Annotated in this window: 54 protein-coding genes, 3 tRNA genes and 2 pseudogenes (1 of these 59 running past the window's edge); 39 read left to right on the forward strand and 20 right to left on the reverse strand. The window is 43.6% G+C overall.

The window, feature by feature from the left end; translation table 11 throughout:
- The coding region (locus tag IKB69_RS02220) for an Eco57I restriction-modification methylase domain-containing protein (protein WP_290945668.1) at positions 1-1,179 on the forward strand (1,179 nt) is incomplete at its 5' end.
- Positions 1,124-1,363, forward strand: coding sequence for a hypothetical protein (locus IKB69_RS02225; RefSeq protein WP_290945670.1), 240 nt, complete (start codon positions 1,124-1,126; stop codon positions 1,361-1,363). The genes IKB69_RS02220 and IKB69_RS02225, both read left to right, overlap by 56 nt.
- A gap of 3 nt (positions 1,364-1,366) precedes the next feature.
- Here IKB69_RS02225 and IKB69_RS02230 read toward each other — a convergent pair whose 3' ends face one another.
- Positions 1,367-1,681 carry a multidrug efflux SMR transporter gene (locus IKB69_RS02230; RefSeq protein WP_290945672.1) on the reverse strand — a complete coding sequence of 105 codons (315 nt, stop codon included), beginning with the start codon at positions 1,679-1,681 and terminating at the stop codon, positions 1,367-1,369.
- Complete coding sequence (locus IKB69_RS02235) at positions 1,681-2,013, reverse strand: SMR family transporter (protein ID WP_290945674.1); 333 nt, start codon at positions 2,011-2,013, stop codon at positions 1,681-1,683. The genes IKB69_RS02230 and IKB69_RS02235 overlap by 1 nt, the downstream gene beginning before the upstream one ends.
- A 114-nt stretch (positions 2,014-2,127) precedes the next feature.
- On the opposite strand from IKB69_RS02235, the gene IKB69_RS02240 reads away from it, so the two are divergent.
- Positions 2,128-3,984 carry a DUF1561 family protein gene (locus IKB69_RS02240; RefSeq protein WP_290945676.1) on the forward strand — a complete coding sequence of 619 codons (1,857 nt, stop codon included), beginning with the start codon at positions 2,128-2,130 and terminating at the stop codon, positions 3,982-3,984.
- A gap of 64 nt (positions 3,985-4,048) precedes the next feature.
- Here IKB69_RS02240 and IKB69_RS02245 read toward each other — a convergent pair whose 3' ends face one another.
- Genes IKB69_RS02245 through ndk form a run of 6 tightly spaced genes read right to left on the reverse strand, consistent with a single transcriptional unit; the run spans position 4,049 to position 7,780 of the window.
- Positions 4,049-4,816, reverse strand: coding sequence for a YggS family pyridoxal phosphate-dependent enzyme (locus tag IKB69_RS02245; protein ID WP_290945678.1), 768 nt, complete (start codon positions 4,814-4,816; stop codon positions 4,049-4,051).
- Positions 4,809-5,789: a beta-ketoacyl-ACP synthase III gene (locus IKB69_RS02250; protein WP_290945680.1), complete on the reverse strand. Its 981-nt coding sequence runs from the start codon at positions 5,787-5,789 to the stop codon at positions 4,809-4,811. The genes IKB69_RS02245 and IKB69_RS02250 overlap by 8 nt, the downstream gene beginning before the upstream one ends.
- A gap of 2 nt (positions 5,790-5,791) precedes the next feature.
- Positions 5,792-6,802 carry a phosphate acyltransferase PlsX gene (gene plsX / locus IKB69_RS02255; RefSeq protein WP_290945682.1) on the reverse strand — a complete coding sequence of 337 codons (1,011 nt, stop codon included), beginning with the start codon at positions 6,800-6,802 and terminating at the stop codon, positions 5,792-5,794.
- Between the two features lie 38 nt (positions 6,803-6,840).
- Entirely contained in the window at positions 6,841-6,990 is a 150-nt protein-coding gene (gene rpmF / locus IKB69_RS02260; protein ID WP_290945684.1) for a 50S ribosomal protein L32, read from the reverse strand.
- Position 6,991: 1 nt separating this feature from the next.
- Positions 6,992-7,342, reverse strand: a complete 351-nt coding sequence (locus tag IKB69_RS02265; RefSeq protein WP_290945686.1) for a hypothetical protein — start codon at positions 7,340-7,342, stop codon at positions 6,992-6,994.
- Between the two features lie 21 nt (positions 7,343-7,363).
- Positions 7,364-7,780, reverse strand: coding sequence for a nucleoside-diphosphate kinase (gene ndk, locus IKB69_RS02270; RefSeq protein WP_290945688.1), 417 nt, complete (start codon positions 7,778-7,780; stop codon positions 7,364-7,366).
- 513 nt (positions 7,781-8,293) lie between these two features.
- Here ndk and kdsB point away from each other — a divergent pair.
- The 9 genes from kdsB to IKB69_RS02315 all read left to right on the forward strand — a co-directional run bounded on the left by kdsB (position 8,294) and on the right by IKB69_RS02315 (position 15,895).
- Positions 8,294-9,028 carry a 3-deoxy-manno-octulosonate cytidylyltransferase gene (kdsB, locus tag IKB69_RS02275; RefSeq protein WP_290945691.1) on the forward strand — a complete coding sequence of 245 codons (735 nt, stop codon included), beginning with the start codon at positions 8,294-8,296 and terminating at the stop codon, positions 9,026-9,028.
- A gap of 69 nt (positions 9,029-9,097) precedes the next feature.
- Complete coding sequence (locus IKB69_RS02280; RefSeq protein WP_290945693.1) at positions 9,098-9,523, forward strand: DUF4156 domain-containing protein; 426 nt, start codon at positions 9,098-9,100, stop codon at positions 9,521-9,523.
- Between the two features lie 73 nt (positions 9,524-9,596).
- On the forward strand, positions 9,597-10,340 hold the full coding sequence (locus tag IKB69_RS02285) for a hypothetical protein (RefSeq protein ID WP_290945695.1): 744 nt from the start codon (positions 9,597-9,599) through the stop codon (positions 10,338-10,340).
- A gap of 25 nt (positions 10,341-10,365) precedes the next feature.
- A complete protein-coding gene (locus IKB69_RS02290) occupies positions 10,366-11,073 on the forward strand; it encodes a UPF0323 family lipoprotein (protein WP_290945854.1) in 708 nt (235 codons plus the stop codon).
- Positions 11,074-11,166: 93 nt separating this feature from the next.
- Positions 11,167-11,925, forward strand: coding sequence for a glycosyltransferase family 25 protein (locus IKB69_RS02295; protein WP_290945697.1), 759 nt, complete (start codon positions 11,167-11,169; stop codon positions 11,923-11,925).
- Between the two features lie 21 nt (positions 11,926-11,946).
- On the forward strand, positions 11,947-12,528 hold the full coding sequence (locus IKB69_RS02300; protein WP_290945699.1) for an acyltransferase: 582 nt from the start codon (positions 11,947-11,949) through the stop codon (positions 12,526-12,528).
- Between the two features lie 16 nt (positions 12,529-12,544).
- Positions 12,545-14,431: a nucleotide sugar dehydrogenase gene (locus IKB69_RS02305; protein ID WP_290945701.1), complete on the forward strand. Its 1,887-nt coding sequence runs from the start codon at positions 12,545-12,547 to the stop codon at positions 14,429-14,431.
- Positions 14,432-14,487: 56 nt separating this feature from the next.
- Positions 14,488-14,562 (forward strand) — tRNA-Asn (locus IKB69_RS02310).
- Positions 14,563-14,611: 49 nt separating this feature from the next.
- On the forward strand, positions 14,612-15,895 hold the full coding sequence (locus IKB69_RS02315) for an FAD-dependent oxidoreductase (protein ID WP_290945703.1): 1,284 nt from the start codon (positions 14,612-14,614) through the stop codon (positions 15,893-15,895).
- Between the two features lie 235 nt (positions 15,896-16,130).
- Here IKB69_RS02315 and IKB69_RS02320 read toward each other — a convergent pair whose 3' ends face one another.
- Positions 16,131-18,137, reverse strand: a complete 2,007-nt coding sequence (locus IKB69_RS02320) for a TonB-dependent receptor plug domain-containing protein (protein ID WP_290945705.1) — start codon at positions 18,135-18,137, stop codon at positions 16,131-16,133.
- A gap of 152 nt (positions 18,138-18,289) precedes the next feature.
- Here IKB69_RS02320 and luxS point away from each other — a divergent pair, with 152 nt between their 5' ends.
- From luxS to IKB69_RS02390, 14 genes and pseudogenes are all read left to right on the forward strand, one after another.
- Positions 18,290-18,778: an S-ribosylhomocysteine lyase gene (gene luxS, locus IKB69_RS02325; RefSeq protein WP_290945707.1), complete on the forward strand. Its 489-nt coding sequence runs from the start codon at positions 18,290-18,292 to the stop codon at positions 18,776-18,778.
- A 17-nt stretch (positions 18,779-18,795) separates the two neighbouring features.
- A complete protein-coding gene (locus IKB69_RS02330; RefSeq protein ID WP_290945709.1) occupies positions 18,796-20,331 on the forward strand; it encodes a TolC family protein in 1,536 nt (511 codons plus the stop codon).
- A gap of 2 nt (positions 20,332-20,333) precedes the next feature.
- Positions 20,334-21,224, forward strand: a complete 891-nt coding sequence (locus IKB69_RS02335; protein ID WP_290945711.1) for an LPP20 family lipoprotein — start codon at positions 20,334-20,336, stop codon at positions 21,222-21,224.
- The gene (locus IKB69_RS02340; protein ID WP_290945713.1) at positions 21,205-21,894 is read left to right on the forward strand and encodes a hypothetical protein; all 690 of its coding nucleotides are present in this window, start codon (positions 21,205-21,207) and stop codon (positions 21,892-21,894) included. Before IKB69_RS02335 ends, IKB69_RS02340 begins: the two co-directional genes overlap by 20 nt.
- Entirely contained in the window at positions 21,879-22,208 is a 330-nt protein-coding gene (locus IKB69_RS02345; RefSeq protein ID WP_290945715.1) for a hypothetical protein, read from the forward strand. Before IKB69_RS02340 ends, IKB69_RS02345 begins: the two co-directional genes overlap by 16 nt.
- A 15-nt stretch (positions 22,209-22,223) precedes the next feature.
- The gene (locus IKB69_RS02350; protein ID WP_290945717.1) at positions 22,224-22,922 is read left to right on the forward strand and encodes a uroporphyrinogen-III synthase; all 699 of its coding nucleotides are present in this window, start codon (positions 22,224-22,226) and stop codon (positions 22,920-22,922) included.
- A 101-nt stretch (positions 22,923-23,023) separates the two neighbouring features.
- Entirely contained in the window at positions 23,024-23,329 is a 306-nt protein-coding gene (locus IKB69_RS02355) for a hypothetical protein (RefSeq protein ID WP_290945719.1), read from the forward strand.
- A gap of 119 nt (positions 23,330-23,448) precedes the next feature.
- Entirely contained in the window at positions 23,449-24,444 is a 996-nt protein-coding gene (locus IKB69_RS02360; protein ID WP_290945720.1) for a lipid A deacylase LpxR family protein, read from the forward strand.
- A 107-nt stretch (positions 24,445-24,551) separates the two neighbouring features.
- Positions 24,552-24,713, forward strand: a pseudogene (locus IKB69_RS02365) (HlyD family secretion protein); the annotation flags it as partial.
- A gap of 463 nt (positions 24,714-25,176) precedes the next feature.
- Positions 25,177-26,160, forward strand: coding sequence for a tRNA-dihydrouridine synthase (locus IKB69_RS02370; RefSeq protein ID WP_290945856.1), 984 nt, complete (start codon positions 25,177-25,179; stop codon positions 26,158-26,160).
- A complete protein-coding gene (locus IKB69_RS02375; RefSeq protein ID WP_290945722.1) occupies positions 26,160-27,479 on the forward strand; it encodes a hypothetical protein in 1,320 nt (439 codons plus the stop codon). Before IKB69_RS02370 ends, IKB69_RS02375 begins: the two co-directional genes overlap by 1 nt.
- A 94-nt stretch (positions 27,480-27,573) precedes the next feature.
- Positions 27,574-28,914, forward strand: a complete 1,341-nt coding sequence (gene gatA / locus IKB69_RS02380; protein WP_290945724.1) for an Asp-tRNA(Asn)/Glu-tRNA(Gln) amidotransferase subunit GatA — start codon at positions 27,574-27,576, stop codon at positions 28,912-28,914.
- Positions 28,915-28,931: 17 nt separating this feature from the next.
- Complete coding sequence (guaB, locus tag IKB69_RS02385) at positions 28,932-30,377, forward strand: IMP dehydrogenase (RefSeq protein WP_290945726.1); 1,446 nt, start codon at positions 28,932-28,934, stop codon at positions 30,375-30,377.
- An 11-nt stretch (positions 30,378-30,388) separates the two neighbouring features.
- Positions 30,389-31,561, forward strand: a complete 1,173-nt coding sequence (locus IKB69_RS02390; RefSeq protein ID WP_290945728.1) for an MnmC family methyltransferase — start codon at positions 30,389-30,391, stop codon at positions 31,559-31,561.
- Positions 31,562-31,563: 2 nt separating this feature from the next.
- Here the strand turns inward: IKB69_RS02390 and IKB69_RS02395 are convergent, their stop codons facing one another.
- Positions 31,564-32,625 carry a bifunctional 3,4-dihydroxy-2-butanone 4-phosphate synthase/GTP cyclohydrolase II gene (locus IKB69_RS02395; RefSeq protein WP_290945731.1) on the reverse strand — a complete coding sequence of 354 codons (1,062 nt, stop codon included), beginning with the start codon at positions 32,623-32,625 and terminating at the stop codon, positions 31,564-31,566.
- Positions 32,626-32,846: 221 nt separating this feature from the next.
- Between IKB69_RS02395 and IKB69_RS02400 the strand changes: the two genes are divergently transcribed.
- The 5 genes and pseudogenes from IKB69_RS02400 to IKB69_RS02420 all read left to right on the forward strand — a co-directional run bounded on the left by IKB69_RS02400 (position 32,847) and on the right by IKB69_RS02420 (position 35,228).
- Positions 32,847-32,921: transfer RNA gene (locus IKB69_RS02400), tRNA-Gln, on the forward strand.
- A gap of 27 nt (positions 32,922-32,948) precedes the next feature.
- A tRNA-Met gene (locus IKB69_RS02405) sits at positions 32,949-33,025 on the forward strand.
- Between the two features lie 79 nt (positions 33,026-33,104).
- A pseudogene (locus tag IKB69_RS02410) lies at positions 33,105-33,922 on the forward strand (MqnA/MqnD/SBP family protein).
- Between the two features lie 62 nt (positions 33,923-33,984).
- On the forward strand, positions 33,985-34,821 hold the full coding sequence (galU, locus tag IKB69_RS02415; protein ID WP_290945733.1) for a UTP--glucose-1-phosphate uridylyltransferase GalU: 837 nt from the start codon (positions 33,985-33,987) through the stop codon (positions 34,819-34,821).
- A complete protein-coding gene (locus IKB69_RS02420; RefSeq protein WP_290945735.1) occupies positions 34,821-35,228 on the forward strand; it encodes a hypothetical protein in 408 nt (135 codons plus the stop codon). The genes galU and IKB69_RS02420 overlap by 1 nt, the downstream gene beginning before the upstream one ends.
- 172 nt (positions 35,229-35,400) lie before the next feature.
- On the opposite strand, the gene IKB69_RS02425 is transcribed toward IKB69_RS02420, so the two are convergent.
- The 4 genes from IKB69_RS02425 to IKB69_RS02440 all read right to left on the reverse strand — a co-directional run bounded on the left by IKB69_RS02425 (position 35,401) and on the right by IKB69_RS02440 (position 39,586).
- On the reverse strand, positions 35,401-35,781 hold the full coding sequence (locus IKB69_RS02425; RefSeq protein WP_290945737.1) for a biopolymer transporter ExbD: 381 nt from the start codon (positions 35,779-35,781) through the stop codon (positions 35,401-35,403).
- An 87-nt stretch (positions 35,782-35,868) separates the two neighbouring features.
- Entirely contained in the window at positions 35,869-37,266 is a 1,398-nt protein-coding gene (locus IKB69_RS02430; RefSeq protein ID WP_290945739.1) for an outer membrane family protein, read from the reverse strand.
- Between the two features lie 152 nt (positions 37,267-37,418).
- Positions 37,419-38,456 carry a hypothetical protein gene (locus IKB69_RS02435; protein WP_290945741.1) on the reverse strand — a complete coding sequence of 346 codons (1,038 nt, stop codon included), beginning with the start codon at positions 38,454-38,456 and terminating at the stop codon, positions 37,419-37,421.
- 182 nt (positions 38,457-38,638) lie between these two features.
- Positions 38,639-39,586, reverse strand: coding sequence for a cytochrome-c peroxidase (locus IKB69_RS02440; RefSeq protein WP_290945858.1), 948 nt, complete (start codon positions 39,584-39,586; stop codon positions 38,639-38,641).
- A gap of 345 nt (positions 39,587-39,931) precedes the next feature.
- Here IKB69_RS02440 and dnaE point away from each other — a divergent pair, with 345 nt between their 5' ends.
- The 7 genes from dnaE to IKB69_RS02475 all read left to right on the forward strand — a co-directional run bounded on the left by dnaE (position 39,932) and on the right by IKB69_RS02475 (position 54,200).
- The gene (gene dnaE / locus IKB69_RS02445) at positions 39,932-43,558 is read left to right on the forward strand and encodes a DNA polymerase III subunit alpha (protein ID WP_290945743.1); all 3,627 of its coding nucleotides are present in this window, start codon (positions 39,932-39,934) and stop codon (positions 43,556-43,558) included.
- Positions 43,559-43,578: 20 nt separating this feature from the next.
- Positions 43,579-45,114, forward strand: a complete 1,536-nt coding sequence (locus IKB69_RS02450) for a saccharopine dehydrogenase family protein (protein WP_290945745.1) — start codon at positions 43,579-43,581, stop codon at positions 45,112-45,114.
- Positions 45,115-45,177: 63 nt separating this feature from the next.
- Positions 45,178-48,036 (forward strand): DEAD/DEAH box helicase family protein, encoded by a 2,859-nt coding sequence (locus IKB69_RS02455; protein WP_290945747.1) that lies wholly within the window; start codon positions 45,178-45,180, stop codon positions 48,034-48,036.
- Between the two features lie 34 nt (positions 48,037-48,070).
- Positions 48,071-49,975 (forward strand): site-specific DNA-methyltransferase, encoded by a 1,905-nt coding sequence (locus IKB69_RS02460; protein WP_290945749.1) that lies wholly within the window; start codon positions 48,071-48,073, stop codon positions 49,973-49,975.
- A 110-nt stretch (positions 49,976-50,085) separates the two neighbouring features.
- Positions 50,086-50,586: a restriction endonuclease gene (locus tag IKB69_RS02465; protein ID WP_290945751.1), complete on the forward strand. Its 501-nt coding sequence runs from the start codon at positions 50,086-50,088 to the stop codon at positions 50,584-50,586.
- Positions 50,587-51,696: 1,110 nt separating this feature from the next.
- On the forward strand, positions 51,697-53,709 hold the full coding sequence (locus IKB69_RS02470; protein WP_290945753.1) for a DUF1561 family protein: 2,013 nt from the start codon (positions 51,697-51,699) through the stop codon (positions 53,707-53,709).
- Positions 53,710-53,780: 71 nt separating this feature from the next.
- Complete coding sequence (locus tag IKB69_RS02475; RefSeq protein WP_290945755.1) at positions 53,781-54,200, forward strand: hypothetical protein; 420 nt, start codon at positions 53,781-53,783, stop codon at positions 54,198-54,200.
- Positions 54,201-54,468: 268 nt separating this feature from the next.
- Here the strand turns inward: IKB69_RS02475 and IKB69_RS02480 are convergent, their stop codons facing one another.
- Entirely contained in the window at positions 54,469-54,627 is a 159-nt protein-coding gene (locus IKB69_RS02480; protein ID WP_290945756.1) for a hypothetical protein, read from the reverse strand.
- Positions 54,628-54,667: 40 nt separating this feature from the next.
- Between IKB69_RS02480 and IKB69_RS02485 the strand changes: the two genes are divergently transcribed.
- Positions 54,668-54,910, forward strand: coding sequence for a cation transporter dimerization domain-containing protein (locus IKB69_RS02485; protein ID WP_290945758.1), 243 nt, complete (start codon positions 54,668-54,670; stop codon positions 54,908-54,910).
- Positions 54,911-55,025: 115 nt separating this feature from the next.
- Here the strand turns inward: IKB69_RS02485 and IKB69_RS02490 are convergent, their stop codons facing one another.
- The 5 genes from IKB69_RS02490 to IKB69_RS02510 all read right to left on the reverse strand — a co-directional run.
- On the reverse strand, positions 55,026-55,388 hold the full coding sequence (locus IKB69_RS02490) for a methionine-R-sulfoxide reductase (RefSeq protein ID WP_290945860.1): 363 nt from the start codon (positions 55,386-55,388) through the stop codon (positions 55,026-55,028).
- A 39-nt stretch (positions 55,389-55,427) separates the two neighbouring features.
- A complete protein-coding gene (locus tag IKB69_RS02495; RefSeq protein ID WP_290945760.1) occupies positions 55,428-55,898 on the reverse strand; it encodes a prepilin-type N-terminal cleavage/methylation domain-containing protein in 471 nt (156 codons plus the stop codon).
- On the reverse strand, positions 55,898-56,593 hold the full coding sequence (locus tag IKB69_RS02500; protein WP_290945762.1) for a 5'-methylthioadenosine/adenosylhomocysteine nucleosidase: 696 nt from the start codon (positions 56,591-56,593) through the stop codon (positions 55,898-55,900). Before IKB69_RS02500 ends, IKB69_RS02495 begins: the two co-directional genes overlap by 1 nt.
- A complete protein-coding gene (fabD, locus tag IKB69_RS02505; protein ID WP_290945764.1) occupies positions 56,590-57,522 on the reverse strand; it encodes an ACP S-malonyltransferase in 933 nt (310 codons plus the stop codon). Before fabD ends, IKB69_RS02500 begins: the two co-directional genes overlap by 4 nt.
- A gap of 92 nt (positions 57,523-57,614) precedes the next feature.
- On the reverse strand, positions 57,615-57,671 hold the 3' end of the coding sequence (locus IKB69_RS02510; RefSeq protein WP_290945766.1) for a DEAD/DEAH box helicase family protein. The gene runs 1,986 nt beyond the window's last position; only the last 57 of its 2,043 coding nucleotides appear in the window; the start codon falls outside the window, past its right edge — the gene reads right to left on this strand; the stop codon is at positions 57,615-57,617.

Below are 57,671 nucleotides of genomic sequence, written 5' to 3' on the forward strand. Positions count from 1 at the left end.
AACCTTATCCTACACGCCCAAGGAGAAAGCCCCCTAACAAGCTGGAATCCCTACGACCCACACAGCGTGGCAGGATTCTTTGATAGTGAGTATATGTTTGGACTTCAAGGATTTGATATAGTGATTGGTAATCCGCCGTATGGTGCTACCTACCCAGCCGAGCATAAGCTAATATTTAAGAAGCACTACAAATCCGCCCGCACAATCAATGAGAGAGAAGCCAAGCGACTCTACCCAAAAGAGTGGCAAGACAAGCTCCAAGTAGGCTCGCTTAATACTTACAGCCTTTTCATAGAGCAGAGCTACAATCTCTGCGCCACACAAGGCATAGTGAGCCTAATCGTGCCTATGAGTGTAACTGCTAGCGAGTCTATGCAAGGCTTACATAAACTCCTGCTCAATAACTGCGAGAGCATATGGGTGAGTAGTTATGGCTACCGCCCTAATCAAATCTTCCTAAACGCCGCCACAAATGTATCTATTATCTCTTTTATCAAATCCCACACCAAAGCACGCCACCTTTACACCACGCAAATCAACAAACGCTACAAACACCAAAGCATAGAATCTATCTTGCAAAATCTAGCTTTCACAGACTCACTGCCCTATATCAAAAGTGGCAGACTCCCTAAAATAAGCTACCAAATAGAAGTAGATATTTTGCGCAAAATGTATAGCCCAGATTCTACTATCGCAAGTGTAATAAGCGAAGCTAAGAGTGCTAAGGCGATTTATTATCGCAGTAGTGGTGGGCTTTACTATAAGCTAATTACATCTTTTGCTACACATTCTAGTAAAGAAGTAGCTTTATTTATAAAGCCCAAATATTCCAAAGCAGTGGGGGCTTTTATGAGTAGCACACTCTTTTATTGGTGGTGGCTTATCAATTCAAATTGGCTTGATAATCGTGGCTATGAAATCTTAGATTTTCCACTACCTTTGGCAAATCTAAGCGATGAGACCTTACACAAGCTAGAATCTATCTATGCAGAATATGAAGCCGACTTAAAGGCAAATGCCAAGCCTTATCGCTCACTTGGAGAGCTAGCCTACTACGCACGCAAATCAAAGCATATCATTGATAAAATCGATAGATTGATATGCCCTTTATATGGACTAAGCGATGATGAGACAGAGTTTATCATCAACTACGACCTACAATTCCGCACCGATGATTAGAGCAGATGCTACTATGGATTGCCACAACTTGCCTTGCAAGTCTCGCAATGACAAAAACTTAGATTCTAGCGACAATGCCATTCTTCCGTCATTGCGAGGCGAAGCCGAAGCAATCCAACCCCAATCGTCATTGCGAAGCCCTTTAGGGCTGAAGCAATCTATAAAGACAAAGCACAAAAAGTAGATTCTAGCCGATCGCCTTTAGCCCAATGCTTGTGATGATGATTACGCACACGCATAGCAGCTTTAAAAATGAGCGATCTTCTTTGTAAAACACCACCCCGACAATCACGCCCCCAGCCGCACCTATGCCTGTCCATATCGCGTACGCCACGCCCATAGAGATCTCTTGCATAGCGACAGATAGACAAGTAAAACTAAGCGCAAAACATCCAATAATCGCTAACAAGTAGAGCTTCTCCCCATCAACAAAGCGCTTCATCACAATCACGCCAAAGATCTCCATAAGCCCAGCAGCAAGCAGCATTATCCAGTGTATCATCAAGCCCCCTTGTCGCTTGTGACAAACTTTAGTCCAATAACCGCACACATCAGCACTACGATGAGCGTGATTTTTAGCCAAGAAGCTGGTATGCCAAAGACCACGATCTCCGCTAGCACAATCCCAGCCGCACCTATGCCCACAAACACACTATATGCCACGCTAATTTCAATCACCCTAATTGCAAGTAGCATACACACAAAAGAAATGCAAATGCCAAGACCTGTTAAAGCCTGCAAACCTAGCGTGTCTGCATATTTGAGCCCACTTACCCAAAATATCTCACAAATACCACCAATGATGATAAGAAGCCACGCGAGATTTTTGCTCATGCTCTGCCTTTGAGTAGTTTAAAGCTGTGCATTGTAGCATATAGAGTATAATGCTTACTCGCGCGGTTACCTAGGCAACACTTAAGGCTTATCATAAATACTTTAGGAGAAATTATGCTCTCACATCTTCTGCGACCACTCATCTTGCTACTAGCAATTCTTTGTGCCATTGGTGCTAGTGAGAATCTAGCGCGCAAAGCCCCTGCCCAAAAGCTAGCTGATAAACCCAAAGACAAGGCACTTGCCATAACTATGCAAGGGCAGACGCTCTGCTATATGCCATCACATAATAGTATCACTCTAGAGCCTTGCACAACATCCACCCCTCTAGCGCGCTATGATGTCTTCGCGCGTGTAGCGTGGTTCATCAACAATGCGTGGCTATGTATGAGCGTGGCAGATAATGAAGTGGATATTGTGCTAGAGCCCTGTGTGCTTAATGATACTAAACAGAGATTTATGCTAAGGGATAATGTATTCTACACACAGGATAAATCCCTACAAGTATCCACAAAAGGCAAGACTTTAACCCTAGCCACAAAAGGCACGATCCCACACGCGCTAGATTCTAGTATGCAGGAGTGGGCAAGCACCCTTGCTACACCTGCTGGGCTTAATAGCTCCACCTTTATAGGCTGGAGCTTTGTTACTCCTAGTGGGTTTGATATGTATTATCTAGCAAATACTGCTTCTATCAAAGATAGCCCAAGAGATTTCATCTACAACCCAGAAACCAAGCAGCTAGCTCTATTTGACACACACACCCTAAAGCCCACTTGTCTAACTTCTACACAAACAAGCAAGCAAGAGTGGAACTGGGTAACATACAAAGAATGTGTCGAAGGGCAAAAACCTCAGCAGTGGGAGATATTTCTCTTTGGGGAGAATAATCAAGCAATGCTAAAAGACTATCTTGGCAACTTTTTGCGCGTAACCAAATACGGACCTAATTGGGGAGTGCCCTACACTGCTACAAGTGCCTACATCGCTAAAGATACCTACAATACACCTACTTCTTTTTTCCATTTTGATAATGCTATGCAAGATTGGCAGAGATTTGTAGAAGCAAACATTAGCAAAGAGCTACCAAGCTGTCCAGCCCCCGGCAGCAGTGCGCGCCCTAGTCTTAAAGCCCAGCCACTACCTAGCCACTTTGCTCTAAATGACGCGTGGAAAAGGCGATTATGGCAGATCGCTACTAGCACGGATGGCGTGCCACTACGCGCAGGAGACTGCGGAGTGTGCCTGCTACATAGCTATCAAATAGTTGCAGAGCTTATCACCTACACTCAAGCACCACTAGAATCTGGGGGCTATTTCTTTGACACACAAGCAGGGGCAAATCCTTTCCCATCCTTTCGCACGCGCTACCCATTGCTAGCAAGCCAGCTAGAATCCTACACAACGGCAAATGCCCCCAGCACACTATCTTGGGCAGATGCTGTAACATATGCAACACAAGTGTATCGATCTATCGCTCTAAGTATGTTCCCGGGGTATTTTTGGGTAATGCAAGAATATGCAAGAAGTCAAGCTGAAATGCTAGATATTCTACACGGGTTTTTTAATGCGCCCGCTGGGAGTGTGTGGATCATTAATGTATATATGCGCGATGCGCAAGGTAGAGCAAACGGACATGCGATCCCTGTGGTGAGACTAGAGCAAGGGGTGCTATTTATCCCCACAAATATTATAGGAGGGATTAGCTATGAAGCTTTTAGTAGGCTACTCTCAAACAATCTTATGGCTACAACTTTGCAAGAAGCAATCAACGCTCTAACTGCACAAGGCATTGCCAATATCTATATGTTTGTAGCACTGCGCCTAAGAGAGCCTTATGGGAATCCTTTAAACACAGAGGTTTCAAGCAATAATTGTAGTGGTGATGGAGATGGGCGTAGAGGAAGTGGGCTACTCCCCCTCTCTCAAGCAATCAACCAATGTGCAAGTGGCAGATGCCTAATCCAATGAGACCAGCCCCAGAGCCAATCGCACACACACACTAGTCAGGCTATGCTTTTAGATTCAAAAAAATCTAGTCTTTAAATAGTGCGCTACCAATGCGCACTATAGTTGCCCCCTGCCCAATGGCGTGCATAAAATCCCCGCTCATACCCATAGATAAAATCTTCACATCACTATATGAGGCACAAAGCGTGTCATATAGGGCTTTTGTCCTAGCAAAGCTCTCTACTACCACACCTATATCTTGCGTATGTGCGCCTATGGTCATTAGCCCTTGTAAGCGCAAATGTGAAGTATGCGCACAGATATGCGCAAAGGCGTCGCAAGTAGATTCTAGGGAGAATCCGTGCTTACTAGGCTCACTTGCAGCATTTACTTGCAAAAGAGCTGGCTGGATTCTACCTTGGGCTTTGCACTTTTCATCAAGACTTAGAGCAAGCTCTATGGAGTCGATAGAGTGGATTAGCGCGGGGCTTAAAGCTAGGAGTTGGTTGATTTTGTTACGCTGGAGCGTACCGATGAAATGCCACTCAATAGGCTTTAGATCTACTTGATTTGGTGCTAGATTCTCCATTATGGCAAGCTCGCCTGCCTTTTGGCGTAAATCTTGCACCCTATTTTCACCAAAAACACACTGCCCAGCCCAGTAGAGCGCGCGGATAGATTCTAGGTCTTGATACTTGCTTGCTGCCACAAGGGTAACCTTATGTCCTGTAACACCCGCTTTAGCTTGGTATTGCTCTGTGGCGACTTTGATTTGCTGTGTAATAAAAGAGAGGTTGCTAGCTATACGCGCTTGTCTATTTCTTTCTTGTATATTTTGTGCGTGTTTATCCATTGTAGGATGTGCCGCCAAAATATGCAAGCGCAGACCCCCAAGTAAAGCCCCCGCCAAAGGCATCAAGCAGCATAAGATCGCCCCTTTTAAGTCGCTTGGTTTTATAAGCTTCATCAATAGCCATAGGAATACTAGCAGCAGAAGTGTTACCATACTTTTGCACGGTTACAATCACTTGCTCATCGCGCAAGCCAAGCTGCTCACCTACCGCAGAGATGATGCGCAAGTTTGCCTGATGAGGGATAAATAGATCAATAGCAGTGGGGGAAATATGATTGCGCTCTAAAATATGGATTACATCGGCAGTGAGCGTGCGCACCGCGTGCTTGAAGACTTCGCTACCTTTCATTTGCAGCTTGCCTCCACTGCCATCGCTAGATTTTTGAGGGGTCATTAGCAAATCGCTATGCGCGCCATTTGCACCGATATGGACATCAAGTATAGACTCTGATCTATCTTGTGTGCGTGAGATGATCGCCGCTCCAGCCCCATCGCCAAAGAGCACGCAAGTGCCTCTATCGCTAAAATCTAGGACATTGCTAACCTTTTCTGCCCCTACGATAAGAATAGTGCTATATGCGCCTGATTCTATAAAGCTCTTTGCCACGGAGAGCAAATAGACAAACCCCGTGCAAGCAGCCGTTATATCAAAAGCTGGGACATCAGCGATACCAAGTTTAGCACTAATCAAGCAAGCATTGCTAGGCATAGCCATAAAATCTGGACTAAGAGTCGCGCAAATCACTAAATCTATGTCTTTTGTGCTAAGTCCAGCACGCTCAATAGCTAAAGCTGCTGCTTTTGCACCTAAATCACTGCTACCTTCATCATCTTGCGCAAAGTAGCGAGACTTAATCCCTGTGCGCTTAGTGATCCACTCATCGCTTGTATCAAGTGTGCTTTCAAACTCTGCATTTGGGACGCAACGCTTGGGCACAAATGACGCGATAGAGCGCATAGCAGCATAATACATACTCACCCCTTTGTGCTAGAAAAAGCTTGAGCGATACGCTCGCACACCTTAGCTTCACAGGCTCGAAGTGCTTGATATACGGCGTTTTCTATGGCGCGAGCATTGGACTTGCCGTGGCTAATGATTACTACTTGTTTAACGCCGAGCAACGGCGCGCCACCGTATTCGGCATAATCGACCTTTTTCTTAAGGCTGGCAAACGCACCCTTAAGTAGCAGTCCACCTAGCATACGCAAGGGACACGACTTGATCTCTTGTTTTAAAATCTGGCTAATAGAGCTTGAGACCCCTTCACTTGCTTTTAAGACAAGATTCCCGCTAAAGCCATCACACACAATAACATCGACACTACCATTGAAAATATCATTGCCCTCTACATTACCCTTGAAAAATGGATAGCCCTTTAGCAGAGCAAAGGCGGCTTTCGTCAGCTCATTGCCTTTAGATTCTTCCTCGCCATTTGCCAACAGCCCTACACGGATAGAGTCTTTCTCATAGCCCATCACACTACGCGCGTATTCATAGCCCATTATCGCAAACTCTACTAAGTATTCTGGTTTGCAGTCGGTGTTTGCTCCAGCATCTAGGATCACACTAGGCTTATCTGTGATAGTTGGCATAAGCGTGCAAATAGCAGGGCGAGAGACTCCATCAATCCTGCCAAGTCGCAAAGTCGCTAGACTCATAGTCGAGCCGCTATGCCCGGGCGACACAAGCGCATCCGCCTTGCCCTCTCGCACAAGATCTGTAGCGATATAGATTGATGAATCCTTACGTTTTAAGGCATCCGTGGCACTCTCTTCCATACGGATATAATCGCTACAATGCACCACTTCCACGCGCTCATTTTCCCCATACGCGACCCCACTTTGTGCAAGCACCGAGACAATCTCTTTCTCATCACCTACAAGCAACACCTTGCACTCGCGCGCTTTAGCTGCCACGATAGCACCTTGCACAATGGGCATAACTCCGTGATCAGCACCCATCACATCAACAGCTATCTTCCACATATCCACTCCTTAGCCTTCGCGCTCACTCGCTTCACGAGTTATTTGTATGAGCCACTAAATTTGTTGATATGGTGTGGGAGCTTCCAGCTACCATCTTTGTCTTTGATAGGTTTTACTAGTGCTACTTTGTAGTGAGTCCTACGCTTTGCCGCTCTTGTTTTACTTACTCGTCTTTTTGGGACTGCCATACTAATCTCCTTTACTATGATAATCAAGTCTAATAGATTCTATCTCGCTTTGTAAGATAGAATCTAAGTCGATAAAGCCATCAAAGCACTCGATCACATCAAATACCTCAAAGCGTTGGCTTTGTGTATCCCAGAGTCCATCTGCAATATACAAAACCAACTCTTCATCAATGTTTTGCAAGAATTCTTCCCCACTCCTATCACATATAAGCGCAATCTCTCCTGCTAGATTTGCATTGATACAAAATAGCCCACGATCTTTGGCAAAAATCTCACCCTTAAAGCACAATCCTTGAGAGTGTAACTCAAACGCCTTTGGTGCTGAAGAGATCTTCCTAGCTTGTATGCGCATAGCAAGCAATGCCGCTAGATTCTAGCAAATCTCTTTAGTAGCGAAAAAGAAAGCAATTTCATTGCGCGCATTTTCTGAGCTATCGCTTCCATGCACAGCATTTGCATCAATGCTTTGTGCAAAGTCTGCGCGGATTGTGCCGGGCTTGGCTTCCTTGGGGTTTGTAGCGCCCATTAAATCGCGATTTTTAGCTATGGCATTATCTCCTTCTAGCACCATCACAACTACCGGACCACTTACCATAAACTCGACAAGATCGTTGAAAAACGGTCTGTCTTTGTGAATCGCGTAGAACACTTCTGCATCACATCTAGAGAGCTGGAGCTTTTTCATCGCAGCAATTCTTAGCCCATTACTCTCAAAGCGATCAATGATCTTGCCGATCACTCCCTTCTGCACGGCATCTGGCTTGATGATAGAAAGAGTCCTTTCTGCCATAGAGTCTCCTTTGTGATTAAGTTTTGGCTAAAGTAAATTTGTGATTATAAGCCCCTAATGCTTAAATAACAATTACGCTAGGCATACAAGTTCTTGCGCACTCTTATAACTACTCTGCTAGATTGACAATGTTACAAAAAGTATCAAATGCTTGCTTGCAAACAACACTTTACATCGGATTTTAAGCTATTTTTTTGATTGCATTGAATCGCATTTTAATTCAACCTAACAAGAGCAGTAATATGGGTTTTATCCATTGACCTTTCTGGTGCAATTCTTCTCGCTTCAAGGAGCATAATAGAATCTTAGGCTTTGCGCGCTAGATTCTAGCGTATATTTGGATATACTCCCTAAACACACGCATTGCTTATAAGGCATAAGTATTTACACCAGACAAAAGCTGATATCTCGCTGCATGACTAGCACTACAAATGCTAGTCGTTAGCTTTGCGCTATAATGCCCATCTCTGCAAAGCCTAGATTACAGATGACCTTGACACTAAGGAGTGCTTGATGATCATTATCCCTGCTAGACTTGATTCTACGAGATTTCCGCGCAAGATTTTGGCAGATATTTTTGGGCTGCCTATGGTAATAGCAAGCGCGAAAAACGCCGCCAAAGTCGATGAAGTGTGCGTAGCGTGCGATGATACAAGCGTACTAGAACTATGTCAGAGTCATAAAATCCGCGCCCTGCTCACCAGCAAAGATCATCAAAGTGGTACAGATCGCTGCTATGAAGCAGCCAAGAAGTTAGGACTTGCTAGCAGTGAAATCATCATCAATGTCCAAGCTGATGAGCCGTTTTTAGAGCCAGAGGTTTTGCAAGCATTGCACAACACAATGCAGCAAGGCGCGTTTATGGCAAGCTGCGCGAAGCATATCACCCAGACCCAAGCACTTGATCCAAACGCGGTTAAAGTAGTAGTGGATTCTAGTATGAATGCGCTATATTTCTCGCGCTCCATTATTCCCTATGATCGCGATGCTACCAAGCTAGAATCTAGCGCGCAGTATTTGGGGCATTTGGGCGTGTATGGGTATAGTATGGAGAGTCTTAAGGAGTTTTGCGCCCTACCACAATCCAAAGAACACTCCCCCCTAGAGCACACAGAGAAGCTGGAGCAGCTACGCGCGCTCTATTATGGCAAGCGCATTACTATGGTGCTTGTTAGCACACAAAGCATAGGGATCGATACGCCAGAGGACTTAGCAAGGGCATTGCAGTACTTTGGAGAATCTAGCTAGATTCTAGGAACACTATTTGCTGGTGAAGCTTGTGTAAACCGAGGCTTTAGAAACATTAAGGACATAATTATGAGACTCTACCACAACACCACCAAAGCCTTTAGCATCATAAGTATAGTGGGACTACTTAGCATAGCTAGCACCTTTAGCGCGTGCTACAAGCCAGCAATCCCCACCCAAGATCCAAATGCTTTAGGCGTGAAAATTTATCGAGGAAAATCTTCGCTTAAAGATTGCACCTATCTCAGAGAATCTTCAGGTATTGTCAATACAAAGGGTTATGGCATTAAGCTGCTTGCTGCCATAGCAGGCGCAGAAAATGACTTGCGCAACAAAGCTGCACGCTTTGGTGGGAATGCCGTACTTGTACTACATACTGAGTCGCGCTACCTAGGGGGGGATTATCAGTTCAGAATGGGACTAGCAAACGATGCCATTTCTAACAAAATCGATGAATATATCATTTATGGCGAAGTGTATCACTGCAAGTTTTAACATAGGCGCGTAGGCAAGCGTTAGATTTTTATGGCATTATTGCGCATTCAAAGCGAGATTTCGACAAGGAGATATGATGAAAGCAAGCAAGATAAGTGCCCTATTGTATGCTTGTACGCTAGGACTTAGCGCGCTTAACGCCTATGATGCAAGCGTAGCCAAAAAACTCCTAGAGTCTAAAACCAAGCGCACACTGGAGATAGTGAGCTTTAGCCCGCTAGATTCTAGCAATTTATTTCTGCTCGTTATCCAAGATAAGCTAAATGGTTATAAAACACTCTTTATAAGCGATGAGAAGCAGCAGAATCTAGTCGTAGCAAGCGCGTTTTTTAGCAGTGATGATACAGTAAGCAAACGCGTCTCCCAAGAGTTAAAAGCCATAAGCACGCATAATTTCAATACCCAAAACTCCGCCAAGCTAAACGCGCTCTTTGCCTCTATCCCTAAAGACTATGCCATAACCATAACCGGTGCTACTCCTAAAAAGTTCTACATCGTATCAGATCCTATGTGTAGCCACTGTCAAGAGGAACTAGCACACATAGAAGAAAAGCTACAAACCCACACCATTGTAATGATCCCTGTAGGACTACTTGGGCAAGACTCTCTATACAAAGCAGCAGATATTGCGCGCCAAATTCGCAGCACCAAAACCCCAAAAGAGCAGATCCAAATCCTGCGCAAAATCTATGCGCGCACCTATGCACCCACCACCGCAAATGATGAAATATATAGCAAAGTCATACGCGTAACTAATAGCATTAGAGATTCTAAGCTCATAGAGGGTGTGCCATTTATCTATGAAGCACTAGACTAGTAACTAGAATCTAAAAGGAGCAATGATGAAAAAGCCTAAACATAGCACCATCTCATCACGCCACTTGCCATATAGGAAGATCGCGGATTTTGCGATGGTAGGTAGCAGTAGCGCGCTTGTGCTAGTCGCCCTACTAGGCTGTGATAATCCTAGAGATCGAGATGACTTTGTCAATAATTCTAGCAGTCAAGGTAGCCAAAGCCCACAACAAGCTATCAAGCAAGGGGCATTTGTCATCGTAGAAGAGCAGCTAGACGGGAGCTACAAGGTCCTAGAAGAATACCCAAGTGCCACTACGCGAGTAGTCGTGCGTGATAAGTCTGGGACAGAGCGGATTTTGAGTGATGAGGAAGTAAATGAAATCATCCAAAAAGAAGCCACGCGTGTAGAGAATGGTACAAGTGAGTTACTAGCTCCAGCTGGTAGCGGTGGGGGTGAGAGTGGTGGTGGCTTAGGACTAGGAGGTGCAATCCTAGCAAGTGCGGCAGGCGCGTTGCTAGGAAGTTACATTGGCAACAAGCTCTTTAATAACCCAAACTACCAGCAAAACAAACAACGCACCTACAAATCCCCCCAAGCCTATGAGCGTAGCGCAAATAACTTCAAGCAAGGTAGCGCAAATACTCCACGAGCGGGCACAACACCAAACAATGCAAAAAGTGGATTTTACCAAAACAACGCCGCTAAAGGCGCACCAAGCCCACGCCCTGCGCAAGGTGGCTTTAGTAGCTAGCCTAAACCCAAAGCTACTAAAGCACAACACTTGCATCATAAGTCCAAGCCCACGCACACACTGCGATTACAAAACCTTAAGGAGACTAGATCTATGCTGCAATGCTTTGTCATAAACCTTGCCCATTCCCTTGATCGCAGAGCAAGTATGGAGGCAAATATCGCCACGCTTTTTGCCAAAGAGCCGCATTTGCAAGAAAAGCTTGCCTTTCATTTTTTCCAAGCTATAACGCCTAAAGACATTAGAGAAAGTGGCTTTATCAAGCGGTATTGCCCATTTTGGGCTGGGGTGTATAAGGCTAGAGCAGTGCGAGAGACAGAGCTAGCGTGTTTTGCTTCTCACTATGCCTTGTGGCAAAAGTGCGTAGAATTAGGGCAAGGGATCATCGTGCTAGAAGATGATGTGAGCTTTTGCACTGGTTTTGGGGAGGGCGCGCAGGCAATCGCGCAAAGTCCCTATGAGTATGTGCGCCTAGCGTGGCGAACTTGGCATACGATGTATCTTGTAGCAGAGCATTTCGCCCTAGCTCCCAAGCTTATGCTAGGCACATCAGGCTACTATATCTCTCCAAGCGGTGCGGCAAAGCTCATAAAAGGTGCGGAGAAAATCTTTGTCGCGGTGGATTATTATATGAGCTTTTCTTACTTGCATAATGTCGCTGAAATGCTCTACCTTCCACATATCACAGAAATCAACGAGCTAGATGAGTTCTCCACCATAGGCAAGCCAGAGCACCAGCCAAAGGATAGGAGCTTCTATTACCGCTTCGTGCTACTGCGCGAGCTACATAGATTCTACCGCGATATGCGTATGAGACTTTTTAGCCAAAAGTTCTTGCGCGCGTGCAAGTAGCCTAGCCAAAGGGTAGTAGCAGTGCGGGAAGTAAATGGTGCATTGATCCACACAAGTAGCGTGATTGATAGCAATGTAGCAATAGGCGCAGGGAGTAAAATCTGGCATTTTTGCCATATTTTGCAAGGTAGCGTGATAGGGCGTGATTGTGTCATCGGGCAGAATTGTTGCATAGGTATGCGCGTATCTATCGGTAATGGCTGCAAAATCCAAAACAATGTAAGTATTTATGAGGGTGTAGAAGTGCGCGATGAAGTATTCATAGGACCAAGCGTGGTATTTACTAATGTCCTAACCCCACGCGCTTTCATCAATCGCAAAAGCGAGTTTCTCCCTACAATCTTGCACAAAGGTTGCTCTATTGGCGCAAATGCCACAATACTTTGCGGTATAGAAATAGGCGAGTTTGCACTCATTGGCGCAGGGAGTGTGGTGCTAGAATCTGTGCCAAACTTCGCACTTATGGTGGGTAATCCTGCTAGGCTCATTGGCTTTGTGGATAAGTCTGGGGCTAGGCTTAGGTTTGATAGCAGAGGGAGAGCTAGAAGTGAGTATGATGGGGGCTACTATATGCTAGAAAATGGTGTCGTGCGTGAGATCTAAAAAAAGGGATTTAGCTTTGCGTGATAAATCTTTGATCGCTTCACCGCACTTTCTCGATAGACGCTCAAGTCTTATCTCCTTGCGTGGCTCGCAAAGCAAAAGATACCGCTCGGCATTAGCCGATGTTTCTCTAGGAGTCCTAGAATCCCATAGCGGCTTTGATAAAACAGCCAAGATTGACAAACAGCTGACATCAAAAAACAGCCTTACCTTAAAATCCACAAACAGCCCCACTAGTAACTCCGCAACTCCTAGAATCCTTGAAGAAGAAAGTCAAGCGTTATTTTCCGCGAAGCAATCCTACTCTACGCAAGCAAAATCCATCAACCAATCGCGTGCTTTACCAAAAGCACGCAGTCTTGAAAGCGTGCAGGGGGATTGGGGGGTGAAAGGGGGGATAAGGAGTAGAGCCTGCCAAGCAGCCCCCTTATCCCCCCTTGAAAAGAACTCATCTAAAGTATCACTAGAATCTAGTGTGGATTGCCACGCAGTGCAAGCACCGCTTACAATGACAGAAAAACACGCTAAAAGCTCAAAAATGGATTCTAGGAAAAACGTCCAAAGTGTAAAAACGCCAGCAAAGGATTCTAGGATTTGCGATGAGAAAACAAGGCAAAGTTGCAATTCCTTTAATAATGCCCAATCCACTAGTCCAAAGCCGATGCCCTACACCATAGCTGTTATCGGTCTTGGCTATGTTGGACTGCCCCTAGCCCTAACCTTTGGCACAAAATACCCCACCATAGGATTTGACATAAACCCCACGCGAGTAAAAGAGCTACAAGAAAAGCTAGATTCTAGTGGCGAGTGTGGGCTACAAGACTTCCTGCAAGCCCCTTTAGTGCGCTTTAGTAGCAACCCAAACGATATAGCGCAAGCAACCATCTATCTAATCGCCGTGCCAACGCCTATTGCCAAAGACAAGCTCCCAGATCTCTCCTGCTTGCAAAGTGCGTGTGAGCTTGTGGGCTCTATGCTACAAGTGGGGGATATTGTCGTGTTTGAATCCACCACCTACCCCACTTGCACGCGCACTTTCTGTGCCCCCCTACTAGAATCTATCAGCAAGCTCCAACTAAATCGCGACTTCTTTGTGGGCTACTCACCAGAGCGCATAAATCCAGCTGACAAAATACACCGCCTAAGCCAAGTGGTAAAAATCACTTCAGGCTCTAATAAAGAGTCTGCTGCCACAATCGATAAACTTTATGCAAGCGTGATCCCTGCTGGCACGCATTGTGTCTCTAGCATAGAGATAGCTGAAGCGAGCAAAGCCCTAGAAAACGCGCAGCGCGATATCAATATTGCCTTTATGAATGAGGCATATATGCTCTTTGACACGCTTGAGCTTGATATGGCAGAGATTTTGCAAGCAGCGCGCACGAAGTGGAACTTCCTGCCATTTTACCCCGGGCTTGTGGGGGGGCATTGTATTAGTGTCGATCCCTACTATCTCTCCTATATTGCCGAGCTTAAGGGTTTTAGTCCAAAGCTTCTCACAAAAGCGCGCATAGTCAATGAAGCAATGCCCCACTTCATCGCTAGAAAGTTTGCCAAGCAGCTAGAATCTGCTGGGATTAGCCTGCAAGGAGCCAGGGTGCTTGTGGTAGGCTTTGCATTTAAAAAGGATTGCAGAGATATGCGCAACACCAAAGTCCCGCATTTATGCTATGAGCTAGAATCTTTAGGCTTACAAGTAGAAGTGCTTGACTCGCTTATCGATAGAGATAGGGCAAAGCTAGAGTATGGCATTTGCGTGCTAGAATCTAAGCAGCTTATAGCAGCTAGCGGTGATAACAGCTATGATGGCGTGCTGTGTAATGTCCTGCACACTTGCGATGCGCGCATCGATCTTACAAGTCTCTGCAAGCCCCGCTATGCACTTATGTTTGTAAGCCCTTGACAAGGTGCGTGTTTTTCCATAAAATTCGCGTTTTACTTCCAGATGCTAAGACAGATTCCGGATTAGCTCAGCGGTAGAGTAGGCGGCTGTTAACCGCTTGGTCGCAGGTTCGAATCCTGCATCCGGAGCCACTTCTTTCTACTTTTACACTCTACGCTAGATTCTACTTCAAGGACATTGATGAAAACTCCACATATTGTATTTCTGGGTGCTGGGTATGCGACTCTCTCTTGTATCGCTAATTTGCCAAAGTCAATTTATAGCACTGCTAGATGGACGCTTATCACAAAAGATTCTATACATTATGAAAGTATCTTGCTACACGAAGTCGCAAGTGGCTATAAAGATAAAGAGATTTTACATAAGCTAGAAGATATTCTCCCAAAAGACATAGAAATCGTGCAAGACTGCGTGCGTACAATCAATGCCTCTAGCAAGCAAATTGTCTGCGAGCGCGCCACATATAGCTATGATATACTGATCCTTGGACTAGGCTTTGCTAGCGATAGCTTTGGCATAAGTGGTGTGAGTGCATATGCCCTGCCACTTACAAACTACCACCAAGCCAAAGCCATCCGCGCTAAGATAGAAGCAAATCTCCAAGCCTATAAACATACTAATGATGAACGGTATTTGCGCTTTGTGGTATGCGGTGGGGGGTTTAGCGGGTGTGAGCTTGTGGCAACTCTCGCCCAAGAGATCCCAAAGCAAGCAAAAAAACTAGGCATACAAGAAGCCGTAGAATGTGTGTGCATAGAAGCCCTAGATAATGTGCTACCGATGTTCTCACCCAATCTAGCGCAAAAGGGACGCGCGTATTTAGAGAAACTAGGGGTAAGGGTGCTTAGTGCTAGCAAAATCCTAAGCGTGCTAGAAAATGGTGTACAAATCGCGTGTGGAAATGAGCAAGGGCAAAATGGTCCGCAAACTACACTTATAGAGTCTTTTTGCACAATATGGACAGCAGGAGTGCAAGGCAACCTAGTCATCGCTAATTCTTTTGGCACGCCAAAATCAAAGCTTATCACCACCCCATATCTCCACCCAAAACCCCTAGAATCTAACGACTCTAATGCCACTAAAGCCAAAGACTCTAGCACGGATATAGATGTAGATTCTATCTTCGTGCTAGGGGATTGTGGGGCACTGCTAGATGAGAAAACACAGCGATTCTACCCACCAACTGCCCAGTTAGCCCAGCAGCAAGGGATCTACCTAGCCCGCATTCTCCCTAGCTATATACAGCAAGTCAAAACTACCAGCACACTAGAATCTACGACGCCCCTAGATTCTAGCGCACCAATTCCGCCATTTTCCTACAAGCCACAGGGCACAATCTGCTCACTAGGATACTGCTATGGCATAGGTGAAGTCGCTGGGCGCGAAGTTTCTGGGCTTATCGCCATAGCCATAAAACGCGCCATAGAGTGGCGATGGCGCAGAAGTATCAAGGTAAACAAATAGCCCTAGAGTCTCTAGACTCTAGTCGCCTATGGATACTAAAGCGACATTTGCCACACCACCGATCACAATGGCAAAGAGATAGAATCTAAAAGCCTAGACGCTATCTCTTTGCTCGTGGCAGGACTTTTGCGCTAAAATGGGGCTTTGTGAGTCGAGTCAAGGACGCATACTTAAAGCTATGTAGCCACCGATTTATCACTACAATGGCTTTTTAGTCAAAAGCCAACACATCTAACTAGAATCCAAGTGCTAGCTTCATATAGTAGCTTCTCCCCGGCTCATAAATTCTCGTAGTAGGAGCTAGCCCGCCTACCATCACCCCAGATTTAGAAAGATGATAACTATAAAGCGCGTTAGTTAGATTCTCCACTCCGCAAAGCAGGCTAAAATTCTTGCGCTTATAGCCACCATAAATGCTTAAAGTAGCAAAGCCCAAGCTCGCCCCAAAGTCCTTGCCAATAACATTGCCATAGTCTTTAGCATAGCGACTTTGCGCAGCATTAGCCAACATATCTGCACGCGCTAGAAACCCTCTATGCTCGAGCCACAAAGACACTTGTGCTTGTAGCGGAGCTACTTGGGGCAGTGGTGCTCCTGCTAGCAGTCCGGATCTTGTAGTGAGATTTTGCCCATAGGTGTAGGCAAGCGAGCCAGAGATGTAAAGAAGCCCAAAAGCCCCATACTTTGCCTCAAGCTCTGTTCCTGCTAGCAGTGCATTAGTATTAAACGCGTTTGTTCCATTTGCGTAGTGCAGGGCGATATAGTCCCACATATACGCACTATATAAAGATGCTTGCAAGGAAAAATTCTCTCTCTTATATGCAGTAGCAGCATCTAGCTGGAGGTTGCTCTCTTGCTTCAAGCCCATACCATTGCCCTTGGTTCGCTCCCAAAAGTCTGGGCTTCTCTGCGCCAAGCCAAGCCCTATAAAATACGAAAAACCACCCCTTTCATATTGGTAGCGAGCAAAACCACTACCTAGATGATTGCTAGTAGATTCTGCGGTACTAGCTTTATGTGTTAGTGCATAGTCATACCTCGCGCCAAAATACACACTAGAAGCAGAATCTAGCTGCGCATAAGAGCCTTGCATAAAGATAGAGGCATAATTGAAGTGGAATTGTGGCTTGTAGGCTTGAGATAGGATAGCATTTGCCTCATTGATAGAAGACTTACTGCCAGAAGTGCGTAGTTTTTGATCATCATACGCATAGCTTGCGCCTAGATAGAGTGTAAGTGCATAACTTAGGTAAAGTGTGAGCTCAGCGCGTGCGTTGGCATTGGTGCGCTTTGGGTTGCTTAGCCGATAGTCTGCACTAGCTTGCCTATGGGAGAAATTATCCATAATGTGATCAACTTCGTGCCACGAAGCACGCACATCAAGCCACCTTACAATTTCGCTTTGAAACTGCTGCTGTGCCTTTAGGCTAAAGGATAAGCGATCAAATGTGCGTGCGTCCATTGCCCTGTCTTGGTAGGATGAAAACCCTCTACCTATATCTATATCAAACTCTATGCCTGTGTATTTAGTGGGCGTGAGTGTAGCGATTAAACTTGCGGACTCACGCTTATAAGCAGAGTGTGTGGCACTCCCCCCACTAAAGCTAGTGCTCCCTGTGCGATAGTCTCCGCTCTCATAGCGGCTTGCAATTGCGCGCAGCGAGCCGTATTTGCCCCCAGTAAGTGCGCTTGCGTGCAAATCTAAGCGATCAAAGCTCCCTGCTAGCACACTTGTATCCGCTTGCAAAGTGTTATGATCTAGTATTGTAATATCGCGCATAAACACCGCTCCACCGCTTATAAGCGACCCCCATCGCACATCTTGGGGACCTTTGATTAGTAGGATATGGTCATAATTCTCTGGGAAAATGTAGGTAACACTTGTGTCCATTCTACCCCCGCAAGCACCCTGCAAACTGCCACCATCAAGCAAGATCGGCACGCGTGAAGCCCCTTGAGAGCGGAATAACACCTCACTTCCTAAGCCACCTTTACGCACCATAGAAAAGCCCGGCACATATAAAAGCGACTTTGCTATATCGCCAGAATGTAGCAGGGCATCTTTGGCTGCTAAAATCTGCTCACTTTGCATAGGTGTGCGCGTAGCGGTAGTATAGACAGGAGGTAGCGACTTAGGGCTAGAATCTAGCCGAGATTCTAGCTTGGACCACAGACTAGAAGTTTGGCTAGCATTTGTAGCAAAAGGCAGGACTGCAAGCATTACTAGGTGTTGGATACGCATAAATCCTCCTTGAGCAGATTCTCATTTGGCAAACATTATACAAAGAAACAAAAAAAACGCAAGAAGCCTAGCAGTCTCTTGCAAAAGTTTTTTCATATTGGCTTCATAGAAATACTGCTATAATGCGCCCACTTACGAAATAAGGAGCATTTATGCCACTACTAGATAGCTTTAAGGTCGATCATACCATTATGCCAGCTCCTGCGGTGCGCCTTGCTAAAACTATGCAAACACCAAAGGGCGATGTTATCTCTGTCTTTGATCTGCGCTTTTGCGTGCCAAATGAAGACATCCTTAGTGAAAAGGGTATCCACACATTAGAGCATCTCTTCGCCGGATTTATGCGCGATCATCTAAATGGTAAAAATGCCGAGATCATCGATATTTCGCCGATGGGTTGCAGGACTGGGTTTTATATGAGTGTCATTGGAGAGCCTTGCAGCTATGATGTGTTAGAAGCGTGGGAAGCAAGTATGCGCGATATTTTGCGTGTGGATACAATTCCAGAGGCAAACAAATACCAATGTGGCACCTATGCTATGCACTCACTCAAAGAGGCGCAAGAAATATCCATAAAAGTGCTTGACAAAGGTATAGGCGTAATGGATACACAAAAGCTCTTGCTCAAAGAGTTTGCATAAATAGCAAGAGAGTAGCTATGCTAGCGCGATTAGGCATATTCTGCGCTTGTGCGCTTGTTTTCCTTAGTTGCTCAAAGCCCTATACAGATGAGAGAGTTAGCCAGTCCATCACACTTGCAAGCTCCTTTAGCAAGCAGCTAGATTCTAGCCTAGAACCTAGCTACGATACAAATACGCCTAGCACCTTTGCAGAATCACTGCTTACACTCATTGATGATGAGAGCTTACGCGTACTGCTTGATATGGCTCTAGCTAATAATACCAATATCCTTACACTCACTTCTCAAATCGCCCAAGCTAGAGAAGCCCTAGGGCTAGCAAGTGCCAATATGCTCCCAAAGCTCTCTATCAATATGGGCTACAATTACAGCTCAGGCAACTACAATCGCTACCAAATCAACATCAACCAAAACACTCTAAATGCCAATCTCTCTCTATCGTGGGAGCTAGATCTCTTCGGCAAGCTTAATATGCTAAGAAAATCGAGAAAATATGACTATCTAGCCACGCTTTCCAATCTCTCCGTAGCGCAAGTAAGTCTTATTGGCGAAGTGGCAAGTAATTATTATGCCTATAAGCGCATTACCAAAGCAGCACACTTGCAAGAGCAGATGATTGATAATTATGGTAGGATTTTAGACACTTTGGGACATAAGCACGATTTGGGGCTTATTGACATCACTATGCTAAGTGATACAATCGCCGCGCTAAATACCGCTAAAAGCACGCATAGCTCCCTACTCCTTGAGCAAGAAAAGATGAAAAATGCCCTAATGGTCCTACTAAACACCAGCGACACCCAAGCACTTACGCTAATGCTAAATGACAGCACGCTAAAATCTACCTCCATAGCACAAGCACAAAGCCTAGAGTCTAGCCTAGATTCTACTGCCTTTAGTGCGCTAGATTCTAGCCTCCCTAACATAAAGCTCCCTAGTATAAACGCCCTACCTAAAGATATTTTGCTCTCTCGCGATGATGTGCGCGCTAGCATTGCTAGTCTAAATGCACAAGTAATGCTAAAAAACTCCAAAAAAGCCGCGCTTTTCCCATCGCTTAGCCTAGGCGGAAACTTAGGGCAGATTCTCTTCTCTTCACGCGGGGTTGGGGATTTGATCTGGAATATCACTGGCTCACTTGCCTCCCCGCTTATCAATCGCTCCGCTTTAACCAAAGACTATAAAATCCAAAAAGAGAGTGTGAAGCAGGCATTCTACGCACTAGAATCCACTTTACGCACAGCACTTGGCGAGATAGAAAATGCCATCACAGAAGTCAATACCGCACAAAGCTCCCTGCAAGCCAAAGAGCAAGTACTCTCCACTTCGCAAGAAGTGTGGCTCATAGCGCGCGCGCGCTATGAGCTAGGGCTACTTGATGAGTCAAGCTACCTTACAAGCTACAATGCACTCTTGAATGCACGCCAAAGCGTAGATGAAGCGCGCTTTGCTAGGCTCTCTTCTGTGATTGTGCTCTATAAAGCCCTAGGCGGCAAGCTAGAGCAAGCTAGCAAGAGTGCGCTAGATTCTAATAACAATCTCTTAAAGGGGTAGCTATGTCCAAGCTGGTTTCTCATCTAATCGCACTGGTCACGCTTACGCTACTTATGGGCTGTGCTAGCAAGCCGCCAAGCTGGTTCCTCTCTGCCAAGCAAGGAGCTAAATTCTATGGTGTGGGCAGTGGGGAGAGCTTTGAGAGTGCTAAGCAAGCTGCCATTGATGATCTAGCCCAAAGCGTGCAAACCCAAGTGCGCTCTTCTACGCATATCTACAACACCCAGCATAATGACAAGCTCACAACCAAGCTCTCTCAGCATATAGAGCTAGATTCTGCTATGCTATCCTTACCTAATCTCCAAGTGCGCAACAAAGCCTATAAGCAAGGCACATACTATGTCCAAGTAGATATTAGCAAAGAGCAGCTATTAGCACCACTTAAACAGGATTTACAGGCTATCTTATCACACACAAAGCCCATTATCGCCACTACTCCTAGCTGTATCACACTAAGAGATTTTGGCACGCTAGAATCTAGCTTCAAGCAAGCTAGCAAGCTAGCCCAGATTCTAGAATCTCTACAAGCTCCTTTACCTAAAGACTTTCACAAGCTTTCCTCTCTCTATAATCAAGTCCAAAAGCCACTGCTCACTACCACCTATCAAGGTCTCACCAAAGCCCAAGAAGCACTCTTTAGCGCGGAGATCTCCAAGCTTGCCGCAATCACTAAGGATTCTAGCACTCCGCACCTAGCTATAAGTGCGACAAGAAATGCCAACTCCATAGCCCTAGAAATCACGCTTAAAGACTGCGCGCAACGAGCTATTTTCCAAGCGAGCATACAGGAGAGTCAAGCAAGCTATGACTATGCCCTAAAGCGCGCCGCAATAGTGCTATATAAAAAGCTTTATGCATTTATGCAAAGCGAAGATGGCTTCCCTAAGATCTAGTATCTACTTTTTACTAGCGATAATGCTATGTGGGGTAGCTCTTTATGCCAATGGGCGCGCAGATAGTGCAAGGGCGCAAGATGCGCCAGAGTCTAAACTCTTGCTCCTTATGGACTACCACAAAGCGCGTCCAAATAATGTGCAAGAGTTTGTTATGAGCGAGAAGCTTGATGGCGTGCGCGCTCTATGGAATGGCAAGCAACTTCTAACCCGCAGTGGCAGGGTGATCAAAGCACCTTCTTGCTTTATTGAGCATTTTCCGCCCTTTAGCCTAGATGGGGAGCTATGGATAGGCAGGGGGGAGTTTGAAAAGGCATTAGCCCTTGTGCAAAAAGACTGCACACACTGCCCTTGTAGCAGAGATAAAGAAGCTAAAGATTCTAGCTGGGATAGGGCAAAGTATTATGTCTTTGATGTGCCAATGTGTGATGTACTAGAATCTAAAGTTCCCAAAAACACGCCAAAAAATCAAAGAGAGCAGAGTGCAGAAGATGCGCACTGCACACTTTTTGAGCGGCTTAAGGTGCTAGAATCTTATCTTGCAAGCGCGCCTACAATACCTATTTCTATCATCAAGCAAGAGCCAATTGCTAGTGAGAAACAGCTATTCAAACGCTTGCAAGAGCTAAGTGAGCAGGCGCAGAGGGGCTTGTCTTGCGCAGGGTTTTAGCACCTTATGAGCGTACAAGATCGCCTAACGCCCTAAAGCTTAAAGCCTATAGCGATGCAGAGTGCAAAGTAGTAGCCCACAACACAGGCAAGGGTAAGTATGCAGGCAAGCTAGGCTCGCTTACTTGCGAGCAAGAAACCGCCACCAAAGATACGCCACGGCTAATGCGCTTCAAAATCGGTAGTGGCTTTAGTGATAAAGAGCGTCAAGACCCACCGCCACTAGGCTCTATTATCACCTATAAATTTTATGGCACGACTAAAAATGGTTTGCCGCGCTTTGCTGTATTCCATAGAATCTACCAAAATCCTTGAAATGCAGGATAAACTATGCGCGAGATTGTGCTAATTAACTCTACTATTTCTAAAGAAATTCCAACACTTTGTGTGAGCGAGATCCGCTATCTCCCCATCTATGATGCCTTGCTAGAATCTAACATCCCACCCTACGCGATAAAAGAGCATATTGACGCACTTATTTTTACATCCAAACACGCCATTAGCGCACTTATGTGTGCGATGGAGCAGCACAGCGAGCTTAGAGCGTTTTTAGAAATCCCCGTGTTTGCCATTGGGGCTGGGTGTGAGCGCGTGCTAAAAAATGCAGGCTTTTGCATAGAGTTTATCTCTAGCACTTCACACGGAGAGAGCTTTGCTAGAGAGATTATCGCGCGATCTTGTAGGCACAGGCTACTCTATTTACGCGCACAAAGCATTGTCTCAAACCTTGATCTAACGCTTAAGCAAGCCCAAATCCCCCTAACGCAAATCATCGCCTACACCAACACCCCAAAGTCTCTACCCCACTCGCAAAAACCAGCCCCACACTCTGTGCTAATCTTTAGCGCACCAAGCAACTACCACGCATTTGTGCAAAATTTTGGCTGGGATTCTAGCTATATTGCCATAGCAATTGGGCAGACAACCTTGCGTGCTTTCGCCCCTGATGTCATAGCCTACACAAGTCCCAAGCAGACGCTAGAGTCCTGTATCAAACTAGCAAAAGAGCTTGCCCTAGAATCTAGCTAGATTCTAGTTTCTAGCGCGCTAGCATTAATTTTTAAAGCAAAGATTAATATATAGCTTTATATAATGTGAGCTTATTTTACTTTAAGGATAAGGAGTCCCTAATGAAAGGTCTTTTCTCAAAATTGGCGATTGTAGCGGCAGTAGCAGTGCTTTTTAGTGCGTGTGGTGATGACAAAAAAGCAGAAGAAGCTGCACCACAAACAACAGTAGAAGAGCAAGTAACTGAAAACCCCGTAGTAAGCACTGATACAACAGATCCAGAAACAAATACTGAAGCTAACGAGCAAACTCCAGAAGCAAACGCTGAGACTACTCAAGCTTCTGCTGATCAAAATGCTGATGAAGCAGTGCAGGCAAGTACTGAAGAGGCTAACGAGCAAACTCCAGAAGCAAAAGAGACTAAATAGCTTTCATACGCGATCTCCGCACTCGCGGAGATTTCTTACGCTCTACTCTATCCCACTTATCATAAATGTATCTTATAAGGTCTTTGCTACCAAGCTTATATCTATGCTGTGTAGTGTGCTTGGCAGATGATCTAGAATTCAAGCCCAGTACCACCCCACAAAATCCCACGCTAGAATCTAGCTTCGCTCGCACACAAGCACTGCTCTTACTTGATTATGAAAATGACGCAAACTTCAACAGCAAAATCGATAAATACTATACCGCTGGTGTGCGCCTAAGCTTTATTACCAAAGAATCTAACGCACTTAGGTTTTTACGCTTTGTTAGCTTGCAGCAATTTTTTAAGCCCAGTGCGTTGCATACAAGCTTTGGGCTAGCCATCAAGCAAGAAATGTATACCCCAAAGGATAGATTCTCCCCTATCCCACCTGAAGATGACCACCCTTATGGTGGGTATTTGGGTGTAAGCTTGCGTAGCTTTGTGCGCAGTGCATATGTGTTTGAGAGCTTGGGGCTTGATATTGGAGTTGTAGGCAAGGCGAGTGGGGCTAAAGAAGTACAAGATCTAATCCACGATCTAACCAACAACGCCCTGCTTGCAGGTTGGGGGACACAGCTACGCAATGAGCTCATCCTAAATGCGCACTATGGGCTAAGCGCAAGTGTCTTAAAGATTCTAGAGCACACTGCTCATAGCCTAGATCTAATGCCACAATTTAGCCTAAGCCTAGGAAATGCTAGGATCCACTCTCAAGCAAGCCTGCTTGCACGCTTTGGCTACCGCCTTAGCCCAAACACTGCGCCAATGTATCTAAATAGTGGCTTTATGGGCGCACCTTATGTTGGGCAGTGGTTTAGCATATATGGCTTTGTAGGTGCAGGTATGCGTGTGGTGGGGCGCAATATGTTTTTGCAAGGTAATACTTTTGCTCCACATTTTGCAAGCAACCATAGCATTAGGATAAAGCCCTTTGTATGTGAGTTTGTCTGGGGAATTAGCTTGCGTTATAAGCGATTTGAAATTGTGTATAGTGTGGTGCATAGGAGCAGAGAGTTTGCTACGCAAGATGATTTCCATAGCTTTGGGCTAATCTCTCTAGGAGGTAGAATCTAGCCCCCACCACCAGAATCTAGCTTCGCGCAAAAGACACTTGCTAGCTACCCCGCACTAAAACTTCACTTGATCCCAAAGGGCAAAGCGCAAAAGCAGCTAAAGCCTTATCTTAAGAGACCAAAGTCGCCGCTAAACAAAAGAAGCTTACTGCAGCAAGGCAGCTCAATGAAGTGCAAGCCTATGCCCCAGCAGATGCAGAAGTGAGCAACATTCTCCTAAGTGAAAGCGAGCTGAGTCCTACAGGATTCCCTGTTGTTTTGCTTGTGGATAATGCACAAGCGTGGCCAAATCTTGTTGCTGGGGTGGGTGATTTTGGTGCTTTGCGATGGGTGTTTATCGCAAGTTGCGTGGCTTGCGACGGCTTTGGGGGGGGGGGACTTAGAAGATGAGAGCTACCTACACAAGTAGTATTTGTCTCCTCTATGCCACTAGTATTTATTTTAGGCTTCATTTGACCAAGCGAGTTACTACCGCAGTTTTTGCAAGGTCTTAGCTACATGATCTAAGCATACCACGGCGTTAGAGACTTTATTAGCTTAAATCAAATGGATGCGGATGTTCGAGCATTACTCTGCATTTTTTGATACTATTGGCTTTGTTTGCGCTATGTTTTGTAGCAAGTGTAATACTTATCATAAAAGACAGCAAAGGCGCGCGCAATACAAGTATAGTCTAGGCTTATGCTATAATCGTGTGCTTAAAACAAGGAGTTTAAGAATGAGCGCTGAGGTATTGGATTTCTCTAGCACGAAGCTCTTTTTAGCCCCACTTGCTGGCTATACGGACTTGCCCTTTCGATCCGTGGTTAAACGCTTTGGTGTAGATGTTACAGTGAGTGAGATGATAAGCTCCCACGCCTTGGCATTCTCTAGTGCTAAAACTCTCAAAATGCTCCAAAAATCCTCCCTAGAGACACCTTATAGTGTGCAAATCGCAGGCTCAAAGCAAGAAATTATAAAGCGCGCAATCGCCGTGCTAAACACACAAGAAGGCATTGATATTTTGGACTTTAACTGTGGCTGCCCAGCTCCTAAGGTCGCTAATCACGGCAATGGCAGTGGGCTTTTGCAGGATCTGCCTAAGCTTGTGGAGCTTTTGCGCTTGATTAAAGAGCAGAGTAAAACACCTTATACAAGTGTCAAGGTGCGACTAGGGTTTGATGAGAAAATCCCAACTGAAATAGCCCACGCACTCAATGATGCACCCGTAGATTTTGTCGTAGTCCATGGCAGGACCCGCAAAGATGGGTATAAAAAGGAGAAAATCGACTACCAAGCCATCGCACAGATGAGAAAGATTCTACGCCACCCACTTATCGCCAATGGCGAGATAGACTCCGTGCAAAAGGCGCAAGCTGTCCTGCAAGAAACAGACGCAAATGGGGTGATGATAGGGCGCGCTGCACTTACTAGTCCGTGGATTTTCTGGCAAATTCGCCATAACACTACTGCGCTTCCCACAATGGTGAAAAAGGACTTGGTGTTAGAGCATTTTGATGCGATGGTGGAGTTTTATGGAGAAAGGGGTGTAGTAATGTTTAGAAAGAATTTACACGCCTATGCTAAAGGGCACAATGGCGCAAGTGCCTTTCGCAATGTGGTCAATGCTATGGTAGATTCTAGGCTAATGAGAGAGAGCATTGAAGAGTTTTTTGCCACAAGTGCGCTAGAGTGGGGGAGCGCACCGCTTGTTGCTCTCAATAAAAGAAGTATGTAATGTGGCAAAAGCTAGAATCTAACAACACAACGACACTTAATACCACTGCACAGGACTCTAATGCAAAAGTGGCTTCTAGTAGCATTCTAGTGCGCTTGCTATGTGTGCTCGCCTTTGTGCCACTTCTAGTAGCAGTAGAATCTAAACCAAGTCGCACGATTTTACAAAACACGCTGACATCCACTCTCACGCCCCCAAGTGCACCTACCACTAAGCCTACTAGCACTAAGCCTGATTACACACCTCCCCCTACCCAAGACGATGAGCTCGGTCAATTAAGTGCGCAAGATTCTAGCTTTTTCTACAAGCCAAGTCCTAGCGCGTGGATATTTGGCGATATTTTGCACCCATATATCGGTTTTGGCGCAGTGTCTGCAAGCTCTACCCACACGCACAACACCCAAAGTATGAGCAAAGAAGTCGCCACCTGCCCAAACCAAAAATGCAGTGGCGATACCACAAGTGCTGAGTATTCTGGACAGCTTAACACCGGCTATGGCTTAGAGATAGGAGCGGAATACTTTTTTGACAAATTCCATATTTTAGGAGTTAGATTCTTTGGTGAGATGACAAACCGCAATGGCTCACTTGGGAGCAAGATTGCTGGCAGTGATAAGCGCGATACAAGCACCAATAATTTGCAAGAAGCGTATCAAATTTGCAAGGGTAAGTGGTCTAGCGGATCAGATAAATGTGGGATCTTAATCATAGGCAGTAGCACTGATTCTAAGACGCCAAATACCAAAGTCGAAGACACTTTCACTTTCCAAGACACGCCAGATGCTAGCACACTAGCCCCCCAAGATGGGCAGTATTTGAGCTTTGCACTAGGGGCTGATGCAATACTAAATATCCCTGTGGATACGATTTTACAGCAGTGGCTTGGGTTTTTGCGCCAAGAGGAATTCTGGCTCTCTAGGCTTGCGTATTTTAAAGCAGGGGGATTTATCGGCGGTGGAGCGGAGTTCGCGCGCTTCTCCCAAGGCGATCCCAATAACAAAACTTGGTATAACGAAGCTGCTGCTAAAGGCAAGGCAAGTAACGCAAATGATGCCTTTTTCTCCGCGGGAAGTGGGGGGTTTGTGCGCTTTGGGGTAAGTGTATATCTCTCGCGCTTTTCCCGCATAGATTTTGGCTATAAAATCTCCCACTACCCTATCGCACAAGAGCGATGGTATGGCTATGATGGCAGGAAGTTTGAGAGTAATAGCCCGGGTACAGTGAGAGAAAACGACCCATGGAGCGAAAGCCTGCTAAGGCAGAAATTTGTAAGCACTAAGGATAAGGAGTGGTTTTTGCGCTTTGCTTTAAGCTTTTAGGGTGCGGGCATTGCAGCAAGCGTTATGTAAGCTACTTTTTTCTATAATGTCGCGCAAAATCCGTAGCCACTGATAGCTCACCTCAAGGAAGACTATGACATTACAGCAAGCCTTATCTCTCCCTAAAGACGAGCAGCAAGCTCTAAAATCTAGCATAGAAGCCCACGCCAAATCCCAAAGTGCTATTGAGCTAAATGCCTATATCAACTTCTCTAACGACAACTACAGCGGTGTGCCAATCTTGATCAAAGACAATATCAATGTCAAAGGCTGGGAAATTACTTGCGCGAGTAAGATTCTACAAGGCTATATCGCCCCTTATGATGCCACTGTCATCACACGCTTGCGCGCTAATGGTATGAGCGCGTTTGGGCGGGCAAATATGGATGAGTTTGCTATGGGTAGCACGACAGAGTCCAGCTGCTATGGGCGCACGAAAAACCCTAAGGATTTCTCAAGAGTGCCCGGCGGAAGCTCTGGGGGTAGCGCGGCTGCAGTGGCTGGGGGCTATGCGATCGCCGCACTTGGAAGTGATACAGGTGGCTCTATCCGCCAGCCTGCTGGATATTGTGGCTGCGTGGGGCTAAAACCCACCTATGGCAGGGTGAGTCGCTATGGGCTAGTGGCATATAGCTCAAGTCTTGATTGCATAGGACCAATCACGCAAAATGTGCAAGATTGCGCAATCTTGCTTGATGCTATTAGTGGTTATGATGAGCTAGATTCTACCAGCGCGAAACTCCCACCACTGCAAAGCTTCTCCAAGCTCGATAAGAACCGATGCTTTACAATCGCGGTACTTAATGACTTCTTAAAAGACGCTGACCCAGCAATCGCTAAAGCCTATGAAGAGACTATTAAAACCCTAGAATCTAGCGGTCACACCATAGTCCCTGCAAAAATGCTTGACACAAGCTTACATATCTCTACTTACTATATCATCTGTACCGCAGAAGCTAGCAGTAACCTTGCGCGCTTTGATGGTGTGCGCTATGGGAATCGCGTAGATTCTGGTGGGCTAAAGGAGCTCTATAAATCCACGCGCTCGCAAGGCTTTGGCAAAGAGGTGAAAAATAGGATTCTCCTAGGGAGCTTTGTGCTAAGTAGTGGCTACTATGATGCCTACTATCTTAAAGCCCAGAAAATGCGCGCGCTTATCGCCCAACAATATGCCAAAATTTTTGAGCAAGCAGACTTGATCTTATCACCCATAACCCCAAGCATTGCCCCTAAATTCCAAGCTTCACAAAACCCTCTTGCAATGTATCTAAGCGATATTTATACCATCGGAGTCAATCTCGCAGGACTCCCAGCTATTAGCATACCTGTGGGAGAGTCTCAAGGCTTGCCTATTGGTATGCAGCTCATTGGCAGAGCTTACGAGGAGCAAAGTGTACTTGATTGCGCATATGGACTAGAATCTCAGCTAGCTTAGTAGTGTAAGGAGATCGTATGAAAATCACACAAAAAGCCCTAACTTTTGAAGATATTTTACTAATCCCTGCATATTCTGCGGTACTGCCAAAAGAAGTCGATACAAGCTCTAAACTCACCCGCAATATCTCGCTCAATATTCCCTTTGTATCTGCGGCTATGGATACGGTTACTGAATATAAAACTGCCATTGCTATGGCGCGCTATGGTGGCATTGGCGTTATCCATAAAAATATGTCCCCAGCTATGCAAGTAGAGCAAATCGATAAGGTAAAAAAAAGCGAGAGCGGTATCATCACTAGTCCTATCTCTATCCAAGCTAATCGCTCCTTAGCCGATGCCAAAGCCATCACGGATAATTACAAAATCTCTGGCGTGCCAGTCGTTGATGAAAAGGGGCTTTTGATAGGGATTTTGACCAATCGTGATGTGCGCTTTGAAAATGATTTGAGCAAGAAAGTCGGCGATGTGATGACAAAAATACCCCTAGTTACCGCTAATGTAGGAGTAAGCCTTGATGAAGCTAAAGCCATTATGCACAAGCACAGGATAGAAAAGCTCCCCATAGTCGATAGTAATAATATTTTACAAGGACTAATCACCATTAAAGACATTCAAAAGCGTATAGAATACCCCAATGCCAATAAGGACTCTCAAGGTCGCTTGCGTGTGGGGGCGGCTATTGGCGCGGGGCAGCTTGATAGAGCGCAAGCTCTCATTGAAGCAGGTGTAGATGTGCTAGTGCTTGACTCTGCGCACGGACATTCTAAAAATATCATTACCACACTAGAATCTATTAAGGCGAACTACGAAATTGATGTTATCGTGGGTAATGTCGTAACTGCACAAGCCACACAAGATCTTATCAAAGCAGGTGCAGATGCGGTGAAAGTAGGCATAGGTCCGGGCAGTATCTGCACCACAAGAATTGTCGCAGGTGTTGGTATGCCCCAAGTTTCAGCGATTGCAGGCTGTGCGGAAGTGGCGACGAAGATGGGGGTACCGATTATCGCAGATGGTGGGATCAAATACTCTGGTGATGTTGCTAAAGCTATCGCCGTGGGTGCATCTAGTGTAATGATAGGCTCTCTACTAGCTGGCACAGAAGAGAGTCCCGGAGATTTGGTACTCTACCAAGGGCGGCAGTATAAGAGCTACCGCGGTATGGGAAGCATAGGTGCGATGACTAAGGGTAGCTCAGATCGCTACTTCCAAGAAGGCACTGCGCAAGAAAAGCTCGTACCAGAGGGTATCGAAGGGCGCGTGCCATATCGTGGGAAAATCGGCGATGTGTTACACCAGCTTACAGGAGGGCTACGCAGCTCTATGGGCTACCTAGGTGCGGTAAATATCTCAAGCTTGTGGGAGAGAGCGGAATTTGTGCAAATCACTGCTGCTGGGCTTAGAGAATCACATGTACATGATGTGGATATTACCAAAGAAGCACCAAACTATCACGGCTAATCTGCTACTAAATGGAGCTTATCCCAAGTGCTGATGGATCACTTAATGCCTTTAATACACACTTTAGCGAGCATTATGCAAGCAATAGCTATGGTGCGCTAAGTGAGAAGCTAGGGAAGCATATAGCTCCTGTGTGGGAAGTCTTAGCCTCCTGTAAAATGGATTGGGCTTTGAGTGATTTGCATTTTGGGGCTAGAAATGGCAATTGTGGCGATTGGAGCGCAATTATCACCACTCAAGACAACTCCCTTAACCCACCTTGCAAAACAAGGGAGAGCACTCACCAAAAGCAATGTTTCTTTAGAGCTCCTAGAATTCTTAAACAAGAGAGTCGGGCTAAAAGTAGAGACCAAACCGAGCTAGAATCTAACAATATAGATTCTAGCTTTTCTACAAAAAAAACAAAAACTTCAAACAACTCGGCGCAAGATTCTAGGAGCTCTAAAGAAACTACACTTTGCGATAAGAAAGCTTTGCTTTACGGACGATCTCAATGGCATACACTCCCTGTCCCCAACACGCATGAAGCAATCCACAACCCTAGCCCAAAAGCCAAAACACCCAAAGTATGGATTTTAGACCTTTGCTTTGGGCTTGGCTACAACGCCCTACTTTCACGCCTTTTTAGCACATTTGATCAAATGGATTTTTACATTATCTCCATTGAGCAAGATAAGCAGAATCTAGCCCTTGCTAGCAAGATCCACGCGCTAGATTCTGGCTATGTCTCAAAGCTAGAATCTAGCAGAGTAGCACACATAGCGCGTAATGTATCTTTGCAAATACTCTGGGGTGATGCACGGATATTACTTGCGGATTTGCAGGCAAACTTGATGCAGCAATATAGCTATTTTCACGGCTTTGATGTCATCTACCAAGATCCATTTAGCTATGAGAAAAACAGTGCGCTATGGGATTTAGAGCATTTTTGCACGCTTGCTAGTTTGCTTAAAGACTCTGGGATTATTACTACCTATGCTACAAGAAAAGAGATCATTACAAACGCACAACAAGCAGGGCTACTAGCCTATCGGTATAAAGTAGATTCTAGGACTTTAGACAAGCTCTATCAACAATGTGCTAGATTCTATCCCAATAGCCTAAAAGCTCGCACACACAAGCGTAGCTCAAGTATTTTTAGCAAAGCTCCCGTACATATCAGTGGCAGCACACTGCGTAGCTAAATCTACACTTCAATGCTCTTTTTCAAATGCAAATCAAATCCGCTTAGGGCATTGTAGCTTTTATTTGCATTAGCACAATGAGAGCTAAGAAGTGTGAAGTCTTTCACGCCAAGCTTTTTTAAAATCTGTGCGCCGATTCCAAAGTCTTTAATATCGCCACAATTTTTTGCGATATTTCCGCTATTTGCCATATTCTCACTATTTAAGCAGATGAGATAGCCGCCTTGCTGTGAGAGTAGCCCTATGCTTTTTTGCAGAGATTGCCACTCATTAGAATCTGTTAAAAGTGCAATATCACTGCTTGTGTTATGGAATCTAATGAGCGGAGTTTTAGTCTCAGGACTAAAGCCAAAGGCGATATGGCAATTTTGCAAATGATCTATAAAGGTGATTTTCTCACACTCTTTTGCCATAAACACTGCTTTTTCACGCGAGATTTCACGCACAAGATTCTCAAAATTTAAGCGATATTGAATAATATCAGAGACATAGAGAATCTTTAAGTTATGAGTCTTAGCAAAATCAAGGAGGAATTTATCCCCACGCCCCGCCATCGTGCCATCTTTTTTCATAATCTCGCATATCACACTAATGGGTGCAAGACCAGATAGCTTGCAAATATCCACACTCGCTTCTGTATGCCCCGTGCGGATAAGTGTGCCACCACTCTTAGCAATAAGGGGGAAAATATGCCCCGGACGCACAAAATCGCTTGGCTCTGCGTTACTATCACACATAAGACGGATTGTTAAATCACGCTCATACGCAGAGATCCCTGTCTTTGCTTCCCTAGCATCAATGGATATAGTAAAGGCGGTTTCGTGGTTGCTATCATTTCTTTGCACCATTGGAGGTAAGTCTAGCTTATGGGCTAGCTCTTGTGTAATAGATACACAAATTAGCCCTCTTGCTTCTTGAGCCATAAAATTTATTTTCTCCGGTGTGGAAAAGATTCCAGCCATTACTAAATCGCCTTCATTTTCCCTGTCTTCATCATCCATTATGATAATCATTTCGCCCTTTTTAATTGCCTCTATAGCTTCTTTCATACGCGTTTGATACATTGCTATCCTTAATAATGCGTGGAAGTTTATGTAGAATGCTGATTATACAATAAAGATTCTCAAAATCCTACCAAGAGCACTTATAGACAAGTCTTAAGACACTAGCACAAAGTATGTGTGCAAGCAAGGCTAATAGCCGAGATCTACCAACGCTTGCTACAAATCCACATATTGACAAATAAGTAAAACTACTATACAATATCGCCTTGATTAGACGCTGTTGGGGTATCGCCAAGCGGTAAGGCACCTGGTTTTGGTCCAGGCATTCCGAGGTTCGAATCCTTGTACCCCAGCCAATTTTCTCCCTTTAACTTATACTATATCGCGGGGTAGAGCAGTCCGGTAGCTCGTTGGGCTCATAACCCAAAGGTCGGTGGTTCAAATCCATCTCCCGCAACCATACATCAAATCCCATATTTTAGCTTTTGGAGAGTTGTTTGATAAGCGTAGCTCATAGCCCTGATGCTGATGATATTTTTATGTATTATGCCATTGCGTTTGGGTGGGTAGATTCTAGGTTTGGGCTGAAGTTTTACAACACCGCACTAGATATACAAACGCTCAATGAAGCGGCTTTGCAGGGTGATTATGATGTGAGTGCTATTTCCTTTGGTGTATATCCGCTTATCGCGCAAAATTACGCGCTTTTACGCACGAGAGTAAGCTTTGGCAGTGGCTATGGACTAAACTCATTAAGTTAAAGGGTAAGCAGCTAAAGTCGCATTGCAAAGTCGCTCTCTCTGGCGCACACACGACAAATGCTCTGCTTTTCCGCATAGCTTATCCCAATGCCAAAATTGTGTATAAAAACTTCCTTGATATAGAATCTGCTGTGCTTAATGGTGAAGTTGATGCGGGTGTGCTTATCCACGAGTCAATCCTAACCTTTAGCGATCAATTAGAGGTGGAGAGAGAAATCTGGGACATATGGTGTGAGCTAGCAGGCGATGAGCTACCCCTGCCACTTGGTGGTATGGCTTTACGCCGTAGTATCCCACTGCTTAGGGCAGTTGATATAGAAGACACACTGACAAGGGCTGTGCAAATCGCTACGCAAAACAAGTCCCTACTCTCCACAATGTTGCTTGATCGCAATCTTATCCGCGTCAATGCCAAAGAGCTAGATACTTATCTCAATCTCTATGCCAATGCAGATTCTATCTCCCTTAGCTCCGTGCAAAAACAAGCCATCGATACACTTTTTTCTCTACTATATAAAGCTGGATTCTACCCTAGGACTTTATGCTGTGAAGAATTTCTGCTCCCTAGGGAGTATGCAGAGCTACGAGACTCTTAGGCTGTTTATAAACACATAAACCTTTTGCGCTACAATCGCTAGAATCTACACAATAAAGGAATATGATGAGCTATATCAACAAATGTCTTTTCCCAGCAGCAGGCTATGGGACACGATTTTTACCTGCGACAAAGGCTATGCCTAAAGAAATGCTCCCCATTCTCACAAAGCCACTGATACAATATGGTGTCGAAGAAGCACTAAGTGCTGGCTGCCAAACAATGGCAATCGTTACTGGGCGAGGCAAACGCAGCATAGAAGACCACTTTGATATAAGCTATGAGCTAGAGCACCAAATCAAAGGCACAGATAAAGAATTTCTACTCGATGAAGTGCGCTCGCTCATCACACAATGCACTTTCTCCTACACACGCCAAAACGAGATGAAAGGCTTGGGACACGCGATTTTGACAGGGGAGACACTCATTGGCAATGAGCCTTTTGCAGTGATTTTAGCTGATGATTTATGCGCAAATATCGGTGGAGATAGCGTGCTAGCGCAAATGGTCAAACTCTATGCCAAGCATAAATGCTCCATAGTCGCCATCGAAGAAGTGCCTATGAGCGAAGTGGATAAATATGGTGTGATTGCAGGCGAGATGATTAGCGAGAATGTCTATCGCGTCAATACAATGATAGAAAAGCCAAGTGCTAGCGAAGCTCCATCAAACCTAGCAGTCATTGGTCGCTATATTTTAACGCCTGATATTTTTGATATTTTGCGCGTAACGCCTCCGGGCAAAAAGGGTGAAATCCAAATCACCGATGCCCTAATGGAGCAAGCAAAAAATGGGCGCGTGATCGCCTACAAATTCCAAGGTAAGCGGTATGACTGTGGCAGTATTGATGGTTTTGTAGAAGCGACAAATGCATTTTTTGTAACAAAAAGCGGTAAATAATGTATAACCAGGGCTTTTATACGGTGTTTTTGCTCATCTCCTTTGGGTTTGGGTTTGTCGTGTTTGTATTTGGATTTTTTATGCAAAGCTTGTTTGACAAAAAGCCAAAGCTAAAACCCTTCACCCTAAAAGACTTCCGCAAACTTATCCCCAAAGCCAAAAGCCAAGACCAAGCTCACGATCTAATCGAGCAGTTTGTTAAGAAATTTGGGCTGTTTGCGCCAAACTCTAGTGATTGCCAAGAGTGGCTTGATGTGGTAAAGGAGCTTACAAGTCTTGAGAGTATTGACACAGATAAAGCCGCTGAAATCCGCGAGCACCTAAGCGCAAAAAACCCAGCCATTAAAAAAGAAATATCTGATGTCATAGGGCTTGCCCTAAAGACAAAAAAAGACTCCGCTTCCTAGATTCCTAGTCTGCCCACCTTGCGATCGCCCTAGAATCCACATAGCATACTTAAGCTTACCAAAGTAAGCAAGGAATAGCTGATTAGATTTAGGCATTTAACATAAGTGAATGGTAAGCCAAGCTACTAGCTAGAATCTAAAGGTGTTCTTAAAGAAGTCGCTAGATTCTATCTCACTCTTCTTCTACGACTATGTAGAGATCTTTCAGCCCTTGCGCTTGGATTATATCCATCATCTGCACAAAGGAATTAAGATTACTTTGGGAGTCGCCATTGATGATGACAGAAGTGCTTGCATCATAATTCTTTATGGTTTGTTTGAGTGTTTCTAGGGTGTGGAGCTTGTCGTTTAGATAATAGCGACCTTGCTCATCAATAGCGATGGTGATAGGCTTGCTCTGCGTATTTTGCTTATTTGATCCATCGCTTACTTTGGGGACATTGACTTGGATTCTAGAGGTGTTGATAAAAGAAGCCGTTGTAAGCACGATTACTAAGAGTACAAGCATAATGTCAATAAATGGCACTAAATTCATAGAGTCTATTTTCTTCAAGCATAGTCCTTAAGGGATATAGCAAGACTAGATTCTAGCAAAATCTAGCTTGATTGTAGGTGTGAGCAGAAGTTAATGGCAAAAGACTTAAATATCGTAGTGCACCCATAAAAATGTATGACTTCGATCCGAGACATTTTTGGGTGTGCTAGATTGTGTAGTCCCTCCTTTACCATCTGCCCAGCCCACTTTATAACCAGTCTTTGTCGTATCGCTAAAGTATTCGATCTTGCCACCAATGGATAGTCTGTCATCGATTTGGTATGCAAGATTGAGCGCGACGCTATGCTCTTGGCTACGCTGTGCATCTGTCCAGCGACCAAGGAGCTGCCACCATAGCTTGTTTGCAAAGTGGGTCCCCCCGAAAAAGAGATAAGGAGTAAGCGCGTCTTTACCCACCATATCACTCACACTTCGACCAATGTCATAGGAGCTTGCTATCCAGAAGTCTATCATCCAAGGATTCCCTGTAGTCCCGATTCTAGCATTTGCGTGCCCGAAGTTTTTATACAAGCCTAACCCAAAGTTGTAATTATTGTAGTCAAGCTGCTGCTGGACTAGCAGGCTTTGGGTGTATTTGTTCATCGTAGATCCCCAACGATAGCTCCCTACAAGTCTATCATCATAAATTGGAAGCAAGATATTAGCAAAGGTGTGTGATCGGAAGCCTGCACCATCAAAACTCTTGTTTGTATCATACTCTACACGGAATGCCGGAGCTGTGTAAGTGCCGGGTGAAAAGTAGATATAAGGCGTGATATCGAGCCCTCCAAGGCTGTAAATCACTTTAAATGCGTGGATTCCGTAGTTAGCGAACTGCCCAGCACTTGTACTATAACCTTGTGGCGAGTAGAAGTCCATCAGCCATTGACCAAAGGCGAAAGCTCTCCCATAGGAGCTATACCACCAGAACTTGAGCGATTGAGAGTTACTAAGCTTAATCTTCATTGCCGCTTCAAACCCCTGTGTATAGCCACTCATATACTCAGCGCTTGAGAGATAGCGACCTCCCTTAAATTGAAAGCTAAGTACGCTTGTGTCAAAGTCACCATAATTGTAGTCAAGATAGGCATTATTGATCACATATAAACGATTTGATCTGGATTTGTTTCCGTTATACCCTGCCCAAAACCCTACATATTCATTATTCACACTATCTGGTCCTAGTGGGTAGTCCTTGCTTGTGGAGTCTAGAATCATCGACCCGCCTGTAACATTGAAGCCATATTTTAGCGATTGACTTTCCAAGTCATTAGCGAGTAGATTTCCATCAAAACCAAGGTTAGCTATGACATTGAGAAAGCTATCTGTGGGGTAGATACCTTTGTCTTCGTCAATTGTTTGGTTATTGAAGCCACCTTTGCCAAACACCTCAAGCCAGCCATTGTATTTAATATCAAATGCACTTGCGCCACTAAGTACACCAGCAACAATAGTGCTTATCGCTAGAATCTTGTTTGTACATTTTGTGGTGAAATTCTGCATAAAAATTCCTTAGTATGGTAAAGAATAGAGTATAGCTTTTTTACCTTGTATTTACCTTATATTTACTATTTTGTATGCAGAGTTGCTGGAAGTAAGACACTGGAATATAGCGCGCCACAAAGCATAGCTCGCCAAAGGTAAGATCCTAGATTTTAATGTCTTGATGTGTTTCTCGGTGGATTATCATCGTACATTTTTTCAGTTTTACTGGGTACTATTGTCGCATCATCGCCTAGCTCTTTTGGATCTGGCATTCTGCCATTATCAAGGTGGCTAAGTAATGCCTTTTTAAACGCCAAAACAGAATCTACCCTATAATACTTCCCACCACTATCCTTGCTTAAGCTTTGTAAAAACTCCACATCTTCCCCCAAAGCAAAACTATGAAACACAACTTGATTAATAGCCTGTTCAGCCATACCTCGCGTGATATTGTGATTGAGATTTTTCATCATTTTTAGCACCAAATCTGCACGAAATTTATCCGGTGGCGTGGGATTAGTTGCAAAAATATAAAGCTCCTTTACCAACGCATTATCCTTAGTGAAATGCTTCATACTCTCAATCATAGAAACATTAAGCAAGTAGAGATATTGTGGATTTAGGCTTATATTCCCGCAGGCTTTTTCAAAGCTTTTTGGCTCAAAAAATGGACCTAGTGCATTTGGATAGCGACTTTGATAGTCAGTAATAATCACCTTTGTAAAATACTTGGACTTATAGATTCTTTTGGCAATATAGGGGGCAATTTCCTTAAATGCCTTAATATAGGGGTGCAAACTAAAAGTGTTGCAATACACAAAGCCAAGCTCTTTATAAGGCTTCTCACACAAATGGATTCCAAAATCGTTATTTTGCTGAGAGAAATTAACGAGAGTAAAGCTTGTCTTTTTACACACAGAAATGATATGCAAAATCCCAGCCCCACTTGTATCAAGATTATATATAAACTGCCTATCTTCACTCAAAAAGCTTCCATCTTTTTGCAAGATTCCGCCATTTAGAATTCTATCTGCAAAGCAAATCCTTTTATTTGTGCTAGAAGATTGGATAGCCTGCTTATCTTTGGCATAAATCACGCCTTCTTGCATTTGCTGCTGCTCTCCTGTAAGCTTACAATCCATTCCATCGATAAGCGTACTAAGCTCAGCAAATACCACCTTTTCATCATAAGGGTCAAACTCTTTCATTACTCTACTCCTTTGTACTAGATCTATTGGCTTATAATCATCGCTTATCTTTAGATAATCAAAGACAACAAATACAAATAAAGTATAGCTGGATTTCGTAGAAATATGTACAAGATCTCGTGGTGAAAGATTGTCGTGCAGAGTGTACTACTAGAATCTAGCAGAGCTAGATTCTAGCCTATCTAAAATGTAGGTTTTGGCGTAGCAGTTGTGCTAGCTGGCAAAATGGGGTAGATTACCGCAGGGTATTTGCCATTAAGAGACTGGAAGAATTTTTCGATTGTTTGGGCTTCTTTGTCGTTTATGGTGATGCCTAGCTGTATAGAGCCCATCTCTTTAATTGCATCTTTAACATCCCAATACTGTCCATTGTGGAAGTAGGGGGCTGTATCTAGTACATTTCGCAAAGATGGAGCTTTGACCATACCATTAGCATCGCCTTTGAAACCACCAACTTCGGCAAATTTATAAGGCTTGACCACAGCAAAAGCCTGCATAGATCCACCTAGGTTGATATCTGTGTGGCAGGCGGTGCAACCCTTATCGATAAACATATTTAGTCCAGCTTGCTCTTCTTTACTTAATGCTTTTACATTGCCTTTTAGGAAGTCATCATAGCGACTTGGAGTGTTTAGTGTCATCTCAAAAAGCGCAATTGTATCGGCGATTAGCTTAAAGTCGATTTTAACATTATTGCCATAAGCGGCTTTGAACTCGTTGACATAAGCAGGGATTGATTGTATGCGCGCAATAATCTCTTTCGCCGTGGCTGCCATTTCTACAGGATTCTCAATAGGTCCTTGTGCTTGGTGTCCCAAGTCACCCGCGCGCCCATCCCAAAACTGCACGCTATTAAACATTGAGTTATACACACTTGGAGAATTTAGGTGGTGTGGGTTTGCTTGCCACTTATGCCCACGGGCTGCTGGCACCACATCTACGCCACCTAGCCCTAGATTGTGGCAGGTATTACAAGAAACGAGATTGGACTTTGAAAGCCTTGGGTCAAAGTAGAGCTTTTTTCCTAGCTCGACTTGAGCTGCAGTGAGCGTGGGTTTATAGGGTGCAGCGAGCTTGTACTTTTTGATCTGATCTTGCTGGTATGCAACTAGCTCTTTGCCTTGAGGCATAGGCTTTAACCCTGCGTTTTTTGCCTTTTCTATAAGCTCTTTTGGCGAGATAGATTCTACTTGATTTGCTGTGATGGTTGCTATGCTGAGTCCTAGTGTGGCAATTGTACGTGCAAGCGTGGAAAATATCATACGAATCCTTTAAAGTGAGAGTTGCGGTAAAATCGGGGCGTATTCTAGTTGAAGCAATATTAATACAAGCTTAATAAAAGATATTTTTTATCATTTACTAAAGTGAGTAAAATCTACTTGAAGAAGAATATGATAATTCCCAACCTAAACTAATCCTAATGCCAAACTAGCTAGAATCTAGCAAAGTTTCTAAGAGAGTATAAGGAGCAAAAATTGGGCTATACACATTTACATTTACATACAGAATATTCTATGCTCGATGGTGCCAATAAGCTAGAAATACTTGCCAAGCGACTTAAAAGCCTTGGTATGACAAGTGTCGCTATGACTGATCACGGCAATATGTTTGGCGCGATTGACTTTTATACAAAGATGAAAAAGCAGGGTATCTTGCCTATTATAGGGATTGAGGCATATTTACATAATGCTGATGAAATTGGGGACAAGAGCTCTAAAGCTCGCTATCACCTATGTCTTTATGCCAAAAATGAGCAAGGCTATAAGAATCTAATGAGACTCAGCTCACAATCCTTTATCCACGGGTTTTATTACTACCCTCGGATAAATAAAAAGCTCTTGCAAGAGTGTAGCGAGGGGCTTATCTGCTCATCAGCCTGCCTTGCAGGAGAGGTAAATTTCCACTTGAATCTAAGTGAGAGAAACTTAAAATACGGTGCAGGTGGCTATGAAGCAGCCAAAAAGGTGGCACTAGAGTATAAAGAAATCTTTGGCGATGACTTTTACCTAGAGCTTATGCGCCACGGAATCCCAGAACAAGAATCCATAGATTCCCATATTTTGCGCTTAAGTAAAGAATGTGAGATCAAAATCATCGCTACTAATGATGCACACTACCCTTCACGCGAAGATGCGGGATTCCAAGAGGTGGCGATGTGTATTGGTACAGGGCGCACCTTGCAGGATAAAAATCGCTTGCGCCACAGTGTGGCGGAGTTTTATATCAAAAGTGAGCAAGAGATGGCAAAGCTCTTTGCCGATGTGCCACAAGCCTTAGAAAACACTCAAGAAATCGCGCAGAAGTGTGCAGGTTTTAGCATTGATCTAAAAGATGAGAAAAACAACCCTCCAACCCCACCGACTTTCAAATTTACCAAAGAATATGCAAGTGCTGAGGGGCTAGACTTTGAAAACGATGAAGACTACTTTATCTACAAATCCAAACAAGGACTAGAAAAACGCCTACAAAATGTCCCAAAAGAGAAGCACCAAGAGTATTACAATAGGCTTGAATATGAGATGGGGATTATTGCGAAGATGAAATTCTCCGGCTATATGCTAATTGTGTGGGATTTTATCAATCAAGCTAAAAAGATGGGCATACCGGTAGGTCCGGGGCGCGGAAGTGCGGCGGGGAGTCTCGTGGCATTTTGCCTAGGGATTACAGACATTGATCCATTGCGCTATGACTTGCTCTTTGAGCGATTCTTAAACCCAGAGCGCGTGAGTATGCCTGATATTGATACAGATTTTTGCCAGCGCAGGCGCGGTGAGATTCTAAACTATATGATTGAGCGATATGGTAAATACAATGTCGCCCAAGTCATCACCTTTGGTAAAATGCTCGCAAAAGGCGTGATACGCGATGTTGCGCGCGTGCTAGATATGCCCATAAAAGAAGCCGATAGCTTTGCTAAGCTTATCCCAGAAAAGCTAGGAATCACACTTAAGGGCTATGAGAAAAATGGTGAGTTTATCGAGGGCGCGTGGGAGCTAGAACCAAAGATCCAAGAGCTAGTAGCAAGTGATATGCTAGCGGCAAAAGTGTGGGAGTTCGCTCTAAAATTAGAGGGCTTTAACCGCAACGCCGGCAAGCACGCGGCAGCTCTTGTGCTAGATAGTGAGAGAGAACTATGGCACAAAACGCCACTATATGCTGGCACTGATGGAATTATACTCACGCAGTATTCTATGAAATACCTTGAAGCAGTAGATTTGATCAAATTTGACTTCTTAGGGCTAAAGACACTCACAGTGATTGATGATGCGCTAAAAATCATTGCAGATCGCTATGGTACGCGTATAGACTTCTCGCAAATTGATGTCAATGACCCTAAAGTCTATGAGATCCTGCAAAGCGGGGATACAATGGGGATTTTCCAAGTGGAATCTGGTATGTTCCAGCGACTTAATCGCCGACTAAAGCCTACCAACTTTGAAGACATTATCGCAATCATTGCTCTTGGTCGCCCCGGACCCATGGAATCTGGTATGGTAGATGACTTTATCAAACGCAAGCACAGTTTAGAGCCCATCACTTATATGTTTGATGAGCTAGAACCGATTTTGAAACACACTTATGGGACAATTGTGTATCAAGAGCAAATTATGCAAATCGTGCAAGTTATCGGTGGATTCTCCCTTGGCGAAGCAGATTTGATACGGCGCGCTATGGGGAAAAAAGATGAGCAAATTATGGCAGATAATAAGCAAAAGTTTATCCAAGGAGCGCAGAGCAACGGCTTTGATATGCAAAAGGCTAGCGATTTGTGGGAGCTTATTGTCAAATTTGCTGGCTATGGGTTTAATAAGTCGCATTCTGCGGCGTATGCGATGATTACATTTGAGACGGCGTATCTTAAGACCTATTATGAACACGAGTTTATGGCAGCTCTTCTTACAAGCGAATCTAATAAAATCGATAAAATCGCGGAGTATGTAGAGGAGGCGAAACGATGTGGTATGGAGACACTGCCCCCTCATGTCAATCTATCAGATCAGTTTTTTAGCGTTGCTGATTGGCATAGTGGAGAAAAAAAGATCGTTTTTGGACTGGGGGCAATCCGAGGTGCTGGGGAAGATGCTATGGGCAGTATCATTGAGTGTAGGAAAAGTGGGGGAGAGTTTAAGGATTTGGAAGATTTTATTTCTAGGGTGGATTTTTCTAAGATTACCAAGCGTGTTATGGAGCCTTTGATCAAATCTGGTAGCCTTGATAATCTAGGCTACACACGCGCAACAATGCTTAAAAATATCGATGAAATTTGTGAGATTGGGCGCAATAAGCAAAAGCTCGCAGGCGAGATACATAACTCGCTCTTTGCCGACTCGCAAGATGAGCTAGCTGGAATCCGCTTTAGTTTTAGCGATATAGAGGAGTTTGATCAAAAAACCACACTTGATTATGAGTATGAGTGCTTGGGGCTTTATATCTCTGGGCATCCGCTAGAATCATATCGCAAACAAATTACAGCACTTAAGGGTGTCTCGCGTATCAGGGCACTGGATCAGCTAGAAGATGGTTCTAGCGTAATGCTTGCAGTAAAAGTTGTAGACTTGGAAAAGCGTGTTTCCAAAAAGGGTAATATCTATGGTGTGTTAAGCGTGATTGATCTCTCTGGGAATGCCAATATTACTATATTTGAGAGTACTATTGCCAAACTTGATTGTATGGATCTAAATGAGCCCATAGTGCTTAGTGGGAAGGTGGATTCTAGAGATAGCAAGAAAGAATTTCGCGCATTTGATGCGCTCTGTCTTGAAGATGCCAAGCAGACCAAAATCCGACTAAAATACCAAAAAGAAAAGGATGGTCAAGAAGAATCAGGTGAGATAATCCCTATCCACATTGATCCAAAGAGTCTAGGCTCTGGCTGCGCGCTAGGGATCGTACTAGACAGAGAAACTGATGTGGCGCACTTAGAGCGTATCTCACAGTGCGCTAAGAAACATAGCGGTGAGCAAGAGCTACATATCATCATCAAAGAAGCAGGCAGGAATTATGTCTTTGTGAGTGATCTTAAGGTGAGTAGCTCGATCACACAAGAGCTTGACGAGTTTGCTTGGGAAACGCGCAAAACCGCGAGAGAGCTACAAGGCTAAATATCTAAAAAGGAGTAGTTATGGCTTGTGTTTTACAAATAGGGGCTGGTGGTGTAGGTGGTGTAGTAGCACATAAAATGGCGAGCAATCGCGGGAGCTTTTCACGCATTATCCTAGCTTCTCGCACACTTAGTAAATGTCAAGCAATAGCAGATTCTATCCGCCAAAAAGGCTTAGGTGAGATTGAGATAGATTCTGTGGATGCCGATAGTGTGGAATCTGTGGTGGCTTTGATTGAAAAATATCGCCCAAAATTAGTGGTGAATGTCGCGCTGCCCTATCAAGATTTGAGCATTATGGAGGCCTGTCTTCGCACAAAAACACATTATTTAGACACGGCAAATTATGAGCATCCAGATTCTGCACACTTTGAGTATAAGGAGCAGTGGGCGTATGATACACGCTATAAACAAGCAGGAATCTTCGCGTTGCTTGGCAGTGGGTTTGACCCCGGAGTTACAAATGTGTTTTGTGCTTACGCACAAAAGCATTATTTTGATGAGATACACAGCATTGATATTTTAGATTGTAATGCGGGGGACCACGGCTATGCGTTTGCGACAAACTTTAATCCAGAGATTAATCTAAGAGAAGTGAGTTCAAAGGCGAGATATTGGGTTAAAGATATTGATTCTAAAAAAGTGGATTCTAGTCATTGCGAGACTTCTGTAAGAAGTCGTGGCAATCCACAAGATACAGAATCTAAACCTTTAGTCTCTAACACAGACTTGGAGTTAAACCCGGACCTAAAGCAAGACACCATTTATCGCAAGTTTGAGCGAGAAGAGAAGCATTTTACACTAGATTCTAATACGCAGGATTTAAAAGTAGAATCTTACTTTAACGGGCAGTGGCGAGACATTGCCCCCTTAGCTTTGATGAAAGAGTGGGACTACCCAGAAGTTGGCGTGAAAAATAGCTATTTACTCTACCACGAAGAGCTAGAATCGCTTATCCGCAATATCAAAGGCTTACGAAAAATCCGCTTTTTTATGACCTTTGGCGAGAGCTATCTTACACATATGAAATGTTTGGAGAATATCGGCTTTTTACGCATTGATGAAGTGACACATAAGGGCAGTAAAATCGTGCCTATTGAAGTGCTAAAGACGCTTCTGCCAGACCCAGCAAGTCTTGCTTCTCGCACGAAGGGGCAAACGCATATTGGCTGCTATATGAAGGGTGTGAAAGACGGCAAAGAACGCACAATTTATATCTATAATATTTGCGACCACGAGACTTGCCATAAAGAAGTCAATGCGCAAGGTGTGAGCTATACCACAGGTGTGCCGGCAATGATTGGAGCAAAACTTATATGCGAAGATAAATGGGGGCTAAATTGTGCAAAAATTGTGAGCGGAGCGGATAATAGCGATATGCCAAAAGGTGGGGAAATGCAAGGAGTAGATTCTAGTAGTGGTAGTGGCGTGTGGAATATGGAGCAAAACGACCCTGATTGCTTTATGGCGGAGCTAAACAAACAAGGGCTTCCTTATGTAGTGCTGGAGTTAGATTCTAATGGCAAAACAAAAGTGCTAGAGGATGGAAGAAAATAGAGATTTGCAAAAAAATAAAGATGTATCAAATCCATAAGCGATAAGCGGTATAAGGGAAAATCAATGTTCTACACGATAATAACAAAAGCTAGGGATAAATGGCTAGAAACAACAGATAATGCCACGCTAACAAGCCTTTTAAGCTATATCAAAAGTCAAGGTGGATTGAGAGATGCACAAGTTGAAGCTATCAAAACCTATCTTTATTTAAAAATAGAATGTAAAAATAAGCCTTTAAGCACGCTTTTTTGCGAGGGCAAATTTAATACCCTAGATTTAAACTCCCTGCCACTTAGCACATATTTAAGAGAATTTTTAATCAACAATCCCGCTGCCCTTAGCCTTTATGAATACGCACATAGCCTGCAAGCACACAAGATTCTAAAAACTATGGAGTCTCATTTTGCTGCCCTAGATTATGAAAAAATTTTTAGCGATTTATTCTATCACACAAGCTATACAGACTATCTCTTTTCACTGCCTATGGGAGCTGGAAAGACTTATTTAATGATGTGTTTTATCTATTTAGATCTCTATTTTTCACTACTTGATTCTCCAAACACCACTTTTGCACATAACTTTCTTATCCTAGCACCAAGTGGATTAAAAAGCTCTATACTTCCAAGCCTTAAAAATATAGAAAAGTTTAATATCCATTGGCTTATCCCAAGCCCCTATGCGGAGGAGATTAAAGGGCAGATCAAATTTGAAATTTTAGATGAAAATAAAAGCGCGAAAAAAAGCAACCGCATTCACAATCCCAATGTCGCAAAACTTGCAAATTATGAAAATCCATTTGGCTTAGTTATCCTTACAAATGCGGAAAAAGTGATTTTAGATAAGATTGATAAGGAATCTAGCTTTGCAGATTTAGAGGGCAAAGTAGAGGGTGTGAAAAAAGAGGAATGGTGCGTAGCAAATGAGTTGCGAGAAAAAATCGCGGATATTCCACATTTAAGCATTTTTGTAGATGAGGTGCATCACGCTGCAAGTGAAGATATAAAGCTAAGAAAAGTTATCTCACAATGGAATAAAAGGGGCAATCTCAATTCTGTTATGGGCTTTTCAGGCACGCCTTATTTAAAAAGCACAGAGAAAGTAAATATTGGTGATTCTAAACTAGAGCATAAAGAAATAGCAAATATTGTGTATTACTATCCCCTTATTCAAGGGATAAATAACTTTCTTAAAACCCCTGTTGTAAAAAGTGTCAATGATACAAATCGCTTAAACATAGTAGAAAGTGGCATAAGAGAGTTTTTAAGCGGTGATTATAATAATGCACTTGGTAGCAAAATCGCTATTTATTGTAGCACTATAGAAACTTTAGAAGAACAGATTTATCCCAAAGTTTGTGAGATTATAAAAGATTATAATCTAAGCACAGAATCTATACTTAAATTCCACAAAGGTAATAAAACCTACAAAGAGCCACAAAACGCGCAAATAGAGTTTGATAATCTAGATTCTAAACACTCACACATTAAGATTATTTTGCTCGTGCAGATTGGCAAGGAAGGCTGGGATTGCAAATCACTAAGTGGTGTAATACTCGCACAAGAAGGGGATTGCCCACAAAATATGGTTTTGCAGACCTCCTGCCGTGCTTTAAGACAGGTAGAAAAGGGTAAAAATGAAAAAGCCCTTATCTATCTTAACGCCTTTAATGAAAAGAAGTTAGCTGATCAGTTAAAGCAAGAGCAGCAAATGAGTATCAAAGACTTTGAAAATGGGAGCAATACTACAAAAATCACGCTAAATCGCTATGATAGAACAAAGCAAATCCAGCCTTTAGCATTTGATTTTTATCAGCTTAAACTTAAATTTGAAACCCTGCATACGACACAGGCAAATCCTGCTAAAAGCTTAGATTCTATCCTGCAAGATTTACAGTCACAAGAAAAAAGGATTATAAAAGAAAAAGAGATTATAGAGACGACAACAGATTTCACACAAGATACACACACAACAAAAATCATAGAATCTCACGCCACACAAAGAGCTAATTTTAACTTTTGGCTTTATGGATTGATAAAGCAAGGTTTTTCTATGCTAAGTATACACGACCTAGCCCCATATACCAAGTGGCTTCAAAGTATTTTTACCCACATCACAAAAGATGGATTTTTCAACCCAAGCTTCGAAATAAAGGCTATCAATCAAGCCATTAGACTAGCCTTTGCCCCTAAACGAAGTCTAGATTCTAAACAAGAGCTAATCCCACAAAATGTCCAGCTTCTAATCACGCAGAATTTAACAGAGCAAATCCATATAGATGAAAAAGATGAAGAAAATTTTATCCCCAATCAAGCAAAAGTAGAGCGGATTCTACAAGAAGATAGGGGAGAGCTAAGCTTAAGCCCACAAGAAAAACAAGCCCTAGAAATCTTAAAAGAAACGCAGGGCAATGAAGAAGCCATCAAAGCCCTAGAATCTAAAGTTACAAAAACTCCCCATAAAGATAAGTCCTACCACTATCTACCCTATCGCACTGATAGTGGGTATGAAAGAGAGATTTATGAAAAGATTCTAAGCCTTGATATTTTTACACATTTAGATTTAGAAGCCTACTATAATGGCGACTCACATTTAAGCGATTTTAAAATCCAAGTGATAAAAGATTCTAAGCATATAGGCATATACACGCCAGATTTCATCATCTTACAAAGACAGGATAAGAAAATCCATAAAATCCTAATTATAGAAGGCAAGGGCGCACATTTACAAGAGAGTTTTAAGGATAAAAAAGCCTTTATGCAGGATTTTATCAAGGAAAATAATCAAAAATTTGGCTATGAGAAATTTGACTATCTCTATTTACAAGATGATATACATAAAGGCGATGAGCTTAGAGCCACACTCATCAAGCATTGCAAAAAGTTTTTTACTAAAGATTCTAAGGAGAAATATAAAGAGAAATAATGGCTAAGCTCAAAAACACACAAAAGGAAAATAAATGAGAATCAAATATGTCCCCTATGAAAAGCCCCCTATACGCGGTCAAGCCATTTTAGATAACTTCACACGCACACTCAAATACTCAGGCAATGACGCAGTCAATATCCGCTTAAATCGCGGTATGCCCCTGTATGAAATGCAAAAGCTAGAATCTGTGCGTAATACTAATGAAGTTGTAGATTCTAAAAATATGCTTATCAAAGGTGAATGCTTAAGTGCCTGTGCATATCTCAAAGAGCAGGACATAAAAGTGGATTTAGTCTATATTGACCCGCCTTTTGCAAGTGGAGCAGACTACGCAAAGAAGGTGTATCTAAGACAGAATGCAAATGCAGATAAAGCACAATCTAGCATAGAAGTAGAAATGCCCCAAGAGTTTAAAAGCTTTGAGGAAAAAATGTATGGCGATATATGGAATAAGGAAGATTATCTCAACTGGATGTATGAAAATCTAAAAGCTATTAAAGAAGTGATGAGTGAAAATGCAAGTATTTATGTGCATTTAGATTGGCATATCGGGCATTATGTAAAAATTTTGCTAGATGAGATTTTTGGAGAGTGGAATTTTAGGAATGAGATTGTGTGGTTTTATGGTGGAACTTCAAATTCACAAACTCAATTTGTTAGAAAGCACGATTGTATTTATTCTTATTCAAAAAGTGAAAGTTATATATTTAATTTTGATGAAGTTAGAATACCCTATGAAGATGAAAAGAAGTTTAAAAAGGATGAAAATGGTAAATGGTTTATGAAATGGGACAGCACACGAGATTATTACCCTAAACAAGTTTTTAAAAATGATGAGTGGATTATTTTGGGTAAGGGGCAATATGATGTATGGACAGATATACCTTCTTTTTCAACTTCACACGGAGAGGAGTATAGAGCTTGGGACTACGCCACACAAAAACCCGAAGCCTTGCTAGAGCGGATTATTAAGGCGAGTTCTAATGAATCTATGATTGTGGCAGACTTTTTTGGCGGCAGTGGAGTGAGTGCAGCAGTGGCACACAAGCTAGGACGCTACTTTATCCATTGCGATGTGGGGCTAAACTCTATTCAAACAACACGCGATAGGCTAAAAGAGCTGAATGCAGAATTTGATATTTTAGAAGTTAAAGATGGCATAGAGCTTTTTAGAAATCCCGTGCAGACAATGGAGAAACTCCCGCGTTTAATCACAGGCTTTCAGTATCTTAAATATTTAGATGAAAGCCTAGATTCTACTTATTTTCAAGGCTATATTGCCACTGCTAAAGAGGTTATCCCCTGTCATCTTCCTAACTTGCTAGATTCTAATCATAAAGTGCTTGATGTGCCTTATTTCAAAGAGATTTTACACTTTGGTGTAGGGAATCTAGAAGCACACACAAGGGGGATAAAAAAACTTAGAATCTATTATGTAGATATAGAAAATGAAAAAGAGCTTAGAGAAATGGCAGATGAGTATGAATATTTTAGGGGTGAGATTGAGTTTGTGCCTTTGAGTGAAGCTCTTGTAGAAGTGGTGGATAATGACTATGTGGAATATAGTATAGAGACAAGCAAGCAGGGCTTTAAAGTGGCAATCACAAAGTTTTTAAGCGACAGAGTGTGGCAAAAAATTGATGCCTATAATCAAAAGCGTGAGATTCAAGCAAAAAAGAAAAATAAAGAGTTTATACCAATCCTTTTAAGTGAAAATGGCTTAGAATGTATAGAGTATCTTAGCCTTGATTGTGAGAATGCAAGTGGAGTGTGGCATAGCAGCAGTGAGATTAAAATCAATAAAAACTCCCTTGTGATTAAAAATGGCGTGAAAACTAAGGATTTATGGAATGGCTATATAGAAAGCACAAAAAAGCCCCTGCGTCTTAAAGTGCGTAATATCTGCGGCGATGAGAGTGTGATAGATTTGCACTAAATTATTTAAGGAGCAAAAATGAGTAAAACAATTAACTTTGGTTTTATACAATTAAGTCAGTGCATAGATGGTTGAAAATACATTGAAATCTCTTAGATATGAGACGACAAATGGGAGAAAATAATATGGAGATTATGTTTATAGCTCTTGTGATTATTGTTGCTATTTTTGTGTTTTATAAACCGCGCCGAGAGCGATCAAAGCTTCGAAACTATATGAGCAATACCTATCGAAATAAACAAAAGGGCGATGAATATGAATTGCAGATTGGTAGATTATACCAACAACAAGGCTATAAAGTGTATTTTAAAGGCATCAATGAAGGCAAGCGCGATAATGGTGTTGATTTGATTGCCTATAAAGGTAATGAAGTGGCACTGATTCAGTGCAAGAATTGGGAAAATACACAAGTAAAACAAGAGCATTTAAGAATATTTTTAGGAGATTGCACCGCGTATTTGGAGAAGAATCGAAAGATTTTTGCTAAAAAGAATGTCAGTCGTGTATTTGTAACAAGCTGTAAAAACATAGATTATGGCGTGAAAAAATTTTTAGAAGAAAATAGTGTGGGATACAGAGTTATCCCCTATGATAAAGTAAGCTTACATTAAAAACTGCAAAGTACAAGAATGATATTTACATAAGACTGATTTAAACGATCTTTTACAAATCAAAATATGCCAAATGAGTGATTATAGTGTCGATTGCTTCATATCAAGGATTGCTCAAAATATGTCCAATAGAAATTACTAGAGATAATTGGGAGATATTTTTAGATTGTCTAATTCTTTTTATGTTTGTAGATTTCTTGCATTTGCTCTTTTGCAATAGTGCATTCTTTCAGTTCTAGCAATTTTCACCTACCTAATAATTAAACTATAGTTGGTCAATGTTGCACCAAGGAGTGAAAATGAAAGCTTCTGCAGGGCAATTATGGTTCTCTAATATTAACCAATAGATTTGGTGCGCGCGTGCTAGAGTTATAGAAAAATTACACTCCCTAAAAATTTCATTTTAGGCTTAATCTTAATTACCTTAATGCTTTTTGATAATGGAGCTTGGAGACTAAAACACAAGGCAACAAGCACAGCAAGCTCTGAAATCTCTTGTATTTGGCTTAGAGAGTTTTTCGTAGATTAAATTAGAGCAAAAGAGCTAGAAGTACAACTGGTATTGATTGTAAAATTTGGCACAATGAATTTAGCACCATGCTACTAGAGCTCTACATAGCACTCAAACTTTGTTTGCAAGATAGAAGCACAACAATCAAAAGTCGCTTGTGAAGATTGATGCAGATATAATTAAGCAACAATCCGCGCACTAAGATTGAATCGCCTTTAGAGGTACAACAACAGGTAAAAACTGCTTTAAATTATGAAATTAATATAGTGCGTTAGATGTTATTGTTACACTAAAGAATGAATGGTTGAATTATTTTGCTGTGGGCAATGGCTGTGGATATAGGATTTAACAGGACTTGATATGATATGATGGTATTGCAGAATGACTACAACAACATTCGTGTATTTATTGAGTAAAATCGCTTAAAAGGTATTTTGCAATTAGCGACAGGAAGCGTATAATGGTGTACAAGGAATATTACGACTATAAGATCTGAGAGTTATTGACATAGGGTTTTATATGAGAGCAGATTAATTTCTGTATTCAGCTCCTTTTTAACTGCACTTTGTTTATATTGCCATAAACTTTAAAGGTTCCTTATGTACATTGTCTTTGTTTTGGCTCTACCCCTTCTGCTCTGCGCCAAGCCCTTTAGCCCCAAGCAAACTCTAGCACAAACGCCGCAAGATACCCCTATACGCGTGCTAACGCAAGATGGTCGCTCTCTATGCTACACCCCTACATTTTCACACGGCACAAGCTATATCGCTCTCTCAAGCTGCCAAGGTGCAATGCAAGCGCGCTATGATGTGTTTAGTCGCCTAGCCTATCGCATTAACGACACTTGGCTGTGTATCACTGCGCCAGATTCTGTGGTAGAAAGAAAGCGTGATAAAGATTATCTACATTTATCGCCTTGTGTTATCAATCTTCCAAGCCAGCAGTGGCAGCTAAAAGACAATCGCTTCTACTCTCTTGATGGCATTTATAGCATACAAGATAATGGAAGCTATTTGTATGCAACGCATGTCTTTGCAGGAGAACTCTACACTCATAGGCTTGAACGCTCTATGCAAAAGTGGGCAAGCACCATAGCCACTCCGGCAAATCTCACTATCCAAAGTGCTATTTCTTGGAGCGTGAGTTATAAAGAAGGGCAAGATCGGTATTTCTTAACCAATAACCAATCGCAGAAAAACACTGCATTTCTCTACTACAATCTTTTAAGTGGGCATATTGCAAACTATGATGAGAGCAATGGGAGACTTTATTGTATGTATTCTAGCACAGGTAAGCAAGCGTGGGACTGGGTCGCTTGGGGACTATGCACAGACGCACTCCCACCTAAGGAAAATAGAGCATTTTTCAAGCCTATCCCTATTGATGATAAGCACTTTGCCTTTTTGGATAAAGATGGCAATATTTTGCGACTTACACGCTATGGAATTCATTGGGGTGTGCCCTATGTTGCTAGCAAGGAATATGCTAGCAATGATGTGCAAAATAGCCCAACTTCTGCCTTTGAGTTAGATTACGCTACGCAGGAGTGGCTGCGCTTTATTAGCGCAAACATTGGGGAAAATCTCCACACTTGCCCAGCACCCGGACACAAACACAACCCCCTACAATCATCAAAAAAAATTTTACAAGTCGCACCTATCTCACCGCCATTGCCACTACGCAGCCTGCTTACGGCAATACTGCCAATACAGCAGGTAGAATCTAAAGCTCATGCCAATCCCTTGCACACACCACATTCTCCACCTTTGCGAAGTGGCTCTCCAGCCCTGCCTGCTTACTTTAGGTTAAATGAAGCTTGGATAGCACGCTTGTGGCACATCAACATTAGCACAGATTCTTCTAGGACAAGCATCGGAATCTGCGGAACCTGTCTTTTGCAAGCTTATCAGGCAATTGCCGAGCTTTTAGAGGCGCACGCTCATCCGCGCGGAAGCGGTGGATATTTCTTCGATACAGGAGAGAGGACAAATCCCTTTGCCAGCTTTTATGCAAGGAATTCACTCTTACACGATACTCTGCAAGATATTTTATCCTACTATGATAGCCCTGCAGGTAGCCATATAGAGTGTTTTCAGCGTGGGATGGGCAGAGTATTAGCAAGTAGTATTTCTATGCTCCCGCAATATGAGTGGAACATACTAGGACAAAGCACGGAAGAGAGCGAGATGCACGCGCTACTTCAAAGGGTTTTAGAGCGACCTGTGGGCAGTGTATTTCTCTTCACGCTCGTGCGACTAGATCCTGTACGAGGCAGAAGCGTTGGACACGCAGTCGCAGTACTAAGACTAAGTGATGGCGTGGTGATTATCCCAGCAAATGCCCCAAGCGTTAGCCTAGAATCTTTCCGTGCAAGAGTGCAAGCTGTGCAAACTCCAGCAGATATGATAGAGCGGCTTACGCGCTTTGGTGGGCGGTATTTGGAGCTAATAGGACTAGGCGTGCTAGAAGTCTCAAGGGCGCATAGCAATCCCTTTGAGGCGATTGTTTCACTTTATAATTGCAGTGGAGAGGGGGAAGATAGGCGTGGCAACGCCTTACTGCCTTTACCAGAACTCTTAAATGAGTGCATTAGCGGTCGATGTGTGTGGTAGTATTTAGGGAGCTAGATTCTAGCTTGCGCATTTAGATTCTCTTGATATGCTGATAGCAAGAAGGAGTGAGTATGAAGCTTTTGCCAATGGTATTTATGATAGCGTGTGTAGTGGGTCTAGCTAGTGAGCTACTCCTCAAGCCTCCGCTCCACCCTATGGACTATCATAAGTTCTCCCAAACACTAAGCGGCGATCCCAAGCAGGATATGCCAAGGATCGCAGGGCTAATTGCGCGCAATCTCTCTGCTTGCTATGTGCGCGCCCACACCCTAGCTGGCAACGCACAAGAGAACCTAAAGCGTGTGAAAATGGGCTGCGAGATAGAAGCCTACAATATGGCAAATGTGCCAATCCATAGGCACTATGCTATGCGTGGTGAGCTATTAGAGCACGATGAGATACAAGCGCGCAAGGAGCAGTTTTTCACCAAGTATAAAGCACGCATTTATGAGAGTGCTAATGAGCTTACAGAGCTAGAGCTTGGGCTATAGGCAATTCTCAAAATAGGACAGATTTTGCTAAAATCACGCTCCTACAAATTTATGGGGAGTGCAAGATGGGCAAAAGTACGACACCAAGCCTAGAAAAGCCAATGCCCAAAAAGCAAAGTCTAGAGCAAGGCAACAATAATCTCTAGACTTCTTGCTTGATCTATGGGTCTTAGGCTTTAATCTCTATACTACCACAAAAGTACAGAAGCCTGTGGATATGAAGACTAGAGAAGATCAAGTCGCTTGCAGTAGTGATTGCAGTGTGATTCTAGTCTCTAGGGCTTGCAGCAGAGCAAGTGGGAGTCTTATCATTAAAGCTGTTTCCTGCGTAAGACAAATATTTTAGGCAGTGGTGGGTGCTTGTGTCAGTCGCGCTTGTCAAGCTTACAGGCTTTAGTAGTGTTGATGCGGTATTTGCATGTAGCATTGGGCTGTAATGTGGGGCATTCTATCCTGTCTTTGGACTATTGAGAAATGATGTGCTAGTACTGCTTGATCACACGCTAAAAATAAATGAGAAGCAAGCAGCGATTAAAGCGATTTTAGATTCTACCAAGGAGATTAGGAGCTACCACGATTTAAAGGCATGCCAAAGTGGTGGGCTGCACTTTGTGGAAGTGCATTTGGAGTTTAGTCCAGAGATTTTGCTAAAGGACGCGCACGCTGTGGCAGGACTCTATCGAGTAGCAAATCAAAAGCCTGCAAAATAGCTAACAAGCGATCACGCACCTTGACGCCTATGAAGAATAGGCGCATAAGCTAGCAGAGCTACTGGAATCTAGCATACTATAATGCCACTGATTCCACGCACTAACACGATAGAGACTATACAGATTCTGCTTTGACAAAATGCAAGGAGAGAGAATTCACGCAATGGCGCGTGTTTTTCTCCGTGAGGCCTTCACCGATAAATATATGCCCCAAATGCCCCTTGCAGCTAGCACAAAGAATCTCTACACGCTTGCCATCGCTATCAAGCTCTTTGGCAATAGCTCCTTGTATCTCATCATCAAAACTCGCCCACCCACAGTGACTTGGAAACTTGTCTTTAGAGTTATAGAGCGCAGCACCACACTGGCGACAGATATATATACCATTTTCAAAATGATCAGTATAGATTCCGCTAAATGGTGGCTCAGTGGCTTTATCAATGATGATTGCACGCTCTTTGTCATTAAGTGGTGGCATTGTAGGCATACGCGCTCCTTATTCAAAATATATGGTTTGCTAAAATAGTGAACTTGAGAGATTGAAGCTCAAAAGTGTAGGATAAGTTTTACTAAGCTTTTGGCAAATCTGCGAGCTTGGCACAGGCTGGACTCTCACTTGCAAGCTTTGGGCGGTAATGTCAATCATCACGCAGTTATTGGCTACATCTTGCACACCATCTTTCCCAAGTCGCACACCATTGCCCTGAGCCACCCAGCGAGTAGGAGATAGCCCAGTAGTTTGCATAATGAAAGCGCCATCAAGGGGTCTTGCGCTTAGATCCTGCGTGAGTGCTGCTACTTGCACGGAGCTAATGACTGCTTGTATATCGCTATTTACTGCCGCATAGAGTGCATCTGTACGCGTGGCGACAAGCTTTGGGATCGCAACTGCTGCCAATATCCCAACCACAGCTATCACAAACACAAGTTCAATCAAACTAAATCCACCGCTCACCCTAAGCTTTGGCGCGTGGATTCTAGCGCGCATTACACAAGCCTATCGACCATCTTTTTGACAAAATCTGCGCCAATCTTAGCCGAAGACTCCAAGAACTCATCAAAGCTCACATCAGCACTCCCATCGGCATTATCACTAATAGAGCGCAAAATACAATACGGCACTTTAAAGCTATCGCACACCACTGCCACACTCGCCCCCTCCATCTCCACTGCCGCTGCGCCAAAGTTATCGACAATCCACTGCTTTTTCTCTTTGTTGTGGATAAAGACATCGCCTGAAGCGATTATGCCCTCTTTTAGCGTGATATTAGATTCTAGAGCCACTTGCCTAGCGATGGCATTTAGATTCTCATCAGTCTCGATAAATACCCGACTCTCTGGAATGAAGCCTAACGGGTGTCCAAACGCGCTAATATCCACATCATGCTGACATAGTTTAGTCCCAAGTAGCAAGTCCCCCACTGCTAAATCTTCCCGCAAACCTCCAGCCACCCCACAGAAAATGACCGCATCACAACCATAGCGCAAAATCATCGAGCTAGCCGTGATAGCAGCATGCACCTTGCCAATCTTGCTATAAGCGATATGTATCTCTGCGCCTTTATATAGGCTATGGTAGAACGAATTGTTTCCTGTGGCTGTGAAGCGATTCGTCGAGAAAGCCTTTACAAGTGGCGTGATTTCTTCTTCCATTGCCCCTATAATGCCTATTTTTTTCATCACTGCTGATCCAATTGTGAGATGGATTCTTGTAGGGTTTGGGTGTTGGCGATTGTTAGCGTAGGCTTTTGACTTAGGCGTTTGTTTAAACCCTTTAGCACGCTATTATGCCCTAGCTCGATATAAGCATCGATATGCTCATCAACAGCAAGGATTGACTGCTTATATAACACGGGAGAGATAAGCTGCAAGCGCAGAAGTTCGTAGGCTTGCTCAGCGGTGTCATAGGGCTTTGTCGTGGCATTTGAGATGATAGGTAGCGCGAACTTGGGCTTTAGATACTCACGCAAAAGCTCCCCAAATGGCTCGCACATAGATTCTAGCAGGGGGCAGTGCGAGGCGACCGAAATAGGTAGCAACAACGCTCTTTTAGCTCCTAAGGCTTTAATGGACTCTTCTATGCTAGCCAGATCGCTCTTCTTTCCCGCTAGCACGATCTGCCCATCGCCGTTGTAATTGGCACACCAAACACTTTTGCCCTGATTACGCCACGAGCTCGTGGCTTCTTCTGCCACCTCATCGCTAACCCCTACGATAACCATCATCCCCGCATCTTTACCATCGCACGCCTTAGTCATCATCTCTCCGCGCGCTTTGGTGAGCCTAAGCCCATCTTCAAATCCCACGCCTAGCGCTACACACAGCGCACTTATCTCACCAAGCGAGTGTCCTAAGGCAAAATGCGCAAGAAGAGGAGACTCTTGCTGCAAGATTGTGTGCGCGATTTGACTTACAAGGAAAATCGCTGGCTGGGTGTATTGCGTTTGATTAAGCAGGTCGTTTTCTTCAAAAAGTAGCTTTTTGAAGTCAAGCCCCAGCACATCACTAGCAGTCTCAAACATCTCCTTTGCTACGCCGAAGTTCTCATAAAAATCCTTGCCCATTCCTATGGCTTGAGAACCCTGCCCCGGGAAAACAAAAGCATATCTCATCAATAATCCTTGATCAATGTTATTGTAAATAAATGGGGTTGCATTGTAGCAAGTTACCGCTTATTGTCAAATAAGTTTGTGTTGGTGCGTGGCTAGAGCATCTCTTTTATCATTGCTTCAAACATCGCCCTATTCATATTCTCGTGCAA

The sequence above is a fragment of the Helicobacter sp. genome (assembly GCF_017502485.1).
Lineage (GTDB): Bacteria > Campylobacterota > Campylobacteria > Campylobacterales > Helicobacteraceae > Helicobacter_B.

Bases quoted from the DNA above. Each gene is read 5' to 3' on its own strand.
- IKB69_RS02225 (WP_290945670.1), top strand. From the start codon at position 1,124: ATGATGAGACAGAGTTTATCATCAACTACGACCTACAATTCCGCACCG.
- IKB69_RS02230 (WP_290945672.1), bottom strand. From the start codon at position 1,681: ATGATACACTGGATAATGCTGCTTGCTGCTGGGCTTATGGAGATCTTT.
- IKB69_RS02235 (WP_290945674.1), bottom strand. From the start codon at position 2,013: ATGAGCAAAAATCTCGCGTGGCTTCTTATCATCATTGGTGGTATTTGT.
- IKB69_RS02240 (WP_290945676.1), top strand. From the start codon at position 2,128: ATGCTCTCACATCTTCTGCGACCACTCATCTTGCTACTAGCAATTCTT.
- IKB69_RS02245 (WP_290945678.1), bottom strand. From the start codon at position 4,816: ATGGATAAACACGCACAAAATATACAAGAAAGAAATAGACAAGCGCGT.
- IKB69_RS02250 (WP_290945680.1), bottom strand. From the start codon at position 5,789: ATGTATTATGCTGCTATGCGCTCTATCGCGTCATTTGTGCCCAAGCGT.
- plsX (WP_290945682.1), bottom strand. From the start codon at position 6,802: ATGTGGAAGATAGCTGTTGATGTGATGGGTGCTGATCACGGAGTTATG.
- rpmF (WP_290945684.1), bottom strand. From the start codon at position 6,990: ATGGCAGTCCCAAAAAGACGAGTAAGTAAAACAAGAGCGGCAAAGCGT.
- IKB69_RS02265 (WP_290945686.1), bottom strand. From the start codon at position 7,342: ATGCGCATACAAGCTAGGAAGATCTCTTCAGCACCAAAGGCGTTTGAG.
- ndk (WP_290945688.1), bottom strand. From the start codon at position 7,780: ATGGCAGAAAGGACTCTTTCTATCATCAAGCCAGATGCCGTGCAGAAG.
- kdsB (WP_290945691.1), top strand. From the start codon at position 8,294: ATGATCATTATCCCTGCTAGACTTGATTCTACGAGATTTCCGCGCAAG.
- IKB69_RS02280 (WP_290945693.1), top strand. From the start codon at position 9,098: ATGAGACTCTACCACAACACCACCAAAGCCTTTAGCATCATAAGTATA.
- IKB69_RS02285 (WP_290945695.1), top strand. From the start codon at position 9,597: ATGATGAAAGCAAGCAAGATAAGTGCCCTATTGTATGCTTGTACGCTA.
- IKB69_RS02290 (WP_290945854.1), top strand. From the start codon at position 10,366: ATGAAAAAGCCTAAACATAGCACCATCTCATCACGCCACTTGCCATAT.
- IKB69_RS02295 (WP_290945697.1), top strand. From the start codon at position 11,167: ATGCTGCAATGCTTTGTCATAAACCTTGCCCATTCCCTTGATCGCAGA.
- IKB69_RS02315 (WP_290945703.1), top strand. From the start codon at position 14,612: ATGAAAACTCCACATATTGTATTTCTGGGTGCTGGGTATGCGACTCTC.
- IKB69_RS02320 (WP_290945705.1), bottom strand. From the start codon at position 18,137: ATGCGTATCCAACACCTAGTAATGCTTGCAGTCCTGCCTTTTGCTACA.
- luxS (WP_290945707.1), top strand. From the start codon at position 18,290: ATGCCACTACTAGATAGCTTTAAGGTCGATCATACCATTATGCCAGCT.
- IKB69_RS02330 (WP_290945709.1), top strand. From the start codon at position 18,796: ATGCTAGCGCGATTAGGCATATTCTGCGCTTGTGCGCTTGTTTTCCTT.
- IKB69_RS02335 (WP_290945711.1), top strand. From the start codon at position 20,334: ATGTCCAAGCTGGTTTCTCATCTAATCGCACTGGTCACGCTTACGCTA.
- IKB69_RS02340 (WP_290945713.1), top strand. From the start codon at position 21,205: ATGGCTTCCCTAAGATCTAGTATCTACTTTTTACTAGCGATAATGCTA.
- IKB69_RS02350 (WP_290945717.1), top strand. From the start codon at position 22,224: ATGCGCGAGATTGTGCTAATTAACTCTACTATTTCTAAAGAAATTCCA.
- IKB69_RS02355 (WP_290945719.1), top strand. From the start codon at position 23,024: ATGAAAGGTCTTTTCTCAAAATTGGCGATTGTAGCGGCAGTAGCAGTG.
- IKB69_RS02375 (WP_290945722.1), top strand. From the start codon at position 26,160: ATGTGGCAAAAGCTAGAATCTAACAACACAACGACACTTAATACCACT.
- gatA (WP_290945724.1), top strand. From the start codon at position 27,574: ATGACATTACAGCAAGCCTTATCTCTCCCTAAAGACGAGCAGCAAGCT.
- guaB (WP_290945726.1), top strand. From the start codon at position 28,932: ATGAAAATCACACAAAAAGCCCTAACTTTTGAAGATATTTTACTAATC.
- IKB69_RS02390 (WP_290945728.1), top strand. From the start codon at position 30,389: ATGGAGCTTATCCCAAGTGCTGATGGATCACTTAATGCCTTTAATACA.
- IKB69_RS02395 (WP_290945731.1), bottom strand. From the start codon at position 32,625: ATGTATCAAACGCGTATGAAAGAAGCTATAGAGGCAATTAAAAAGGGC.
- galU (WP_290945733.1), top strand. From the start codon at position 33,985: ATGATGAGCTATATCAACAAATGTCTTTTCCCAGCAGCAGGCTATGGG.
- IKB69_RS02420 (WP_290945735.1), top strand. From the start codon at position 34,821: ATGTATAACCAGGGCTTTTATACGGTGTTTTTGCTCATCTCCTTTGGG.
- IKB69_RS02430 (WP_290945739.1), bottom strand. From the start codon at position 37,266: ATGCAGAATTTCACCACAAAATGTACAAACAAGATTCTAGCGATAAGC.
- IKB69_RS02435 (WP_290945741.1), bottom strand. From the start codon at position 38,456: ATGAAAGAGTTTGACCCTTATGATGAAAAGGTGGTATTTGCTGAGCTT.
- IKB69_RS02440 (WP_290945858.1), bottom strand. From the start codon at position 39,586: ATGCCTCAAGGCAAAGAGCTAGTTGCATACCAGCAAGATCAGATCAAA.
- IKB69_RS02450 (WP_290945745.1), top strand. From the start codon at position 43,579: ATGGCTTGTGTTTTACAAATAGGGGCTGGTGGTGTAGGTGGTGTAGTA.
- IKB69_RS02455 (WP_290945747.1), top strand. From the start codon at position 45,178: ATGTTCTACACGATAATAACAAAAGCTAGGGATAAATGGCTAGAAACA.
- IKB69_RS02460 (WP_290945749.1), top strand. From the start codon at position 48,071: ATGAGAATCAAATATGTCCCCTATGAAAAGCCCCCTATACGCGGTCAA.
- IKB69_RS02465 (WP_290945751.1), top strand. From the start codon at position 50,086: ATGGGAGAAAATAATATGGAGATTATGTTTATAGCTCTTGTGATTATT.
- IKB69_RS02470 (WP_290945753.1), top strand. From the start codon at position 51,697: ATGTACATTGTCTTTGTTTTGGCTCTACCCCTTCTGCTCTGCGCCAAG.
- IKB69_RS02475 (WP_290945755.1), top strand. From the start codon at position 53,781: ATGAAGCTTTTGCCAATGGTATTTATGATAGCGTGTGTAGTGGGTCTA.
- IKB69_RS02480 (WP_290945756.1), bottom strand. From the start codon at position 54,627: ATGCTACATGCAAATACCGCATCAACACTACTAAAGCCTGTAAGCTTG.
- IKB69_RS02490 (WP_290945860.1), bottom strand. From the start codon at position 55,388: ATGCCACCACTTAATGACAAAGAGCGTGCAATCATCATTGATAAAGCC.
- IKB69_RS02495 (WP_290945760.1), bottom strand. From the start codon at position 55,898: ATGCGCGCTAGAATCCACGCGCCAAAGCTTAGGGTGAGCGGTGGATTT.
- fabD (WP_290945764.1), bottom strand. From the start codon at position 57,522: ATGAGATATGCTTTTGTTTTCCCGGGGCAGGGTTCTCAAGCCATAGGA.